This is a genomic window from Mesorhizobium sp. B1-1-7 (assembly GCF_006442705.1).
In the GTDB taxonomy this organism is placed as follows: domain Bacteria; phylum Pseudomonadota; class Alphaproteobacteria; order Rhizobiales; family Rhizobiaceae; genus Mesorhizobium; species Mesorhizobium opportunistum.
The window spans coordinates 228707-286377 of sequence record NZ_VFWQ01000002.1 but is presented as its reverse complement, the minus strand read 5'-3'; the positions used below and the strand labels follow the sequence as shown (position 1 = coordinate 286377).

The 57671-nt window shown below is 64.2% G+C and carries 49 protein-coding genes (2 of these 49 running past the window's edge); 23 read left to right on the top strand and 26 right to left on the bottom strand.

What is annotated here, in order from left to right:
- The 4 genes from murJ to FJ978_RS03895 all read right to left on the bottom strand — a co-directional run.
- Positions 1 to 216: the start of a murein biosynthesis integral membrane protein MurJ gene (gene murJ / locus FJ978_RS03910; RefSeq protein ID WP_013891435.1), read on the bottom strand. The gene continues 1383 nt to the left of window position 1, outside the view; the window shows 216 of its 1599 coding nt (coding positions 1–216); the start codon lies at positions 214 to 216; the stop codon falls past the left edge of the window.
- Between the two features lie 148 nt (positions 217 to 364).
- Positions 365 to 3166 carry a [protein-PII] uridylyltransferase gene (locus FJ978_RS03905; RefSeq protein WP_140570412.1) on the bottom strand — a complete coding sequence of 934 codons (2802 nt, stop codon included), beginning with the start codon at positions 3164 to 3166 and terminating at the stop codon, positions 365 to 367.
- A gap of 89 nt (positions 3167 to 3255) precedes the next feature.
- Positions 3256 to 4053, bottom strand: a complete 798-nt coding sequence (locus FJ978_RS03900; protein WP_140570410.1) for a glycosyltransferase family 25 protein — start codon at positions 4051 to 4053, stop codon at positions 3256 to 3258.
- A gap of 210 nt (positions 4054 to 4263) precedes the next feature.
- Positions 4264 to 5109, bottom strand: coding sequence for a glycosyltransferase family 25 protein (locus tag FJ978_RS03895; RefSeq protein WP_140570408.1), 846 nt, complete (start codon positions 5107 to 5109; stop codon positions 4264 to 4266).
- A 190-nt stretch (positions 5110 to 5299) separates the two neighbouring features.
- Between FJ978_RS03895 and FJ978_RS03890 the strand changes: the two genes are divergently transcribed.
- From FJ978_RS03890 to FJ978_RS03880, 3 genes are all read left to right on the top strand, one after another.
- Positions 5300 to 7804: a heavy metal translocating P-type ATPase gene (locus tag FJ978_RS03890; protein ID WP_140570406.1), complete on the top strand. Its 2505-nt coding sequence runs from the start codon at positions 5300 to 5302 to the stop codon at positions 7802 to 7804.
- A gap of 43 nt (positions 7805 to 7847) precedes the next feature.
- Positions 7848 to 8240 (top strand): DUF305 domain-containing protein, encoded by a 393-nt coding sequence (locus FJ978_RS03885; RefSeq protein ID WP_140570404.1) that lies wholly within the window; start codon positions 7848 to 7850, stop codon positions 8238 to 8240.
- An 85-nt stretch (positions 8241 to 8325) separates the two neighbouring features.
- Positions 8326 to 9171, top strand: coding sequence for an aldo/keto reductase (locus FJ978_RS03880; RefSeq protein ID WP_140570402.1), 846 nt, complete (start codon positions 8326 to 8328; stop codon positions 9169 to 9171).
- Between the two features lie 202 nt (positions 9172 to 9373).
- Here the strand turns inward: FJ978_RS03880 and mutS are convergent, their stop codons facing one another.
- Entirely contained in the window at positions 9374 to 12097 is a 2724-nt protein-coding gene (mutS, locus tag FJ978_RS03875) for a DNA mismatch repair protein MutS (RefSeq protein ID WP_140570400.1), read from the bottom strand.
- Positions 12098 to 12308: 211 nt separating this feature from the next.
- Between mutS and FJ978_RS03870 the strand changes: the two genes are divergently transcribed.
- Positions 12309 to 14588: an NADP-dependent malic enzyme gene (locus tag FJ978_RS03870; RefSeq protein ID WP_140570398.1), complete on the top strand. Its 2280-nt coding sequence runs from the start codon at positions 12309 to 12311 to the stop codon at positions 14586 to 14588.
- Between the two features lie 62 nt (positions 14589 to 14650).
- Here the strand turns inward: FJ978_RS03870 and FJ978_RS03865 are convergent, their stop codons facing one another.
- Positions 14651 to 15337 carry an antitoxin Xre/MbcA/ParS toxin-binding domain-containing protein gene (locus tag FJ978_RS03865; protein WP_140570396.1) on the bottom strand — a complete coding sequence of 229 codons (687 nt, stop codon included), beginning with the start codon at positions 15335 to 15337 and terminating at the stop codon, positions 14651 to 14653.
- 390 nt (positions 15338 to 15727) lie between these two features.
- Positions 15728 to 16720 (bottom strand): adenosine kinase, encoded by a 993-nt coding sequence (locus tag FJ978_RS03855; RefSeq protein WP_140570392.1) that lies wholly within the window; start codon positions 16718 to 16720, stop codon positions 15728 to 15730.
- Between the two features lie 224 nt (positions 16721 to 16944).
- Here FJ978_RS03855 and FJ978_RS03850 point away from each other — a divergent pair, with 224 nt between their 5' ends.
- Together FJ978_RS03850 and FJ978_RS03845 are read left to right on the top strand one after the other, a co-directional pair.
- Entirely contained in the window at positions 16945 to 17847 is a 903-nt protein-coding gene (locus FJ978_RS03850) for an EamA family transporter (RefSeq protein WP_140570390.1), read from the top strand.
- A gap of 90 nt (positions 17848 to 17937) precedes the next feature.
- Positions 17938 to 18648: a sulfate transporter family protein gene (locus FJ978_RS03845; RefSeq protein WP_140570388.1), complete on the top strand. Its 711-nt coding sequence runs from the start codon at positions 17938 to 17940 to the stop codon at positions 18646 to 18648.
- Positions 18649 to 18847: 199 nt separating this feature from the next.
- Here the strand turns inward: FJ978_RS03845 and FJ978_RS03840 are convergent, their stop codons facing one another.
- The 5 genes from FJ978_RS03840 to FJ978_RS03820 form a co-directional block, all read right to left on the bottom strand.
- Positions 18848 to 19648: an oxaloacetate decarboxylase gene (locus tag FJ978_RS03840; protein WP_140570386.1), complete on the bottom strand. Its 801-nt coding sequence runs from the start codon at positions 19646 to 19648 to the stop codon at positions 18848 to 18850.
- An 80-nt stretch (positions 19649 to 19728) separates the two neighbouring features.
- Positions 19729 to 20577, bottom strand: a complete 849-nt coding sequence (locus tag FJ978_RS03835) for a hypothetical protein (RefSeq protein ID WP_140570383.1) — start codon at positions 20575 to 20577, stop codon at positions 19729 to 19731.
- 78 nt (positions 20578 to 20655) lie between these two features.
- Positions 20656 to 21315 carry an HAD family phosphatase gene (locus tag FJ978_RS03830; RefSeq protein WP_023775784.1) on the bottom strand — a complete coding sequence of 220 codons (660 nt, stop codon included), beginning with the start codon at positions 21313 to 21315 and terminating at the stop codon, positions 20656 to 20658.
- Positions 21315 to 21800, bottom strand: a complete 486-nt coding sequence (gene dut, locus FJ978_RS03825; protein WP_023775783.1) for a dUTP diphosphatase — start codon at positions 21798 to 21800, stop codon at positions 21315 to 21317. The genes FJ978_RS03830 and dut overlap by 1 nt, the downstream gene beginning before the upstream one ends.
- A gap of 96 nt (positions 21801 to 21896) precedes the next feature.
- Positions 21897 to 22367 carry an Lrp/AsnC family transcriptional regulator gene (locus FJ978_RS03820; RefSeq protein ID WP_013891418.1) on the bottom strand — a complete coding sequence of 157 codons (471 nt, stop codon included), beginning with the start codon at positions 22365 to 22367 and terminating at the stop codon, positions 21897 to 21899.
- A gap of 114 nt (positions 22368 to 22481) precedes the next feature.
- On the opposite strand from FJ978_RS03820, the gene FJ978_RS03815 reads away from it, so the two are divergent.
- Together FJ978_RS03815 and FJ978_RS03810 are read left to right on the top strand one after the other, a co-directional pair.
- Positions 22482 to 22730: a DUF6356 family protein gene (locus FJ978_RS03815; protein WP_013891417.1), complete on the top strand. Its 249-nt coding sequence runs from the start codon at positions 22482 to 22484 to the stop codon at positions 22728 to 22730.
- Positions 22731 to 22742: 12 nt separating this feature from the next.
- Positions 22743 to 23543: a class II glutamine amidotransferase gene (locus FJ978_RS03810; protein WP_140570380.1), complete on the top strand. Its 801-nt coding sequence runs from the start codon at positions 22743 to 22745 to the stop codon at positions 23541 to 23543.
- A gap of 30 nt (positions 23544 to 23573) precedes the next feature.
- Here FJ978_RS03810 and FJ978_RS03805 read toward each other — a convergent pair whose 3' ends face one another.
- Positions 23574 to 24518 carry a hypothetical protein gene (locus FJ978_RS03805; RefSeq protein WP_181176659.1) on the bottom strand — a complete coding sequence of 315 codons (945 nt, stop codon included), beginning with the start codon at positions 24516 to 24518 and terminating at the stop codon, positions 23574 to 23576.
- Positions 24519 to 24842: 324 nt separating this feature from the next.
- Between FJ978_RS03805 and FJ978_RS03800 the strand changes: the two genes are divergently transcribed.
- The 3 genes from FJ978_RS03800 (at position 24843) to FJ978_RS03790 (ending at position 27166) form a co-directional block, all read left to right on the top strand.
- Positions 24843 to 25085, top strand: a complete 243-nt coding sequence (locus FJ978_RS03800; protein WP_140570376.1) for a hypothetical protein — start codon at positions 24843 to 24845, stop codon at positions 25083 to 25085.
- Positions 25086 to 25207: 122 nt separating this feature from the next.
- The gene (locus FJ978_RS03795; RefSeq protein ID WP_140570374.1) at positions 25208 to 25432 is read left to right on the top strand and encodes a hypothetical protein; all 225 of its coding nucleotides are present in this window, start codon (positions 25208 to 25210) and stop codon (positions 25430 to 25432) included.
- Between the two features lie 360 nt (positions 25433 to 25792).
- Positions 25793 to 27166 (top strand): amidase, encoded by a 1374-nt coding sequence (locus FJ978_RS03790; protein ID WP_140570372.1) that lies wholly within the window; start codon positions 25793 to 25795, stop codon positions 27164 to 27166.
- Here FJ978_RS03790 and FJ978_RS03785 read toward each other — a convergent pair.
- Positions 27160 to 28236, bottom strand: coding sequence for an FAD-binding oxidoreductase (locus FJ978_RS03785; RefSeq protein ID WP_140570370.1), 1077 nt, complete (start codon positions 28234 to 28236; stop codon positions 27160 to 27162). The genes FJ978_RS03790 and FJ978_RS03785 overlap by 7 nt on opposite strands.
- Before the next feature lie 140 nt (positions 28237 to 28376).
- Between FJ978_RS03785 and FJ978_RS03780 the strand changes: the two genes are divergently transcribed.
- Positions 28377 to 29969 carry a peptide chain release factor 3 gene (locus FJ978_RS03780; RefSeq protein WP_140570368.1) on the top strand — a complete coding sequence of 531 codons (1593 nt, stop codon included), beginning with the start codon at positions 28377 to 28379 and terminating at the stop codon, positions 29967 to 29969.
- A 182-nt stretch (positions 29970 to 30151) separates the two neighbouring features.
- On the opposite strand, the gene FJ978_RS03775 is transcribed toward FJ978_RS03780, so the two are convergent.
- Positions 30152 to 30619 carry a VOC family protein gene (locus FJ978_RS03775; RefSeq protein WP_140570366.1) on the bottom strand — a complete coding sequence of 156 codons (468 nt, stop codon included), beginning with the start codon at positions 30617 to 30619 and terminating at the stop codon, positions 30152 to 30154.
- Positions 30620 to 30884: 265 nt separating this feature from the next.
- Here FJ978_RS03775 and ilvD point away from each other — a divergent pair, with 265 nt between their 5' ends.
- Positions 30885 to 32729, top strand: a complete 1845-nt coding sequence (ilvD, locus tag FJ978_RS03770) for a dihydroxy-acid dehydratase (protein WP_140570364.1) — start codon at positions 30885 to 30887, stop codon at positions 32727 to 32729.
- A 166-nt stretch (positions 32730 to 32895) separates the two neighbouring features.
- Here ilvD and FJ978_RS03765 read toward each other — a convergent pair whose 3' ends face one another.
- Complete coding sequence (locus FJ978_RS03765; RefSeq protein ID WP_140570362.1) at positions 32896 to 34650, bottom strand: ABC transporter ATP-binding protein; 1755 nt, start codon at positions 34648 to 34650, stop codon at positions 32896 to 32898.
- Between the two features lie 150 nt (positions 34651 to 34800).
- On the opposite strand from FJ978_RS03765, the gene FJ978_RS03760 reads away from it, so the two are divergent.
- Together FJ978_RS03760 and FJ978_RS03755 are read left to right on the top strand one after the other, a co-directional pair.
- Complete coding sequence (locus FJ978_RS03760) at positions 34801 to 36081, top strand: amidohydrolase family protein (protein WP_140570360.1); 1281 nt, start codon at positions 34801 to 34803, stop codon at positions 36079 to 36081.
- Between the two features lie 107 nt (positions 36082 to 36188).
- The gene (locus FJ978_RS03755; RefSeq protein WP_140570358.1) at positions 36189 to 37112 is read left to right on the top strand and encodes a DMT family transporter; all 924 of its coding nucleotides are present in this window, start codon (positions 36189 to 36191) and stop codon (positions 37110 to 37112) included.
- Here FJ978_RS03755 and FJ978_RS03750 read toward each other — a convergent pair.
- A complete protein-coding gene (locus tag FJ978_RS03750; protein WP_140570356.1) occupies positions 37109 to 38011 on the bottom strand; it encodes a phosphotransferase family protein in 903 nt (300 codons plus the stop codon). The two genes, FJ978_RS03755 and FJ978_RS03750, sit on opposite strands and share 4 nt — an antisense overlap.
- A 98-nt stretch (positions 38012 to 38109) precedes the next feature.
- Here FJ978_RS03750 and FJ978_RS03745 point away from each other — a divergent pair, with 98 nt between their 5' ends.
- Positions 38110 to 38742: a class I SAM-dependent methyltransferase gene (locus tag FJ978_RS03745; protein WP_140570354.1), complete on the top strand. Its 633-nt coding sequence runs from the start codon at positions 38110 to 38112 to the stop codon at positions 38740 to 38742.
- A 118-nt stretch (positions 38743 to 38860) separates the two neighbouring features.
- On the opposite strand, the gene FJ978_RS03740 is transcribed toward FJ978_RS03745, so the two are convergent.
- Both FJ978_RS03740 and FJ978_RS03735 read right to left on the bottom strand, forming a co-directional pair.
- Positions 38861 to 41314: an FAD-dependent oxidoreductase gene (locus FJ978_RS03740; RefSeq protein ID WP_140570352.1), complete on the bottom strand. Its 2454-nt coding sequence runs from the start codon at positions 41312 to 41314 to the stop codon at positions 38861 to 38863.
- Positions 41311 to 42198 carry a phosphotransferase family protein gene (locus FJ978_RS03735; protein WP_013891401.1) on the bottom strand — a complete coding sequence of 296 codons (888 nt, stop codon included), beginning with the start codon at positions 42196 to 42198 and terminating at the stop codon, positions 41311 to 41313. The genes FJ978_RS03740 and FJ978_RS03735 overlap by 4 nt, the downstream gene beginning before the upstream one ends.
- A gap of 420 nt (positions 42199 to 42618) precedes the next feature.
- On the opposite strand from FJ978_RS03735, the gene FJ978_RS03730 reads away from it, so the two are divergent.
- From FJ978_RS03730 to FJ978_RS03695, 7 genes are all read left to right on the top strand, one after another.
- Positions 42619 to 43395 carry a DeoR/GlpR family DNA-binding transcription regulator gene (locus tag FJ978_RS03730; RefSeq protein WP_140570349.1) on the top strand — a complete coding sequence of 259 codons (777 nt, stop codon included), beginning with the start codon at positions 42619 to 42621 and terminating at the stop codon, positions 43393 to 43395.
- Positions 43396 to 43477: 82 nt separating this feature from the next.
- The gene (locus FJ978_RS03725) at positions 43478 to 44389 is read left to right on the top strand and encodes a LysR family transcriptional regulator (RefSeq protein WP_023766348.1); all 912 of its coding nucleotides are present in this window, start codon (positions 43478 to 43480) and stop codon (positions 44387 to 44389) included.
- Positions 44390 to 44527: 138 nt separating this feature from the next.
- The gene (locus FJ978_RS03720) at positions 44528 to 45682 is read left to right on the top strand and encodes an ABC transporter substrate-binding protein (RefSeq protein WP_013891398.1); all 1155 of its coding nucleotides are present in this window, start codon (positions 44528 to 44530) and stop codon (positions 45680 to 45682) included.
- Positions 45683 to 45861: 179 nt separating this feature from the next.
- A complete protein-coding gene (locus FJ978_RS03715; protein ID WP_140570346.1) occupies positions 45862 to 46860 on the top strand; it encodes an ABC transporter ATP-binding protein in 999 nt (332 codons plus the stop codon).
- A 223-nt stretch (positions 46861 to 47083) separates the two neighbouring features.
- Positions 47084 to 48049: an ABC transporter permease gene (locus tag FJ978_RS03705; protein WP_140570344.1), complete on the top strand. Its 966-nt coding sequence runs from the start codon at positions 47084 to 47086 to the stop codon at positions 48047 to 48049.
- Positions 48039 to 48854: an ABC transporter permease gene (locus tag FJ978_RS03700; RefSeq protein ID WP_140570341.1), complete on the top strand. Its 816-nt coding sequence runs from the start codon at positions 48039 to 48041 to the stop codon at positions 48852 to 48854. Before FJ978_RS03705 ends, FJ978_RS03700 begins: the two co-directional genes overlap by 11 nt.
- A gap of 101 nt (positions 48855 to 48955) precedes the next feature.
- Complete coding sequence (locus tag FJ978_RS03695; RefSeq protein ID WP_013891393.1) at positions 48956 to 50383, top strand: gamma-aminobutyraldehyde dehydrogenase; 1428 nt, start codon at positions 48956 to 48958, stop codon at positions 50381 to 50383.
- A 183-nt stretch (positions 50384 to 50566) separates the two neighbouring features.
- On the opposite strand, the gene FJ978_RS03690 is transcribed toward FJ978_RS03695, so the two are convergent.
- From FJ978_RS03690 to fdhF, 7 genes are all read right to left on the bottom strand, one after another.
- A complete protein-coding gene (locus FJ978_RS03690; RefSeq protein WP_013891392.1) occupies positions 50567 to 50881 on the bottom strand; it encodes a hypothetical protein in 315 nt (104 codons plus the stop codon).
- A gap of 31 nt (positions 50882 to 50912) precedes the next feature.
- Entirely contained in the window at positions 50913 to 51275 is a 363-nt protein-coding gene (locus tag FJ978_RS03685) for a nuclear transport factor 2 family protein (RefSeq protein WP_023766355.1), read from the bottom strand.
- Between the two features lie 83 nt (positions 51276 to 51358).
- On the bottom strand, positions 51359 to 51838 hold the full coding sequence (locus FJ978_RS03680) for a carboxymuconolactone decarboxylase family protein (protein ID WP_140570337.1): 480 nt from the start codon (positions 51836 to 51838) through the stop codon (positions 51359 to 51361).
- A gap of 108 nt (positions 51839 to 51946) precedes the next feature.
- Complete coding sequence (locus FJ978_RS03675; protein WP_013891389.1) at positions 51947 to 53500, bottom strand: alpha/beta fold hydrolase; 1554 nt, start codon at positions 53498 to 53500, stop codon at positions 51947 to 51949.
- Between the two features lie 113 nt (positions 53501 to 53613).
- Positions 53614 to 53925, bottom strand: coding sequence for a formate dehydrogenase subunit delta (locus FJ978_RS03670; RefSeq protein WP_013891388.1), 312 nt, complete (start codon positions 53923 to 53925; stop codon positions 53614 to 53616).
- A complete protein-coding gene (gene fdhD, locus FJ978_RS03665) occupies positions 53915 to 54745 on the bottom strand; it encodes a formate dehydrogenase accessory sulfurtransferase FdhD (protein ID WP_140570334.1) in 831 nt (276 codons plus the stop codon). The genes FJ978_RS03670 and fdhD overlap by 11 nt, the downstream gene beginning before the upstream one ends.
- 179 nt (positions 54746 to 54924) lie before the next feature.
- On the bottom strand, positions 54925 to 57671 hold the 3' portion of the coding sequence (gene fdhF / locus FJ978_RS03655) for a formate dehydrogenase subunit alpha (protein ID WP_140570330.1). Its footprint extends 166 nt past the window's final position; only the last 2747 of its 2913 coding nucleotides appear in the window; the start codon falls outside the window, past its right edge; its stop codon occupies positions 54925 to 54927.

The following is a 57671-nucleotide window of genomic DNA, read 5'->3' as shown; positions in this document are numbered from 1 at the left end:
GATCTCCTTGGCAAACAGCGGCACGAAGGCGGCGTTGAAGGCGCCCTCGGCGAACAGCCGGCGAAAGGTGTTGGGAAACTGGAAGGCGGCATTGAACGCGTCGGCCACCGGCCCGGTGCCCAGCGCCGCCGCCATCAGCATCTCGCGGCCAAACCCCAGTGCGCGGCTCATCAGCGTGCCGGAAGCGACTGTTGCGAATTTCTTGACGAGGCTCATGCGTTCGGAGACTGCCTGTGAGCAATTCCAGGAAAAGTGTTAAACGGTTTTCCGTCCGGAATTGTGTTGAAACAAAAAGTTGGAGCTATTCGCCGTTTCCGTGAAACGGCGAATAGCTCTGGAGATTGGGACAAAGTGATGATGGCTCTCACTCGGCGGCCGCCTTGGCCCTGCCGCCGCGCTCCGGCGCGGCGCCTTCGAGCGTCGCTATCAGCCGGTTGCGGATCGTGGCAATGCGGGCCGGACTGTCGATTTTCTGGCCGGTAAGGTCGGTGACGTAGAAGGTGTCGATGACCTTTTCGCCAAAGGTGGTGATGTGGGCCGACGCAATGTCGAGCGACAGGTCGGACAGGGTTCTGGTGATCTCCGACAGCAAGCCAGGGCGGTCGAGCCCCTCGACCTCGATGACCGAAAAGCGGTTCGACAGAGCATTGCGGATTTCGGCGCGGGGCGGGATCTTGAACACCTTGGAGCCGCGCCGTGGCTTGGTGCGCTTCTCGATCATCTCCGGCAACCAACTCTTGCCGGACAGCACGTCCTCGATCAGCCGGCCGACACGCTCGGCGCGCCGCCGCTCGTCCTCGTCACGGTCGAACTCCCTCGAGATCAGGATCGTGTCGAGGGCGCGGCCGTCCGACGTGGTGAAGATCTGCGCGTCGACGATGTTGCCGCCGGCGCCGGCGCATGCCCCGGCAATGACGGAGAGAAGACGCGGATGGTCCTGCGCCAGAACGGTGATTTCGGTCACCGCTTCGAACTGGTGCGTCTTGACCATGGTGGCAAGCTTTTTGCCCGCCGCATCCGCATCGCGGATGAATTCGGCATGGCGAAGCTGGTCCGGCAGGTCGACGGTCAGGAGATAATTCTCGTAGTGCTGGCCGACATAGCGTTTGCGGGCCTTGTCGGGCCAGTCGGCGAGCGCCTCGGCCAGGCGCTCGCGCGCCGCCGCCGTCCGCTGCGCACGTGACACTTCCGAGAAGCCGCCGGTCAAAAGCAGTTCGGTTTCATAGTAGAGCGTGCGCAGCAACTGGCCCTTCCAGCCGTTCCAGACACCTGGTCCCACGCCCCGGATGTCGCAAACGGTCAGGATCAAAAGCATCTTCAGCCGCTCGACCGACTGCACGATCGCGGCGAAATCCTCGATCGTCTTGCGGTCGTTGAGATCGCGGGTCTGCGCCGTCATCGACATCACGAGATGGTTCTCGACCAGCCAGGCAACGGTTTCGGTATCGGCCGGCGACAGCCCCATATGCGGGCAGATGCGGCGTGCTATCCGGGCGCCGGCCTCCGAATGATCCTCTGGCCTGCCCTTGGCGATGTCGTGCAGCAGCACCGCGACGTAGAGCGCTTCGCGGCTCTTCTTCAGGCCAGGCATCAGCGAATGCGACAGCGGATGCACCTTCTCGCCGTCGCCGCGCTCGATCTCGGCCAGCACGCCGATACAGCGGATCAGGTGCTCGTCCACCGTGTAGTGGTGGTACATCGAGAACTGCATCATGGCGACGATCTTGCCGAAATCCGGGATCAGCCGGCCCAGCAGCCCGGCCTCGTTCATGCGGCGCAGGTTGAGCTCGGCATTGCGATCCGACGTCAAGATGTCGAGGAACAGCCGGTTGGCCTCTTCGTCGCGCCTGAGCGACTTGTTGACCAGGCCGAGCGAGCGGGTGAGCAGCTTCAGCGCATCGGGATGGAATTCCAGCCCGTGCTTGTCGGCGAACCAGAACAGTCTGAGCAGATTGACCGGGTCGCGTTCGAACACCTGGTCGTCGGCGATGTTGATGCGGTGGTTGTCGACAATGAAGTCCGACGTGCCGGCAAGCTTGCGCTTGCGGCGCTGGAAGGTGAGGAAGATGCGGTTGAAGCCAGGCACATGCTTGGCCTGCTCCTCCTCCAGTGCCGCGCAGAAGATGCGCGTGAGGTCGCCGACATCCTTGGCGACGAGGAAGTAGTGCTTCATGAAGCGCTCGACCGCCGACAGGCCGGGATGGGTGGTATAACCCAGCCGTTCGGCGATCTCGCGCTGGATGTCGAAATGCAGCCGCTCCTCGGCCTTGCCGGTGAGGAAATGCATGTGGCAGCGCACCGCCCACAGGAAGTCCTCGGCCTTCTGGAATTCGCGATACTCGGCATCGGTGAAGACGCCCTTCTCGACCAGTTCTTCTCCAGTGCGCACCCGGTAGAAATACTTGCCGATCCAAAACAGCGTCTGCAGGTCGCGCAGGCCGCCCTTGCCGTCCTTGACATTGGGCTCGACAAGATAGCGGCTTTCGCCGGCCTTGGCGTGGCGCTCGTCGCGTTCGGCGAGCTTGGCCTGGACATATTCCGGACCGGTGGTGCGCACCACCTCATGGTCGAAGCGCAGCATCAATTCGTCATAGAGCTTGCGCTCGCCCCACAGGAAGCGCGCCTCCAGGATCGAGGTGCGGATCGTGATGTCGGTGCGCGACAGCCGCAGGCACTCGTCGATGTTGCGGGTGGCATGGCCGACCTTCAGCCCGAGGTCCCACAGCATGTAGAGCATGTATTCGACTGTCTGTTCGCCCCACGGCGTCTGCTTGTAGGGCAACAGAAACAGAAGGTCGATGTCGGATCCCGGCGCCAGCGTGCCGCGCCCATAGCCGCCAACCGCAACCACGGCCATGCGCTCGGCCGACGACGGGTTCTTCACCCGGTAGACATGGGTCGCGGCGAAATCGTAAAGCGCCCGGATCAGCTGATCCATCACATGCGACAGCCGCTCGGCGCAGGCATTGCCGCCGCCATCCTCTCTCAGCATGGCCTCGGTTTTTCTGCGGCCCTCGGCGAGCCGGCCCTTGAGAAGTTGGAGAGCGGCCGTGCGGATGATAGCGCTGGAACCATCGCCGGCGCTCGCCGCGGTCAGAGCGGTCATCTCGCGGCGCAAGGCTTCGCCGTCGATCAGTTCATGGAGCTTCAGGGAGATTTTCGCCATAGGTACCGGTTGGCCTTGCCTTTTGGGCGGCGTCTATAGCGCGTTTTCGCGGCGCTGGGTATGGGGCCGGCCGACAGTCCGAAATTGGCCTAGTCGGTTGCCTCAATGGGGCCGAAGGGCACGACAATCTGCCGCCGCAGCCTGCAGAAGTCGGCGATCCACCTCACGGTTCGCCCGGCTTCCCTGCTGATTCTCACGGCTGTCGGCTTGCTCTGCCTTGCCATAAGCCCGCTCGCGGTCCGTGCGGCATCTCGTTCCTGGTCAAGCAGGCTCGGCAGCCTGTCGCCGACGAACTGGTCTTGCGCGCAGAGGGCGGGAACAAGCTGGTAGATATTCCTGCCGGCCGACATAGCGGGGTTAAAGATGAGATCGTCGACAGCTATATTGACCTGCGCCGTTGCCTCCAGAAACTCGCGCGCCATTTGCCGCGAGAGGAGATAACCCCCAGCCCCTGGATGGCCCTTGCGGAGCCGGACCGTGGAAAAACCGTGTCCGGCAGGGGCCCTTCTCCTCTGGATCACGGTTCTGGAGAAGAACGTCTCGAGCTTCACGACGTCCGCGTCCGCCGGAACCCAGCTCGTATCGCCCAGCAACGCACCGGCTCTGCCGGAAAACACCATGTCGTCCTCGAAGACGGCGCCGTACGGGGCGTCGTCCTGGGCGATGATCGTCCAGCAGGCACGATGGCTATGCAGGCAGGCGATCTCGCTGCCGGCGAGGGGCCGGATGGCATGTATCGCGTGCTGCGGCTGCTGCACCAGATTGGGATGTTCCTGGGCATCGATCCCCGCGACCCGCTCGAACCCAATGCCGATGCGGGCGAACTCCGATGTCATGTGGACAAGTCGGTCGGGAGATCGATCGAGATTGATGACCAGGCGCTTCATTTGACGAAATCGTTGTCTTCCGGGAGTGGCGGCGTTCTCTAGCACACCGGAGCCGGTGTCTGTTGACTTTTTAAGAGTATTTTGCGCCGTGATGAAATGATAGTGCCGAAATGGTCAATTTCTACTTTGCCGGCCACAGCAAGTTCGAAGCAGTGCCTGAACCAAAACTACCGGGCTTTCGGATACGGATCGGTCTTGCCCTTTGGGCGTCTAAAGCGCGTTCTCGTTGCCGCCGGCGGCCAGGCAAGACATCGGCTCTTCAGCCGCAGGGGGATCGAGCGCAATGACCGTATAATGCCGCAGCTTGCAGTGATCGACGACCCACTCGACGACCCGCCTGATTTCTACCCTTATCTTCTCGGCGAGGGGCTTTCTGCGCTTGATGGTCAGCCCGCTTGCGACCCATTCGGCTTCGCGCTCTTCGTAAAGCAGGCTTGGCAATCTGTCGCCCACGAACTGGTCCTGCGCACAGAGTGCAGGAACAAGCTGGTAGATCGTCTTGCTTGCCGACGTCGGGAACGCGGGGTTGAAGAGGAGATCGTCGGCAGCTGCGCTGGCCTGCGCGGTAGCTTCCAGGAGGTCGCGCGCCATCTGCCTGGAGACGATGTAGCCGCCGGTCCCCATATGGCTCCTGCGAAGCCTGAATAGGGAGAAGCCGTTGCCGACGGCGATCCTTTTCCTCTGGATCATGGTCTTGCTGAAGAATGTTTCGAGTTTGACGGCATCGGCGTCGGCCGGAATCCAGCCACTATCGGCCAGAATGGCACCGGCTTTCGCGGAGAACACGACGTCGTCCTCGAAGACGGCGCCATAAGGGGCATCGTCTTGCGCGATGATCGACCAGCAGGCGCGATGGCTGTGCATGCAGGCGACCTCGCTGGAGGACAGGTGCCGGACGGCGTAGATCGCAAATTGTGGCTGCAGCGCCAACTCAGGATGGTCACGGGCATCGGTCGCGACGATTCGCGCGAAGGCGATGCCGATGCGGGCAAACTCCGCCGTGATGTGGGCGAGCCGGTCGGGAGACCGATCAAGATTGATGACCAGACATTTCATTGATCTACCGGGATTTGAATTGTTGTCGGAGGGCCGAGCGTTAGCACACGCAGCGCTACGGAATGTCGACTTTTTCTGGGCGAACCGCCGGGTCGAGCCGCGAAATACGAATAATCATAATGGCCCTTGACCTTCCAGTTACTGGAAGCACTACCTCCTGCCCGAAGCAGTTTGCTAAGGGCATTTTGGAATGACGCATTCAGATCACGATCATCACACGCATGGCGGCTGCTGCGCGCCGAAAAACGGGGCTGTGGACGTGGGCGCGGTCCTGCGCGATCCGGTCTGCGGCATGACCGTGGATCCGGCCGCCGGCAAGCCGACAGCAGAACATGGCGGCCGGCTCTATCATTTCTGCAGCGAAGGCTGCCGCACGAAGTTCCAGGCCGAGCCAGAACAATATCTGACGGCCTCCGACCCCGTCTGCGGCATGAGCGTCGAGCGCGCCACGGCCAGGCACTTTGTCCGCCATGAAGGCCAGGGCTTCTATTTCTGCTCCGCCGGCTGCAAGGCGAAGTTCGAGGCGGCCCCGCAAGCCTATCTCCGCGACAGGCCGGTGCCGGCGCCGATGCCCAAGGGTACGCAGTACACCTGCCCCATGCATCCCGAGATCGTCCGCGACAAGCCCGGCTCCTGCCCGATCTGTGGCATGGCGCTGGAGCCGATGGGCGTGCCGACTGGCGATGAAGGGCCTAATCCGGAACTGGTCGACTTCACCAGGCGGTTCTGGGTCAGCGCGGCCCTGTCGATCCCGCTTCTGATCGTCGCCATGGCGCCGATGGTGGGCCTGTCGTTCGAGGGACTGGTCGGGGATCGCACAAAGGTCTGGATCGAGCTGGCCCTGGCAAGCCCGGTGGTGCTTTGGGCCGCCTTTCCCTTCTTTCATCGCGGCTGGGAATCGATCCTCAACCGCAGCCCCAACATGTGGACGCTGATTTCGCTCGGTGTCGGTGCCGCCTATCTCTACAGCGTCGTCGCCACGCTGTTCCCGGACATTTTCCCGCATCAGTTCCGCGGCCATGGCGGTGCGGTGCCGGTCTATTTTGAGGCCGCAGCCGTCATCGTCGCGCTGGTCTTCCTCGGCCAGGTGCTTGAATTGCGCGCCCGAGAAAAGACCGGCTCGGCGATCCGCGCCCTGCTCGATCTGGCGCCCAAGACAGCGCGGCGGATCGCTGAAGACGGCTCCGAGAGCGACGTCCCGCTGGACGGCGTCAAGGCCGGGGACCGCTTGCGCGTCCGTCCGGGCGAAGCCGTTCCGGTCGACGGCACCGTGCTCGAAGGTCGCTCTTCCATCGACGAATCGATGATCACGGGCGAGCCGTTGCCGGTCGAAAAGACCGAAGGCGACGCGCTGACCGGCGGCACGCTCAACAGGCAAGGCTCGCTGATCATGCGCGCCGAACGGATCGGTTCCGAGACCACGCTCGCGCGCATCGTCGAACTCGTCGCCAAGGCACAGCGCTCGCGTGCGCCGATCCAGGGGTTGGCCGACCGTGTTTCCTTCTACTTTGTTCCGGCCGTCGTCCTGGTTGCCGTCGCGGCCTTCATCGCCTGGGCGGTCCTTGGTCCCGAGCCCAGCCTGGTCTTTGCCGTCGTCTCGGCGGTCTCGGTGCTGATCATCGCCTGTCCCTGCGCGCTTGGGCTTGCCACGCCGATGTCGATCATGACCGCCACCGGTCGCGGCGCTCTTGCCGGCGTGCTGATCAAGGAGGCCGCCGCACTCGAACGCTTTGCCTCCGTCGACACGCTGATCGTCGACAAGACCGGCACGCTGACCGAAGGCCGGCCGAAGCTGACCGATATCGTGGCCGCCAGCGGCTTTGCAGAGGACGACTTGCTGGGGCTTGCGGCAAGTCTCGAGAAGGGGTCTGAACACCCCTTGGCCGAGGCCGTCGTCGAAGGTGCCGCGGCGCGCGGCGTGACCGTCGCCGACGTCGGCGATTTCGAGGCGACCACCGGCAAGGGCGTTTCAGGCACCGTGTCGGGCAAGAAGGTCGCGCTCGGCAACGCCGCGATGATGCGCGACCTCGGCGTCGATGTTTCCGCCGTTGCGGCCAGCGCCGAGGCATTGCAGGGCGACGGCAAGACGGCGATGTTCGTCGCCGTCGGCGGCAGGCTGGCCGGCATCGTCGCCGTTGCCGATCCGGTCAAGGCGACCACCGCCGAGGCGATCAAGGCCCTGCATGACAGCGGCTTGAGGATCATCATGGCCACCGGCGACAATGAACGCACGGCCAAGGCGATCGCCGGCAGCCTCGGTATCGACGAGGTGCGCGCCGGGCTGTTGCCGGAACAGAAGGCAGCGCTCGTCGACGAGTTGCGCGGCAAGGGCGCCGGCGTCGCCATGGCCGGTGACGGCGTCAACGACGCACCCGCGCTTGCCGCCGCCGATGTCGGCATCGCCATGGGTACCGGCGCCGATGTCGCGGTCGAAAGTGCCGGCATCACCCTGGTCAAGGGCGATCTCAACGGGATCGTGCGGGCCCGCGCGCTGGCCCAGGCCACCATCCGCAACATCCGCCAGAACCTGTTCTTCGCCTTCCTCTACAATGTGCTTGGCGTACCGGTCGCCGCCGGCGTGCTCTATCCGCTCACCGGCACGCTTTTGTCGCCGATGCTGGCGGCGGCGGCGATGAGCCTGTCGTCGGTGTCGGTGATCGCCAACGCATTGCGGCTGAGAACGTTGAAACTCTGATCCGAGCCCCCAAATACCGAATCCTTGCAACAGGAGACCATGAATGACCTTGGCTAAGAAACTCGTGCTTTTGCTGATGGCGGCCGGAATGCTGCTTGCCGTCTTCCTCGAAAGCGTCCCCGCGCAAAGCGAAGAGATGAAACACGACATGACCGGCATGGCAATGGGCGCGGAAAGCCCGTCGACCGAGGGCTACAAGGCGGCGATGGACAAGATGCACGCCGGCATGATGGCCTCGCAGTATACCGGCAATGCCGACGTCGATTTCGTCCGAGGCATGATCCCGCACCATCAGGGCGCCATCGACATGGCCAAGGTCGAGCTTGCCAATGGCAAGGATCCCGAAATCCGCAAGCTGGCCGAGGCGGTCATCGCCGCGCAGGAGGCCGAGATCAAGCAGATGCAGGACTGGCTTGCTGCCCATCCGGTTAAATAGGGGTCCGACAGATCGCCGGGGGCGAGAACGCCTCTGGATTTCTCGCCCGGCCTGTGATGCGATCCGGTCCCGAACGGAGCCTGCCATGCCATCGACCGTCAGAACCACCACGCTGCCCTCCGGCGAAGCCATCGCCGTGCTCGGCCAGGGCACGTGGAAGATGGGCGAGGATATCAGGCGCCGTGGCGATGAGGTCGCTGCTCTCAAGCTTGGCCTCGATCTCGGCGTCACGCTGATCGACACCGCCGAGATGTATGCCAGCGGCGGTGCCGAGGAGGTGGTGGCCGAAGCCATCGCCGGGCGCCGCGCCGAGGTTTTCCTGGTCTCGAAAGTTCTGCCGTCGAACGCTTCGCGCGCGGGCGTGCAACGCGCCTGCGAGAACAGCCTCAAGCGCCTGCGCACCGACCGCATCGACCTCTATCTCTTGCATTGGCCCGGCAGCGTGCCCTTGGCGGAGACGGTCGAAGCCTTCGAGGCGTTGAAGAAAGCCGGCAAGATCCGCCACTGGGGCGTCAGCAATTTCGACATCGAGGAGATGGAAGACCTCGCCGGCTTGCCCGATGGCGGCAATGTCCAGACCAACCAGGTGCTTTACAATCTGGTCCGGCGCGGCCTCGAGTTCGATCTGGCGCCCTGGAGCCGCAAGCGCGGCATTCCGCTGATGGCCTATTCGCCGGTCGAACAGGGTGCATTGGCGCGCAATGCCAGGCTCGACGCGGTCGCCGCCCGCCATGGCGCCACCGCGGCACAGATCGCCCTGGCCTGGGTGATGCAGCAAGAGGGCGTCATCGCCATTCCCAAGGCCAGCAGCCAGGAGCACGTCCGCCAGAACTTTGCCGCGCTCGACATCAAGCTTATCGGTGAAGATCTCGCCGATCTCGACCGTGCCTTCCCGCCGCCGACGCGAAAGCGCGGGCTGGAGATGATCTAGACAGCGCAGGTCGCGTTCCTTCACACCCCCCTCTGGCCTGCCGGCCATCTCCCCCGCAAGGGGGGAGATTGGACGTAACCTTGGCTTTCGCCAATCACCAACAGTGTAGGGTGAGCGGAGCGCGGGAGCTGCCGATCTCCCCCCTTGCGGGGGAGATGCCCGGTAGGGCAGAGGGGGGTGCTGTCCCGCCAGCCCTTACCGGCTACATCAGCCCCTTCAGCCGATATAGCGCCTCCAGCGCTTCCCTCGGCGTCATCTCGTCGGGATTGATCTCGCCGAGCGCGGCACCCAGCGCGTCGCTCTTCACCGGCTTCGGTGCTTCGCGCTTCACCGCCACGGAAAACAGCGGCAAATCGTCGACCAGCCGGTTGGTCTTGCCGGAAACCTCGCCTTCCTCCAGCTGGTGCAGCACTTGTTTGGCCCGGTCGACCACCGCTTCCGGCAGACCGGCGAGCCGCGCCACCTGGACGCCGTAGGAGCGATCGGCCGCACCCTTTCCGACCTCGTGCAGGAAGACGACGTCGTTTTCCCATTCCTTGACGCGCATGGTGACGTTGTGGAGTCGCGCCAGCTTGCCGGCGAGCGAGGTCATTTCGTGGAAATGGGTGGCGAAAATTGCCCGGCAGCGGTTCTTCTCGTGCAAATATTCCACCGCCGCCCAGGCGATCGACAGGCCGTCGAAAGTGGCGGTGCCGCGGCCGATCTCGTCCAGGATCACCAGCGCCCGTTCGCCGGCCTGGTTGAGGATCGCCGCCGTCTCGACCATCTCGACCATGAAGGTCGAGCGGCCGCGTGCCAGGTCGTCGGAAGCGCCGACGCGCGAGAACAGTCGGTCGACGACGCCGATATGGGCCGATGCCGCCGGCACGAACGAGCCGGTCTGGGCGAGGATGGCGATCAGCGCGTTTTGCCGCAGGAACGTCGATTTACCGCCCATGTTGGGGCCGGTGAGCAGCCAGATCGCGCCGTTCTTGGCGCTGCCTTCCGGCGAGAGGTCGCAATCATTGGCGACGAAGGGGCCGTCACCCGAACGGCGCAGAGCCTGCTCGACCACGGGATGCCTGCCGCCGGAGATATCGAAGGCGAGGCTGGAATCCACCACGGGCCGGCACCAGGCCTCGCTCTCAGACAAAAGCGCCAATGCCGCCGAGACGTCGAGCACGGCGAGCGCATCGGCGCCGGCGCGGATTTTTTCCGCCTCGCCGACCGCTTCCGCCGTCAGCAGATCGAAGGTCGCCAATTCGATGCCCAGCGCCCGGTCGGCGGCATTGGCGATCTTGGTCTCGAGTTCGGCGAGTTCGGTCGTGGTGAAGCGCATGGCGTTGGCCATGGTCTGGCGGTGGATGAAGCGCGCCTTGGCGCCATCGCTGCCGGTCATCACCGCATGATGGTTGGCGGTCACCTCGATGTAATAGCCGAGCACATTGTTGTGGCGGATCTTCAGCGAGCGGATGCCGGTCTCTTCGATCAGCGAGCGCTCCAGCCCGGCGATCACTTTTCGCGACTCGTCGCGCAACGCCCGCATCTCGTCGAGTTCGCCGTGATAGCCGCCGCGCAGGAAGCCGCCGTCGCGCTTGAGCAGCGGCAGTTCCTCGCCAAGCGCCTGCGTCAGATGCCGGGCCAGCGCCTGGGGCAGCGCATGAATGGCGGCGAGCGCCGCCGCCAATTCTTGGGGCAGGGCGGTCGCGGCAAAGATATCGGCGATGGCGCCGGCCGCCTCGAAGCCGGCGCGCAACGCGCCGAGGTCCCGCGGCCCGCCGCGGTTGAGCGCCAGCCTGGACAGCGCACGCGGCATGTCGGCGACGCTCTTCAGATTTGTCCGCACCGCCTGGCACAGCCGGGATTCGGAGCGGAAGAACGAAACCGAATCCAGACGCGCGCCGATCGCTGCCGGGTCGGTCAGCGGCGCCATCAGCCGGTCGGCGAGCAGCCTGGCCCCGCCACCGGTCACCGTGCGGTCGATCGCCTTGAACAGCGAGCCTTCGCGACTGCCCGACAATGTGCGGAGCAGCTCCAGATTCCCACGCGTCGCCGGATCGATGAACAGCGTCGAGCCCTGTTCCTCGCGCTCGGGCCGCGACAATGGCGGGCGCTCGGCCTTCTGCGTCTTCTCGACATAGGCAATGGCGCCCGAGATCGCCGACAGTTCGGCGCGTGAAAACGTGCCGAAGCTGTCCGGCGTCGCCACGTCGAAGAAGCGCGCGATGCGCCCGGTGGCGGAGGCCGAATCGAACAGCGATGGCGGCTGCGGGTTGGCGACCCGGCCAAGCACGTCGAACACCGGCTTCAGCTCGGCATCGTAGAACACCGGCTCGGCGACGATCAGCTCGCGCGGATCGACGCGGAAAATGTCGGCCAGCAGCCGGTCGGCGGTGGTCTCTGCGACGCGGAAGGCGCCGGTTGAGATGTCGATCCAGGCCAACGCGAAGGAATGGTCGGTTCCGCCCTTCACCCGCCCCAGCGCCATCAGGAAGCTCGATTCCGACGGCGCCAGCAATTTGTCCTCGGTGATGGTGCCCGGCGTCACCAGCCGCACCACGTCGCGGCGCACCACCGATTTGGCGCCGCGCTTCTTGGCCTCGGCCGGATCCTCGATCTGCTCGCAGACGGCAACGCGAAAACCCTGGCCGATCAGCTTCTGCAGGTAATCGTCGGCGGCGTGCACGGGCACGCCGCACATCGGGATGTCATGGCCCTGGTGCTTGCCGCGCTTGGTCAAGATGATGCCCAGTGCCCGGCTGGCCTTTTCGGCATCGTCGAAGAACAGCTCGTAGAAATCGCCCATGCGGTAGAACAGCAGCGAATCCGGGTTCGCCGCCTTGATCTCGATGAACTGCTCCATCATCGGCGTGACGGCGGCCGCACCAGGCTGCGGCGGCGTCATCGCCTCGGGGGCGTCTGGCTCGTTCGGGCTGTGCATATTCATGCGCGGCACGCTAGCAGATGTGATTGCCCGGTTTAATGCCGGAGCCTCGAAAAGCAGGGGACGACTGGCTGGTCGCTTGCCGGCATTTGCGCGCCGGCCTGCGATTCCCACGCGCTGGCGGTTTACACGCGGCGGCGCGTGGTCTTAATTCGGACCGAAACAAAGCACCCGCTTCAAGGAGGTGCTGCACCGGCGAGGAAATCAGGACATCATGGCCAGGAAAACCGAGAACAGCGGTCCGTCCGTCAGCGCGCAGGAAGCGCTCGAATTCCACGCGATGGGCCGGCCCGGCAAGCTGGAGATCGTCGCCACCAAGCCAATGACGACGCAGCGCGATCTCAGCCTCGCCTATTCGCCGGGTGTCGCCGTGCCGGTGCGCGCCATCGCCGAGGATCCGAGCCGCGCCTTCGACTACACGACGCGCGGCAACATGGTCGCCGTCATCTCCAACGGCACCGCCATTCTCGGTCTGGGAAATCTCGGCGCGCTGGCCTCCAAGCCGGTCATGGAAGGCAAGGCGGTGCTGTTCAAGCGCTTCGCCGATGTCGATTCGATCGATCTCGAGGTCGACACCGAGGATGCCGAGGAATTCATCAACTGCGTGCGTTACCTCGGCCCCTCCTTCGGCGGCATCAATCTCGAAGACATCAAGGCGCCGGAATGCTTCATCATCGAGCAGCGCCTGCGCGAGCTGATGGATATCCCGGTCTTCCACGACGACCAGCACGGCACCGCCATCATTTCGTCCGCCGGCCTGATCAACGCACTGGAGGTCACCGGTCGCGACATGAAGACCACCAGGCTGGTCTGTAACGGTGCTGGTGCCGCCGGCATCGCCTGCATCGAGCTGATGAAGGCGATGGGTTTTGCCCCGGAAAACATCATCCTGTGCGACACCAAGGGCGTCGTCTACCAGGGTCGCGCCGAAGGCATGAACCAGTGGAAGTCGGCGCATGCGGTCAAGACCGACAGGCGCAGCCTTGCCGAAGCGCTCGACGGCGCCGACGTCTTCCTCGGCCTCTCCGCCAAGGGTGCGCTGACCACCGCCATGGTGCAGTCGATGGCCAAGAACCCGATCATCTTCGCCATGGCCAATCCCGATCCCGAGATCACGCCGGAAGAAGTGGCCGAGATCCGCACCGACGCGATCATGGCCACGGGGCGGTCCGATTACCCCAACCAGGTCAACAACGTGCTCGGCTTCCCCTATATCTTCCGCGGTGCGCTGGATGTGCGGGCGACCACCATCAACGACGACATGAAAATCGCCGCCGCGCGCGCGCTCGCCGAACTGGCGCGCCAGGACGTGCCTGACGACGTCGCCGCCGCCTACCAGGGCAACAGGCCGAGATTCGGACCCAATTACATCATCCCGGTGCCGTTCGACCCGCGCCTGATCTCGGCCATTCCGCTCGCGGTGGCCAAGGCGGCGATGGATTCGGGCGTTGCCCGCAAGCCGATCCTCGACCTCGACCGCTACGCGCAGGAACTGTCCGCCAGGCGCGATCCGATCGCCTCCACCTTGCAGCGCATCTACGACCGCGTGCGCCGCCAGCCCAAGCGCATCGTCTTCGCCGAGGGCGAGGAGGAGCAGGTGATGCGCGCCGCCGTCTCCTATGTGAACCAGAAACTCGGCACCGCCATCCTGCTTGGCCGCGACGACGTCATCAAGGAGAACGCCAAGCACGCCGGCATCGACCTCAACAAGCAAGGCATCGAGATCATCAATGCCCGGCTGTCGCGCCGCAACGGCATCTACACCGACTACCTCTACGAACGCATGCAGCGCAAAGGCTTCCTGTTTCGCGATTGCCAGCGCCTGATCAACAACGACCGCAACCACTTCGCCGCCTGCATGGTGGCGCTGGGCGATGCCGACGGCATCGTCACCGGCGTCACCCGCAACTATTCCACCGCGCTCGACGACATCCGCCGCGTCATCGACGCCAAGCCTGGTCACCGCGTCATCGGCGTCTCGATCGTGCTCGCGCGGGGTAAAACGGTCCTCGTCGCCGACACCGCCGTGCACGACATGCCCAACGCCGAGCAGATCGCCGACATCGCCGAGGAAGCCGCCGGCTTTGCCCGCCGCATGGGCTACGAGCCGAGGCTCGCCATGCTCGCCTATTCCACCTTCGGCCACCCGCAGGGCGAGCGCTCCGAGCGCGTCCAGGAGGCTGTGCGCATCCTCGACAAGCGCCGCGTCGACTTCGAGTATGACGGCGAAATGGCCGCCGACGTCGCGCTCAACGCACGCGCCATGGCACAATACCCGTTCATCAGGCTGACTGGTCCGGCCAATGTGCTGATCATGCCGGCGTTCCACTCGGCCTCGATCTCGACCAAGATGCTGCAGGAACTTGGCGGCTCGACGGTCATCGGCCCGCTGCTGGTCGGCCTCAACAAGCCGGTCCAGATCGTGTCGCTCAATGCCAAGGATAGCGACATCGTCAATATGGCGGCGATCGCGGCCTATACGGCGGGGACTTGAGCGGCGATCCGGGCAGCAGGCAAGAGCCGATTGTGAGCCTGTGAACGCTTTTCCAGCGAAGCTCAGCCCGGCGCGAAAACCCGCGCGGCCTCGACCACATCCTCGACCTGATCCGCTCGCAGCAGATCGATCGGTATGCGGCCGTCGAGTTGCGCCGCCGGGCGTGTCAGCCACAGCCAGGCGAGCCTCGGATTGCCGATCAGCTTGAGCACGTCGCTTATGCCTGCCGCCGGCCTGCCGTCGACGAACTGCGCCAGCGGGAAAACGTGTTTGCGGCCGCCCTTGCGCAAGGCGATGACATCGCCGCGTCGTTGCCAGCGGTGCAGGGTCGAACGAGCGATGCGCAGGTTTTCTTCCAGATAGGTCGAGCCGGCGACGCGGCCGGCCCAGTCCTCGATCAGCATCGATTCGAGGTCGTCGGATTGCGGGGGAGGTGGTTCGCCGGCCGACAACGGCACCGACAGGCCGGCGGTGCCGGCTTCGCTGCGGCGCGCGGCTTCCGCCGCGAGCGCGCGCACGAATTTCTGGGCAAGGCCGGGAAGGTCGGCATGGATGGTATCGATGGCGCGCTGGTGTCTCGGCGACAGCGAGGTGACGGCGGACGCTATGCTGCCGGCAATCTTGCCGACGGAGACCACGGTGGATTGGTTTATGGCCTCGTCATAGTGGGCAAGCGCGCGTTCGACGTCCTCCGCGACCATCTCCGCGAAGTCGTCCTGCCCGAGACCGGTTGTCTGAAATCTGTTCATGCATCTGTCTTCCGGGCCGCGCTCCTCCCTTAGCTGCGGCCGGTTGCTGAATTTCTAGTGCTGAAAACGAAGATCGCGGCGGCAACGATCCGCGCCACCCGACAGCTTGCTGCCTTGCATTTTTGAACATCCCATCTGATTGCGGGCGCCCCGAAATGTCAGTCGCGGGAGGCTCGCGATGTCGTGTAGGAGCGATATGTGACAGTGACGCGACGGTGAGCAGCGGGGCGCTTTTTCCTTCTCCCCTTGTGGGAGAAGGTGGATCGGCGCGCAGCGCCGAGACGGATGAGGGGTGCGTGACGGATCGCCGTCCTGTCAAGCTGGAGCACCCCTCATCCGTCGCCTTCGGCGACACCTTCTCCCACAGGGGGAGAAGGAAAAAAGTGCGCCCTACAACAATCCTGCCTGCTCGGCCTCGCGGCGCAAATTCTGCCTTGGCCTTGGCCCGATCTGCTGGATCACCAATCCGGCCGCCAGTGAGCCAAGGTCACCGCAGGTCTTGAGGTCGCGACCTTGCGTGTAGCCATGCAGGAAGCCGGCGGCGTAGAGGTCGCCGGCGCCGGTCGTGTCGACCAGCTCCTTGATGGCGGTGGCCTTGATGACCACGGTCTCGTCGCCGCGCACGATGACGGAGCCTTTCTCGGACCGCGTCACGGCGGCGATCCGGCAATCCTTGCGGATCTGCGCCAGCGCCTCGTCGAACGACGATGTCTGGTAGAGCGACTTGATCTCGTGGCTGTTGGCAAAGACGATATCGACGGTGCCCGAGCGCATCAACTCGAGGAATTCGTCGCGGTAGCGGTCGACGCAGAACGAATCCGACAGCGTCATCGACACTTCGCGGCCTGCCGCGTGCGCCAGCCTGGCTGTCTGCCGGATCGCTTCCTTGGCGCGCGGCGGATCCCACAGATAGCCCTCGAAATAGGTGACCTTGGCGCCAGACGCCTTGTCGGCCTCGACGTCCTCCGGCCCGAGCTCGACGCAGGCGCCGAGATAGGTGTTCATCGAGCGCTCGCCATCGGGGGTGACGAAGATCATCGAGCGCGCAGTCGGCGGCTCGCCCTTGAGCGGTTTGGTGTCGAAGGCGACGCCTTGGGCATGGATGTCGTGCGCGTAGATTTCGCCCAGCGCATCGTTGGAAACCTTGCCGAAGAACGCGGCTCGGCCGCCGAAGGAGGCGACGCCGGCCGCCGTGTTGCCGGCGCTGCCGCCGGAGGCTTCGATCGCCGGGCCCATGCGGCTGTAGAGCAGTTCGGCGCGGTGGGTATCGATGAGGTTCATCGCGCCCTTGATGATGCCGTTGGTTTCGAGGAATTCCTCCTCGCACTGGGCGATGATGTCGACAATGGCATTGCCGATGCAAAGCACGTCATAATCCGGCATCAATATCTCCGCCAAAAACCAGAGCCAGCTTCTTGCCACGCAGGCCGGGCGCGGGTCTAGCGATTCGAAACGGCTTTGCCTAGAGCGCGGCACTCAACTTTGGCGGATCATCCCAGCGCATCCACGTGAGGCGCTACGACAATTCGACCGTGGCCGAAGCATTTTGTCGCGACCTTGCCTACAACTCTGGCCTGTTCGATCACAGCCCGAAGGCGAGCCAGCGGATGCCGACACGAAACGATACAACGACCGACCTGGCGCTGCTCGGCGTGCTGGCCGTATTGTGGGGCGCCTCCTACACCTTCATCAAGATCGGCGTCGAGACGATCCCGCCGATCACCTTCATTGCCGCGCGCACTCTGATTGCCGGCGCTATTCTTCTGGCCATCATCCATTGGCGCGGGCTCGCCATGCCCAGCGATGCGGCGAGCTGGCGCCGCTTCGCCTTCCAGGCATGCCTCAACAGCGTCGTCCCGTTCACGCTGATCGCCGCCGCCGAGCGCTCGGTGGATGCCGGCCTCGCCACCATCCTGAACGCGACGTCGCCGATCTTCACCTTCCTGCTCACCGCGCTGATCACCCGCCATGAACCGGTCACGCTGCGCAAATTGATCGGTGTCGGCGCCGGCATTGCCGGCATCTGCCTCATCATCGGCACCGAAGCGCTGGGCGGTCTCGGTCATGAACTGTGGGCGCAGCTCGCCATCGTCGTGGCGACGATCTGCTATGCCGGCGCCGCGATCTTCGGCCGTGGCTTCAAAGGCCTCGATCCGATGCTGCCGGCCGCCGGTTCCATGCTCTGCGGTGCGGTGATGCTGGTGCCGCTCAGCCTGGTGGTGGACCAGCCCTGGACGCTCACGCCATCTCTGGCGTCGATCCTGGCGCTGCTCGGCCTGTCGGTGTTCTCGACGGCGCTCGCCTTCGTCATCTATTTCCGCCTCATCCACACGCTGGGCTCGGTCGGCACGACGTCGCAGGCCTATCTGCGCGTGCCGATCGGCGTTGGCATCGGCGCTGTCTTCCTCGGCGAAACCCTCGGGCCGACTGTATGGCTCGGCATGGCTTGTGTCGTTGCCGGCGTCGCGGCCATGACCATCCCGGTTCGCAAGCCGGCGCTTGCAAGATAGCTGCGCGCGCTTGTGCTCATGGCTTGCGCTGCCTATCTCGGGAGCGTCCGTCCATTCGGCGGTGTCCGCTCTTCGAGGGGTTGAAGCACGGTGATTTTCGACGCTGCCCGTACCGCGGCCCTTGAGCTGCTCTCGCCGCCGTTTCGGGCCGTGTTCCTCAAGACGCTGGGCTTGACCCTGCTGGCGCTGGTCGCCCTGTGGTTCGGCCTGACCAGCCTGGTCGAATGGCTGGCCCTGCCATGGCTGCAGACGCTGTTGCCGGGCATACCATCCTGGGCCGGCTGGCTGGGCGGCATCATTGCGGGAATAGCGCTCGCTTTCGGCATGGCATTGCTCGTCGCGCCGGTCACGGCCGCGATCGCCGGCCTGTTCCTCGACGATGTCGCCGAAGTGGTCGAGCGCACCGACTATCCCGCCGATCCGCCCGGTCGCGCCATGCCGGCGCTGCGCTCGCTGGTGCTGGCGATAAAGTTCTTCGGCGTCGTCATCCTTGGCAACATCGTCGCCCTGTTGCTTCTGCTGGTGCCGGGCATCAACATCGCCGCCTTCTTCATCGTCAACGGCTATCTGCTCGGGCGGGAATTCTTCGAATTCGCCGCCATGCGGTTCCGTCCGGAGGAGGAGGCCAGGGCCTTGCGCAGGCATCACGCGGGAACGGTGTTCCTCGCCGGGCTGGTCATCGCAGCCTTCCTCGCCGTGCCGCTGCTCAACCTGGTGACGCCGCTTTTCGCCGCCGCCATGATGGTGCACCTGCACAAGGCGATTTCGGCGCGCGAAGCGGCACGCCGCTCGCGGGACTAGAGCATTTCACCGTTTCACGGAAACGGCGAACCGCTCTATCTCTTTGTTTTTACGCAATTCCGGACGGAAAACCGTGTCACACTTTTCCTGGAATTGCTCTAACTCGGCTCAGCGGCGCAGGAATCCACCAGTAGGAATCCTAAGCGGCGCGCCGCCGCTTTGCATGTCGACGACGGCCAGCATCATGCGCCCGGCCTGTTCATGAGGACTCGCGGAACAGCGCCTGCAACTTGCCGAACGGCATGGCGGCGCGGGTGAAGCCGAACGTGCCGTCCTGCTGGATTTCGCGCGCCGCCGTCTCCAGCATGCCGTAGGCGAAGTTGGTCAGCCACGACCCGAGTGAGATACGCTTGACCCCTGCCATGGCGAGATCGGCGATGGTGAAGCCCGGTTTAGCCAGTACGTTCACCGGCTTGCTCACCGCCGAACAGATCGTGCGCACCATCTCGACATCATCGATGCCCGGCGCATAGAGCACGTCGGCGCCGGCCTTCTCGAAGGCCTGCAGCCGCTTGATGGTGTCGTCGAGGTCGGACTTGCCCCACAAGAAGTTCTCGGCCCGCGCCGTGAAGACGAAATCGCGCTTCAGCGCCCGCGCCGCCTCCACCGCCGCCGCGACGCGCTCGACCGCGTGGGCAAAATCATAGATCGGCTTGTCCGGGTCGCCGGTGTGGTCCTCGATCGAGCAGCCGGCAAGGCCCGCCGCTTCCGCCGCGAAGATCGTCTCGGCCGCCTGCTCGGCGCTGTCGCCCTTGCCTTTTTCGAGATCGGCCGAGACCGGCAGGCTGGTCGCCGCCGTCACCTCGCGGCAATGATGGATCATCTGGTCGAAGGTCACGGCGCCATCCGGCAGGCCGCGCGAAAAGGCAAAGCCGGCGCTGGTCGTCGCCAGCGCCTTGAAGCCGAACGAGCCAAGCAGCTTCGTCGTGCCGACATCCCAGGGATTGGGCATGACGAAGGTCGAGGCATGCAGGTCACGAAAGATCTTACCCTTGTCCATGGCAATTCCCCCATCATGTGCAGTGCGATGGCACGGATTTTAGCTTGCCCGCCTTGCCCGGGCAAACGAATGCGCGGGGTTCAGAAGCGTTTCTCGTTCTCTGCTGCCAATCTTTCGAACGCGTCGGAATCCTTGACGTAATGCGTCTTGTCCCAATGGTAGGTGACGGAAATCTCGTGCGACGCAGCCTTGGGCGCGGCCTCGTCACAGCTTTCACGGCTCGGCACGGTGGTGTCGGTGACTGTCGCCTTGATAGCGGCATAAGGCTGTCCGTCAGCGATGGTCTGGAACCCGATGTCCTGCCTGCGGCTGTAGGCGCATAGCTTCTCATCGAGCGTATAGATCATGTCGACCAGTTCGAACCTGTCCTTGGCAACCATGATCAGCGGCGTCGCCACATAGTTCTGGTTCGAATTGAAATGCGCGCTCATGGTTATGAGTGCGTCGTCTCCGTCGCCGATCGAAAGCTTGTTCGGCTCGCGGAAATAGGTGCTGCGGTCGACCGCGACATTGGCCGCGTCGAGCAATTTCGGTTTGGCCGTGATGTCGTACAGCGCCAGCACCGCGTAGCCCTCGGCGCTGTCGGGAGAATCGCCAAGGTCGAACAGCATCGCCAGCCGGTCCTTGCCGCCGGCCTTGATGGCCAGCACCGCGGCATTGAAAAAGCTGGAGGTCTCGGGTGGCGAACCGCCATCGTCCGGTCCCTCGATGTGGCGCATGTCGATGGGCGACCCGCCCTTGTAGAAGCCGTCCTTGTCCGCGGCGAGATCAGGGATGACCATCCTGGCAAGATCGAGATAGGTCACATCGGTGCTGCCGGGCAGCGCGCTGCCGAGATCCGGAAAGCCGACCGCTTGCGCGCCGGCTGCGGTCCACAAGAACGGCAGCAGCACCAAGGCGAGGATGAAGCGAAAGAGATTCGTTGGCATGGACGCCTCGGGCTGTCGGGCGCACGGACCGTAGCACAGCGCCCTACGGCGTCCAGCCCGTCCATCAAGCCCGGCGGATCAGTGGATCGGCACCAGTCCCGCCAGTTCGCGCATGTCGTCGAACAGAATGCCGCCGGCGTGGATCAGGCCATCGCGGTCGGAATAGGGGTCGCCATGATAGGAAAACACCCGCATGCCGGCGGCGATGCCGGCCTGCGTGCCGGCGACGCTGTCCTCGATGACGATGCAGTCGGCGGGCGGAAAGCCCATCGTCTTGGCCGCATGCAGGAACAGGTCCGGGAACGGTTTGCCGCGCGAGACCATGGTGGCGCTGAACATCGCATGTTCGAACAGCGGCAACAGCCCGGTCTGGCCAAGCGTGATGTGCATCTTCGAGATCCGGGCCGACGTGGCGACGCAATAGGCGATGCCGGCCGCGCGAACCGCCTCGATGAACTCGCGGACATAGGGGATCGCCTCAACGCCATGGGCGAACAGGTCCGGCAGGCCGGCGTTCCAGCGATCGACGAAGTCGGCGCCGAGCCGGACTTCGGTCTGCGCCTCGATCTCCTTCTGCACCGACACCATGCTGCGGCCGGAGAAGTTCTTGCGGCAATATTCGAACGTCGTTGGATAGCCCGCCGCGCTCAGCCATTCGGCGAGGCGTCGGTTGGCGAGATTCTCCGTGTCGACCAGGATCCCGTCGCAGTCGAAGATGACCAGCTTTGGAATTTGCATCAGGCGGTGCCGGTCGATCCGAACCCGCCCGAACCACGCGCCGTGCCGCCGGCCAGTGAGCGCTCTTCGACGCCCACCTGCGTCACCGCGGCGAAAACCAGCTGGGCAATGCGCATGCCGCGCGTCACGGCGAAATCCTCGTCGCCGAGATTGATCAGCAGCACCTTCACCTCGCCGCGATAGTCGCTGTCGACCGTGCCCGGTGAATTGAGGACGGTAAGACCATGTTTGAAAGCCAGGCCGGAGCGCGGCCGCACCTGGCCTTCCATGCCTTCGGGGATTTCGAGGATCAGCCCGGTCGGCACGAGAGCGCGCTTTCCCGGCAGGATCAGCAGCGGCCGGTCGTCAGGCACCGCCGCGCGCAGGTCCATGCCGGCGGCGCCGGCGCTTTCGTAAGCGGGAAGCGGTAGTCCTTCAGCATGCGGCAGCCTGACGACGCCGACAGTCGGACCGATGACGGAGGGGTTTTGGAGGGCTGCGCGCATAAAATCGATCCTATCGGCGCGAATGCCGATTCGGTCAATTCGCCCGCAAGCCTATCAACGGCTTTCTTTCAGGCATCAGTATGGCCTGAGTACACCTTAGCGCACTTCCATAGGAACCACCGTCGTCTCCTTGATCTCCTCCATCACGAAGGAGGCAGAGACATCCGACAGCGCCACCTTGGCGATCAGCCGCTGGTAGAGCCGGTCGTAGGCTTTCACGTCGGCGACGCGGGCGCGCAGGACATAGTCGAGATCGCCGGACATGCGGTAGACGCCGGTGATCTCGGAAAGACCGGTCACCGCCGCGCGGAACTTCTGCAGCCAGTCTGGATCGTGATTGGACGTGCGGACCAGAATGAACACCGAAAGGCCAAGTCCGAGCTTCTCGGCATCGACCAGCGCCACCCGGCCGGTGATGACGCCATCCTCCTCCAGCCGCTTGACGCGCCGCCAGCAGGCATTGCGCGACAGGGCCACACGTTCCGACAGCTGGTCGACCGACAGCGTGCCGTCGCGTTGCAATTCGGTCAGCAATTTCCGGTCGATTTCATCGATATTCAGCGCCATGTGGGATATGTGTCCCACAAAATGGCAAAATACAAGGACATTTTGAGACCAATGAACCTGCAAAGCGTGTCAGGATACTCATATCGGAACCTGAAGCGCTGAAGGGGAGCCAGCATGTCGGTCGCAAGGATTTTCACGTCTCATCCGGCCAAGGTCGGCGAGACCTATTTCAGCCACATGGCCTTTGCCGGCTGGTTCTCCTCGCGCCTGCTGATGGCGGCCAGTGCCGCGCTCGTTCACGCTTTCTTGCCATTTCTGTTTGAGACTACCGCCAGCCGAATCGTCCGCGAGCTTTACGAGCGGACGCATAACAGAGGCACACACGCGACCAATGAGCCCACGGGCCTTCTGGATCGCGCCTAAAGGACGATAGCGATGTGCCGGTGGGCGGCCTATCTCGGTGAAGCGGTCTTTCTCGAAGACATTCTTACCGCGCCCTGCCACTCGCTGATTGCCCAGAGCCACTGCGCCCAGGAAGCGAAGTCGCCGACCAATGGCGATGGTTTCGGCCTCGCCTGGTATGGCGACCGGCCCGAGCCTGGCCTCTACCGCGACATCCTGCCGGCCTGGTCCGATCCCAATCTGAAGAGCTTATGCCGGCAGATCAAATCCGGCTTGTTCCTTGCCCATGTGCGGGCCTCGACCGGCGGTGCCACCAGCCGCATGAACTGCCATCCGTTCATCTCGGGCCGTTGGTCGTTCATGCACAACGGCCAGATCGGCGGCTTCGAAAAGATTCGCCGCGCGCTTGAGAACACGCTCTGCGATGCCGTCTTCGACCAGCGCGAAGGCACCACCGATTCCGAACTGTTTTTCCTGCTGATGATCGACGAGGGATTGGCCGGTGACCCGCAAGGCGCAGTGTCGCGCGCCACCAGCCGCGTGCTCGACGCTTCGCGCCGCGCCGGCCTCGAACCGGCGCTGAAGCTTACCGCCGCCTTCTCGGACGGGCAGGCGCTGCATGCGGTGCGCTATGCCACCGACGCTCACGCGCCGACGCTCTACACCTCCGCCCTGCGAAAAGGCGGCGGCCGCTGCATCGTCTCCGAACCGTTCGATCGCGAGGGCGGCGATTGGCAGGCGGTCCCGCCGTCGAGCTTCGTCACCATGACCCGGGATGGCATCGCCATTCGACCGTTTGCGCCCGCATCCGCCAGGCTGGCCCTGGCCCTCTAGGTCGGCGCCGCGACACCCGGCGTTGGCACTTCAGGGGCTTTGCCGCGCGTGCTTCAGCCAGTGGCGATCGAAGACATCGAGGATGGCGCGGAACTCGGCAGGCGGGATCTGGTGGACGCCGCCATCGCTACCTCCAACGAGGAACCGCGTGAGCTGCCGGTCGACCTGCTCGGGATGCTCGATGGACATGCCGACCGATGCCAGATCTGCCGAAATCGACTCATCGGGCAGCAGGTATCCGCCCCACGGGGTGGCGCCCCGCGCCTGATCGCGCAGACGCACCATGAGGATCCTTGTCAGCGACGGCTGCGCCTCCGGACCGATAATAGCCGTTCCACACATATAGCCGCCAAGAACACTCCCCGGCTGCGACCGCGGGAACAGGCTGACGAAGAACTGCGCATCCCCGCCGACTTCCCTCAGATGCATGTAAAGGGCACGCTTGGCCGGCGTGACCGGGCCGCCAAGCACCAACTGGCCTGTCGGCAAGATTTCGCGATAGCTGGCGGTCAGGCCATGTGAGCCAGGCCCCGGCTCCATCGACAGGATACCCCTGATGAATTGGCCGCGATAGTAAGGCGACCAGGCACGCGAATAGCATGCATAGGTACCGGCGAGCGCCAAGGCGAGGCTGCGCTCTTCATGGTTGGACGAGGTCTCGAACTGAGACCCGGCGCGGCGTTCGAGATCTGCGCTGTCGATGTTGTGGCGGGTCGCGATAGCGGCCGTGAAGTTTGGCAGGTCGCAGTCGGCGATCCATGCGCCTGACTGTTCCAAGCCCAGCAGCTTCGCCCAGTCGTCATACACACTATGCTCGCGCGGCTGGGCGCGGCCCTGCAGCCATTTGTCGGCACGGCCGAGATCGAATGAGGTCTTCGGATTGACGGACCGGAAAGCCGCCGCCAGATCCTTGCGGGTTACCGTTCCCAACAACGCCGAAGTCAGCCGTAATTTCTGAGCAATGTGCTGTGCCACCCGGCTGCCTTTGCGGATTGGTTTCAGCCATAACACGCCGTGGCAAAACCTCACACCTTACTTTTCAATCTGCTAATATAAGAGGAATTCCAGAGAATTCCACGGCATTCCGCGCGTGCCGCCTTCCCGGCTTGTGGGCCGGCGCTAAGCTCGCGAAGGGCAAGGGGCATACTGTCAGCGAACGTTCTGAACGTGCGCCGGAGAGGTCATTCCCCTTTCCTTCGAAGAGCTGTGACACGCTCCCATCGAGCAACGGCGAAACCAGGCTGAGAGGCCCGGTAGCAACCGAACCGTAATGCCACCTCGAATTGAAGGAATGACCGGATGACCGCAAACGCCTCTTCCAGACTGACATTCATCGTATTAACCGCAGGCTGCATCGCACTGGTGCTGCTGTTTCGATACGCGCCGGCTGGCGACTTTCACTCGAGATATCTCAAGGGCGCAACGGCGGTGGTGGCCGCCAAGCCGACCCGCATCGACGTCGATAACGAGGCGCACGCCATTCGCTTCTATATCGACGGCAAGCAGGTCGCCCTGCTCGACGAGTCCGGATTCAGGCAGTGAGGCGGCCAAGCCGCGCACAGCGGCGAGGTGGAGTTGATGACTCCATAAAGAGGAACTTGGGCGCGACGCATGAGTCTATCCAGGAAATGCGCGCGCTTTGTAGCCAGAGAGGAAAACCTGTCATGAAACTCGTTCTGTCCGCACTGCTCGTGCTGCTTGTCTTGTCGCAAGCGGCGGAGGCCAAGAAGAAAGTTGCGGTGACGCAAGACAATGCCGCCACGGCGCAGGCGACCCGGCCGCCCCTGGACGACACGTCGACAGGCGGAATCAGGTCGGCCGCGGGGGCAACCGCGACGGCCACCGAAGGGCAGCAATACCCGCCGGCGCTGTATTTCAATTTCCAGTAAGCCAATTGCTTGTCGACGCGGGTGCTTGTCGACGCAGGGGATCGATGATCCGCAACGGGATATCGCTTCGAGCTATTTAGGGAGAGCCCGAGGATCGCGGCTCCCCCCGAGTGCTGCCGGCCGAATGCCCAATCGTGATTGGCTGGCGAGGTGGAACCATAACGAAGGTCACGGCCCCGTCGATGACCGGCAGGAACATTTCGCAGCCGAAATGAAGCGAGATCGTCGACTAAATCCGATTGGCCTTGACCGGCGCAATTCCAATCAAGCACAGCCGATCCTCGAATGCTCAACTCCGCTTGAAGCCGTGCCTCGATCCGCCATCTTAAAGGCGAGTGCGGCTAAGCCGGAGCATTCCTCATGGACATTGCCTTCTCCTCAACCGTCGATCTCGCCATGGCAATCGCCGCGCGCAAAATCTCCGCCGTCGAGGCACTCGACGCCCATCTGACGCAGATCGACAGTCATAACGAGGCGGTCAACGCGGTCGTCTCGCTCGACAGGGAAGGCGCGCGCGAACGCGCCAAAAAGGCGGACGCAGCGCTGGTGCGCGGCGAAGCGCTCGGTCCGCTGCATGGCGTTCCCTTCACCCTGAAGGACATGCACGAGACAGCAGGCATGAAAACAACGGTCGGCTTTCCGCCCTTCGCCGACTATGTGGCGAAAGAAGACGGGCCGGTCGCGGCCAGGCTGAAGGCGGCCGGCGGCGTGCTGATGGCCAAGACCAACGTCGCCAGTATGCTGTCCGATTGGCAGTCGAACAATCCGCTGTTCGGCCGCACAAGCAATCCTTGGAACCTTGAGCGCACCTCTGGCGGCTCCAGCGGCGGCGCGGCAGCGGCGATCGCGGCTGGCATGACGCCGTTCGATGTCGGTACCGACATGCAGGATTCGATCCGTCTCCCAGCCGCCTTTTGCGGCGTCTACGGCTTGAAACCAACGGAGCATCGCGTCTCGTTGGCCGGTGCCTTTCCCAATCCGGGCGATGCCGCGCGCAGCGTCCGGTTGATGTCCTGCGTCGGGCCGCTGGCGCGCAGCGTGGACGATTTGTCCTTGATCTATCGCATCATTGCCGGATCGGACGGGCGCGACACCGATCTGGCGCCGGTGCCGGTCGAGGACATGCCGAAGCTCGAACTCAAGACATTGCGTATCGCTTTTGCACCGACCTTTCCGGGCTTCCCGGTGACCGACGCTATCGGTGCTGCTGTTGAAAATATAGCAAGGCAGTTGCAGTCGGCCGGCGCGACCGTCGAGAAAGCGAACCTTCCAAAACTGGATTTGCATGACGATCTCGCGCAAGGCGGCGCGTTGATCGGCATGATGATGGAGGCCGCGCAGCCCGAGCCGCCGGACGAGCCGGCACCCGTCTCGCGCTGGTTCGAGGCGCTCGCCCGCCGTGACAGATCGATTCTCGCCTGGGATCAGTTCCTTGAAAAACATGATGCGCTGCTCTGCCCGGTCGCCATGACCACGGCCTTTTCACATTGCGAGCCTGGCACGCCGATCAAAGTCGACGGCAAGGACCAAAGCTATTGGATGCTGCCGGCCTATGGTGCTGTTTTCAACTACAGCGGCCACCCGGCGCTTTCGATGCCCTGCGGACAGAACAGCGACGGCCTGCCGATCGGCCTGCAACTGGTCGGCAGGCGCTGGTCGGAAGCTCGTCTGCTCGGCATCGCCAGGGCAATGACGCCGTTGACCGGTGGCTTCAGCCGCCCGCCAGGCTATTGAGCGAAGCGAGCCAATCCGTAAGGCGCCAGCAGCGGGTCGCGCTCGCCGTCGAGGATTTCCCGAGCGGCAAACAGGCCGACGGCCGGCGCCAGCGTGATGCCGGAATGCATGACGCTGACATAGACACCGTCCATGCCCTCGGCGCGGCCGATGATCGGAAAACCGTCGATCGGCGTCGGCCGGTAGCCGACCGTGTGGAAATCGAGCGTCAGCCCGTCTCCGCCGCGCAGGCTGGCTTTCAGGATCGCGAACAGTTCGCTGGCGGTGACCTGCGCATCCATGCCGGGGTCGGCGCCGCTGAAATCGGAACCGGCGATGATACGGCCCTCGGCCGTCTGGCGCATATGCAGCCGCTCGGCCAGCACCAGTCCGTTCAGCAGCTTCTCGTGGGGCCGCGAGTGGACGATCAGGCCGGGTGGCGTCTCGAGCGGCAGATTTATGCCGGCGGTGGCGGCAATATCCGCCGAGCCGACGCCGGCCGCGATCACCACCTCGTCGGTGGCAAGCAGCCCATGCGATGTGTCGACGCCCGAAATCCTGCCGCCTGTCTGGACCAGCGCCGTCACCGTGCTGGAGATGATCCGCGCGCCGCGTCGTTCGGCATCGGCCAACAGCGCCTTCGTTGCCGCGACCGGCTCGGCAACGCCCTCTTCGGCGACATGCAAAGCGACGTCCGGAAGTTCGATGAGATTGGGCTCTATACGTGCCGCGCCGGCGCGGTCGACGCGCTCGATGCCATAGCCCCAGGCCGAATGCTGCGCGGTATAGGTTTCCATGTCGGTCGCCGACAAATCCCAGCACAGGCCGCCGCACCAGCTGAGCGGCAGGCCGGGCAGGTCCCGCGCCAGCCGCGACCATTCGGCCATGGCGCGGGTGCGCAGCCGGAAATAGGGCTCCGGATTGCCCCATGTGGCATTGATCCAGGCAAAGGAGTTCGGCGTGGCGACCCCACCTGCGGCACTGTCGGCGGCGATGACTGTCACCCGCGCCCCGGCCCGGGTCAGGTGCCAGGCAATGGAAGCACCGATGATACCGGCGCCGATGACGATCACTTGCTTGGCTGCGCCCATGCGGAACCTCCGTCGAACAGGTCTTCTGATGCCATCGCATCGAACCTATCTCAAGTACCGGCAGGCCAATCCGGCCAAATCTGTTCGACAGGCCCGAAATGCGCTGCTAGAAGCCCGCGCCACAGACAGGATTCCAAAAATTGGCTGAAGACATCGAACAGGCGGTATCGCGCCGCCGCACCTTCGCGATCATCGCGCATCCGGACGCCGGCAAGACGACGCTCACCGAAAAGCTGCTGCTGTTCGGCGGCGCCATCCAGCTTGCCGGCGAGGTCAAGGCCAAGAAGGACCGCATCCAGACCCGGTCCGACTGGATGAAGATCGAGCGCGAGCGCGGCATTTCGGTCGTCACCTCGGTGATGACCTTCGAGTATGAGGACAATGTCTTCAACCTGCTCGACACGCCCGGCCACGAGGATTTCGCCGACGACACCTATCGCACGCTGTCGGCGGTCGACTCGGCCGTCATGGTCATCGACGCCGCCAAGGGCATCGAGCCGCGCACGCTGAAGCTGTTCGAGGTCTGCCGGCTGCGTGATATCCCGATCATCACCTTCGTCAACAAGATGGACCGCGAAAGCCGCGACCCGTTCGAAATCCTCGACGAGATCGAGCAGAAGCTGGCGCTGGATACCGCGCCCATCACCTGGCCGATCGGCCGCGGCAAGACATTTTCCGGCACCTACCATTTGGCGCTAAACGCGGTGCGCAAGGGCGACGACGAGAAGGAACGCACGCCCGTTAATGGTCCCGATTCCAACCGCGTCGCCGGCCTGCTGCCGGAGAACGAGCGCGAGGCTTTCATCGAGGAACTGGAACTGGCGCGAGAAGCGTGCCGACCCCTTGATATAGAAGCCTTTCGCGAGGGCCATCTGACGCCGGTCTATTTCGGCTCGGCGCTGCGCAATTATGGCGTTCGCGACCTGATCGAGGCGCTCGGCGCCTTCGGCCCGCCGCCGCGCGCGCAGGAGGCGGACACCCGCACGATCGAGGCGACCGAGGAGAAGATGACCTCCTTCGTCTTCAAGATCCAGGCCAACATGGACCCCAACCACCGTGACCGCATCGCTTTCGTGCGCGTCTGCTCGGGCAAGCTCGAGCGCGGCATGAAGGCCAAGCTGGTGCGCACCGGCAAACCGATGTCCCTGTCGGCGCCGCAGTTCTTCTTTGCCCGCACCCGCGTCACCGCCGACGAAGCGTTCGCCGGCGATGTCGTCGGCATTCCCAATCACGGCACGCTGCGTATCGGCGACACGTTGACGGAGGGCGAGGAAATCCTGTTTCGCGGCGTGCCGAATTTCGCGCCCGAAATCCTGCGTCGTGTGCGTCTCGGCGATGCGATGAAGGCCAAGAAACTCAAGGAAGCGTTGCACCAGATGGCCGAGGAGGGCGTCGTCCAGCTGTTTTCACCCGAGGACGGCTCGCCGGCCATCGTCGGCGTCGTCGGCGCGCTGCAGCTCGACGTGCTGAAGGAACGGCTGAACTTCGAATACACGCTGCCGGTCGAATTCGAAATGTCGCGCTTCTCAGTGTGTCGCTGGATCTCGGCCGACGACAAGGCCGAGACGCTCCGCTTCATCGAAGCGCATCGCGGCGACATCGCCCGCGACCTCGACAACGACCCGGTGTTTTTGGCCCAGCACGTCTTCTCGCTGAACTACGAAGCCGAACGCTGGAAAGCGATCCGCTTCGCCACCATCAAGGACTACCAGGTCCGCGACAAGGCGGCTTGAGCCGGGGCCTTTTCCTTCTCCCCCTGTGGGAGAAGGTGGCCTCGCGAAGCGAGGTCGGATGAGGGGTGTTCCAGGGAGCGCCGACGCCTCACTCCGCTGGAACACCCCTCATCCGGCTCGGCGCTATCGCGCCGATCCACCTTCTCCCGCAAGGGGGAGAAGGGAAGGATCAGCGCCTCAACTCACCCCCTTGCAGCCGCTTCGATCTTCGCGATATCGATCTTGCCCATCTTCATCATCGCCGACATCACCCGGCCTGCCTTGGCCCGGTCCGGATCCAGAAGCAGCTTCGGCAGCTGCTCCGGCACGACCTGCCAGGAGACGCCGAACTTGTCTTTCAGCCAGCTGCAGGGGCCAGGCTCGCCGCCCTCGGTGAGCTTCTCCCAGAAATAATCCACCTCTTCCTGCGTCTTGCAGTCGATCGACTGTGACATCGCCTCGTTGAACTTGAATTGCGGCCCGCCATTGAGCGCCTGAAACGGCACGCCGTCGAGTTCGAACGTGGTCACCAGCACCTTGCCTTCATCGGCGTGGCCTTCGGGCCAACGCATCACGCTCAGCACCTTCGAATTCTTGAAAATGGAGACATAGAAATTCATCGCCTCCTCGGCCTGGCCGTCGAACCACAGGCAGGTGGTGATCTTTTGCATGTCGTGCTCCTCGGTTTGCTCTTTTGCTGTTACAGGGAAACGGCTGACTCCGAGAATGGTGCCATTCCTGCCGTCTGCCCAAGGACGGCCACGCGCCGAGCGATCCGACAGCGGCCTGAAATTTTTTGCGATATCCGGTTTTTCGCGGAATCTGGCGCATAGCAAAATTGTGGCCAGACCGGACTTGCGCGTCTATAACGCCTGCGATCCGAATTCAGCGCCGCCGCGCCCTTCTTCGGCTGCGGCCAGCCACCAAGGAAAAAACATGCCTGCCTATCGCTCCCGCACCACCACCCATGGCCGCAACATGGCCGGCGCCCGGGGCCTCTGGCGCGCCACTGGCATGAAGGACAGTGATTTCGGCAAGCCGATCATCGCCGTGGTCAATTCCTTCACCCAGTTCGTGCCGGGCCATGTCCATTTGAAGGATCTTGGCCAATTGGTCGCGCGCGAGATCGAGAAGGCCGGCGGCGTCGCCAAGGAGTTCAACACCATCGCCGTCGATGATGGCATCGCCATGGGCCATGACGGCATGCTCTATTCGCTGCCGTCGCGCGAGCTGATCGCCGATTCCGTCGAATACATGGTCAACGCCCACTGCGCCGACGCCATGGTCTGCATCTCCAATTGCGACAAGATCACCCCCGGCATGCTGATGGCCTCGTTGCGCCTCAACATCCCGACGGTCTTCGTCTCCGGCGGGCCGATGGAGGCGGGCAAGGTGGTGCTGGCCGGCAAGACGCAGGCGCTCGACCTAGTCGACGCCATGGTCGCGGCCGCCGACGACAAGATCTCCGACGAGGACGTCAAGGTCATCGAGCGCTCGGCCTGCCCGACCTGCGGCTCCTGCTCGGGCATGTTCACCGCCAATTCGATGAACTGCCTGACCGAGGCGCTTGGCCTATCGCTGCCCGGCAACGGTTCGACGCTGGCGACGCATGCCGACCGCAAGCGGCTGTTCGTCGAGGCCGGCCATCTCATCGTCGATCTGGCCCAGCGCTACTATGAACAGGACGACGAGACCGCACTGCCGCGCAGCATCGCCTCCAAGGGCGCCTTCGAGAACGCCATGACGCTCGACATCGCCATGGGCGGCTCGACCAACACGGTGCTGCATATATTGGCTGCCGCGCATGAGGGCGAGGTCGACTTTACGATGGAGGACATCGACCGGCTGTCGCGGCGGGTTCCGGTGCTCTGCAAGGTGGCGCCGGCCAAGTCCGACGTCCACATGGAAGACGTTCACCGCGCCGGCGGCATCATGGCGATCCTCGGCCAGCTCGACAATGCCGGGTTGATCAACCGCGACCTGCCGACGGTGCACACATCAAGCCTCGGCGAAGCGCTCGACCATTGGGATATCTCCCGCACGACGAGCCAGAATGTTCGCGATTTCTTCCTGGCAGCGCCCGGCGGCGTGCCGACGCAGGTCGCCTTCAGCCAGGATCGCCGCTGGGACGACCTTGATCTCGATCGCGAGAAAGGCGTCATCCGCTCGGCCGAGACGCCATTCTCGAAGGACGGCGGCCTTGCCGTGCTGAAGGGCAATCTGGCACTCGACGGCTGTATCGTGAAGACCGCCGGCGTCGATGAATCGATCCTGAAATTCACCGGGCCCGCCCGCGTGTTCGAAAGCCAGGATGCCTCGGTCAAGGCGATCCTGTCCAACGAGATCAAGGCCGGCGATGTCGTCGTCATCCGCTATGAAGGCCCGCGCGGTGGCCCCGGCATGCAGGAAATGCTCTACCCGACCAGCTATCTGAAGTCGAAAGGCCTCGGCAAGGCCTGCGCGCTGGTCACCGACGGCCGCTTCTCCGGCGGCACATCGGGCCTGTCGATCGGCCATGCTTCGCCGGAAGCGGCGGAGGGCGGCACGATCGGGCTGGTGCAGGAGGGCGACACGATCGAGATCGATATCCCCAACCGCACCATCCGCCTGGCGGTCAGCGATGAAGAGCTCGATGCCCGGCGTGCTGCAATGGAGGCAAAAGGCGCCCTGGCCTGGAAGCCCGAGGAAAAGCGCAAGCGCAAGGTGACGACCGCTTTGCGCGCCTACGCCGCCTTCGCCACCAGCGCCGACAAAGGCGCGGTGAGGCACGTGCCGGAGTAGCGTGGTTCTTCCTTCTCCCCTTGTGGGAGAAGGTGGATCGGCGCGCAGCGCCGAGACGGTTGAGGGGTGGGTGACGAAGTGCCAGCGGCGCCAAGCTGAAGCACCCCTCATCCGACCTCGCTACGCGAGGCCACCTTCTCCCGCAAGGCGAGAAGGAAGAAGCGCCTCACGGCATCAGCTGATATTCATAAAGCTTCTGATACAGCCCGCCCTGCTTGAGCAAGGTCCGGTGTGGGCCGCTCTCTACCACCTTGCCGCCTTCCAGCACCACGATCGTATCGGCCTGGTGAACCGTCGACAGGCGGTGCGCGATGACGATCGTCGTGCGGCCTTCGGTCAGTTGCTGCAGCGCGTCGCGGAACAGGGCTTCTGACTCGGCGTCGAGCGCGCTGGTTGCCTCGTCCAGAAGCAGGATTTCGGCGTTGCGCAGCATGGCGCGCGCGATCGAGATGCGCTGGCGCTGGCCGCCGGACAAAAGGCCGCCATTCTCGCCGACATCGGTCTCATAGCCTTTCGCCTGCGCCATAATGAAGTCATGCGCGTTGGCCGCCCTGGCGGCGGCGACCACCTCTTCGTCGGTCGCGTCCTGCCGCCCGAGCCGGATGTTGTGCATGATCGTGCCGGCAAACAGGAACGTATCCTGGCTGACATAGGCGATCTTTTCCCGCAGCGAGGCGAGCGTCGCGTGGGAGATGTCCTGGCCGTCGAGCAGCACCTTGCCGCCCTGCGGGTCGTACATGCGCATGATCAGGTTCAGGATCGTCGACTTGCCGCTGCCGGAAGGCCCGACCAGGGCCGTCATCTTGCCGGGCGCCAGGGTGAGGTCGAACCGATCCAGCACCGGCGGGCCATTCTGATAGGCGAAGCTGACGGCATCGAAGCGGATCTCGCCCGGTCCGGCCAGAAGCGGTCTCGCATCCGGCTTTTCGGCCAACGTCAGCGGCTCGTCGGCGAGTTGGAACATCATGCGCACGCCGACAATGCCGCTTTCCAGCGATATGCGCACGCGGGCCAGCCGCTTTGCCGGTTCATAGGCCAGCAGCAGTGCCGCGATGAAGGCCATGATGTTGCCGGGCATCTGGCCGCCCTGCAGAACCAGCATGCCGCTCACCATGACTGCACCGGCGATCGCCAGCCCGGCCAGCGTCTCCATCACCGGGCTGGTCACCGCTTCCAGCGCGGCGATGTTGTTGGCCCTGTCCTCGACGTCCGAAACCGCCTTGTACATGCGCTTGCGCATCAGGCCTTCGAGGTTGAAGGACTTGACCACGCGCACGCCGATCGCAGTTTCCTGCATCACCTGTACGATCTGGCCCACCGAGCGGAACTCCATGGCAGCGAACTTGCGCACACTCTTCAGGATGCGGTTGACGCCATAGATGGCTACTGGCCCGACGACGAAGCAGATCAGCGACAGCGCCGGCTGCTGCCATACCATTACCCCAATCAGGGCAGCCAAGGTCACCAGATCGCGCACATAGGAGGTGACGATGAGGTCGAGCACGTTGCGCGCCGCCTGGGCATTGTTGGTCATGCGGGTGATCAGGTCGGACGAAGAGGTCGAATGGTAGAATTCGATGCCTTGCGCCAGGATGCGGTCGTAGATCTTGCGCTGCCGCTCGGCGATGATGGCGTTGCCGACCCGGCTCATGAAATAGGCCTGCACGAAATTGGCGAGGCCCTTGACGACGAAGATTCCGGCGACCGCCAAGGCAATCATGTTGACGCGGTCGACCCGTTTGTCGATCACGAATTCATTGGTGATTTCGCGCAGGATCCAGGCGCTGGCAGCCGTCATGCCGGCCACCACCAGCATCGACAGGATGGCGGCGCCGTAGCCGACCCTGTGCTGCCGGAAGGATTCCCTGAGCAGCCTCGCGACGAGGCGCTGGTTTTCCGTCGAACGAAAGAAACGAAACAACGGCTGATCCTTGATGCCGGGAGGACGAAGGCGGCTTATAGAGGGAGTTGCCGCCGGAGGGAACTGTCCGCAACGGTCGGCAAGAAACGGCTGCGGCATGGTGCCTTTTGCGACACGATGTCAAAGTGATTCTTCAGGGGACGACGAACGATGGATTTCGACCTTATCGTGCGCGGCGGAACGCTGCCTGACGGCACCATCGCCGATATCGGCATCATCGGTGAGACAATCGCGGCAATCGAGCCCGAACTGAATGTCACCGCCGGTGTGGCAATCGCTGCATATGGCAATCTGGTGTCGCCGCCCTTCGTCGACCCGCATTTCCACATGGACGCCACGCTCTCCTATGGCATTCCGCGCATCAACGCGTCGGGCACGCTGCTCGAAGGCATTTCGCTCTGGGGCGAACTGAAGCCGCTGCTGACACATGAGGCGGTGCGCGACCGGGCGCTAGCCTATTGCGACTGGGCGGTGTCGATGGGCCTGCTCGCCATCCGCACCCATGTCGATGTCTGCGACGACCGGCTGCTGGCGGTCGAGGCGCTGCTCGACGTCAAGAAGACGATCGCCCCTTACATAGATCTGCAATTGGTGGCTTTTCCGCAGGACGGCTTCTATCGCTCGCCGACGGCACGCCAAAACACCATTCGTGCGCTGGACATGGGCGTCGACGTGGTCGGCGGCATTCCGCATTTCGAACGCACCATGGCCGATGGCACGCGCTCGGTGACCGAACTCTGCGAGATCGCGGCAAAACGCGGCCTGATGGTCGACTTGCATTGCGACGAGACCGACGACCCGCTGTCGCGCCACATCGAGCAGCTGGCCTATGAGACGCAGCGCCTGGGCCTGCAGGGCAAGGTGGCCGGCTCGCACCTCACCTCGATGCATTCGATGGACAATTACTATGTCTCGAAGCTCCTGCCGCTGATTGCCGAGGCCGGTGTGTCGGCCATTCCCAACCCGCTGATCAACATCATGCTGCAGGGCCGCCACGACACCTTCCCGAAGCGCCGCGGCCTGACCCGGGTCAAGGAGATGCAGGCGCTGGGCATTCGCGTCGGCTGGGGCCAGGATTGCGTGCTCGACCCCTGGTATTCGCTCGGCACCGCCGACATGCTCGACGTCGCCTTCATGGGGCTGCATGTGGCCCAGATGTCGAGCCCGGCCGACATGGCGCGCTGCTTCGACATGGTCACCAGCGTCAATGCTGCGATCATGGGGCTCGATCATCTCGGCCTGGCGGTCGGCAAGCGCGCCAGCCTTGTCATTCTCGACGCGGGCAACCCGATCGAGGCGCTGCGCCTGCGCGCCGAGCGCGTTTGCGTCATCGCCAGGGGCAAGGTGGTGGCGGAAAGGACAAGGCAGGACACCAGGCTGTCCATCCCCGGCCGGCCGGCAACGGTCAACCGCAGGCATCAGGCCGGGTAGGCCCAGTCGATTCCCGGTTCTGGTCTCGCCCTTTCCCGGATTCTCCTCGTCAAAGTGGCCGCTTCCGTCTAGGACGCAGTTACGAAAAGGGAGGAATCGGGATCGGCATGACGCAACCCGTGGCGCAAAATTCCACGATCAGGAACGTGCTTCTGGCCGGCATTCTGCTGATGCTGGCCGGCGATTTCCTGTTTGCGCTGAACGATGCGATGGGCAAGTGGCTGGTCGCCAGCTTCTCCGTTGGCCAGGTGGTGCTGATCCGGTCGATCGGCGCCTTCTTCGTGCTTGGTCCGATGATCGCCAACCAGGGCGCCGGCAGACTGTTCCAGATGGAGCGGCCGGGGCTGCAGATCCTGCGCGTGGTGGCGACGACGCTGGACACCGCCTTGTTCTACGCCGCCGTCGTCTATCTGCCGCTTGCCGATGTCATGAGCTTCTACATGGCCGGGCCGATCTACGTGGCGGCGCTGTCGCACTTCCTGCTGGGCGAAAAGGTCGGCTGGCGCCGCTGGGCGGCGATCCTGCTCGGCTTCTTCGGCGTGCTGATCATGCTGAAGCCGTCTTCGGCGGCGTTTTCGCTGTCGTCGGGCTTCGCGCTCGTCGGCAGCATCGCCTTTGCCTTTGCCATCATCCTCAACCGCCGGCTGCGCGGCACCAGCGACACCAATCTGGTGACGTGGCAGACCATCGGCACGCTGGTGGTCGGCGGCGTCATGACCATCGGCGCCTGGCAGACACCGTCGGCGCTCGATTTCGGCGCCATGCTGCTGCTCGGCATCGTCTCCTGCGGCGCGCATCTGATGATCACCAGGGCGCTCAAGCTGGCGCCGGCCTCGACGCTGGCGCCGCTGCACTACACGCTGCTGTTATGGGCGGTGGTCTTCGGGCTGGCGTTCTTCGGCGACGTTCCCGGCCCGCGCATCCTGATCGGCTCCGGCATCGTGGTGCTCGCCGGCCTGTTCATCTTCCACCGCCAGAAAGTGGTCGAGACCGCGGTGCCGCCGGAAAACGTGCCGAAGGGCGTGAACTAGCCCCTACGCACTGCCGCCAGGTGCCGTGAAAACTCCGGCGTCTCCATCAATGCCTTGCAGCGGGCAAACCGCCCGTCGGCATAGGCGCGGAAATCGTCGACCGGGTTGTCGTTGGCGAGCTGGATCAGGCCCCAAAGCGTCCACAAGAGGTCGCACATCGCCTTGTAGATGACGACGCGGCCGCGCTCCGCCGGCGTCTCCTCGCCGCCGAAATAGGCGCGCATCATCTCCTCGTCCTGCGCGGCATCGAATCTGCCTTCCACGCTGAGGTCGCCGAGGTCCCAGAGCGGGTCGTTCATCCCGGAATATTCCCAGTCGACGATCCACATCCGCTCTCCGGTATCGAGAAAGTTCTCGCACAGCGGATCGCAGTGGCAGGCGACGACGGGGAGCGGATGCGCGGCAAGCGCCGATCGCACGGTCTCGGCCTCGCGCACCACATCGTGATAGCCGGCGGGCAGCGCGACATTCTTGGTCGACAGCACCTTGAGATAGTCGTCGATCATCGCAAACAGTTCGAAGCGGAACGGGAACACGGCGCCCGAAGCATGCAGCTTGCGGAAAGCCTCGCCGGCACGCGCCGGACTGCCCGGCCGGGCCTTGAATTTCTCCGGCGACATCGTCTCGGCGCCGGCGATGAAGCGCGTCACCATCACACCGGTGCCGGGGTCGACATGCAGCACCTCGGGGCTGACGCCTGCCTTGGCTGCCTCGCGCGCCGCCACCGCCTCATTGGCGCGGTTGATATACTCTTCCGTGCCCTTGCCGGGAATGCGCAGGCAGAACGCACCGGCCTTGAAGACCAGGTTGGTGAGGCCGCCGAGCCGATCCAGCGGCCCGGTATAGCCGGCCAGCATCGGAATTGCGGCAAGTTTCGCCCGCGCCTCGTCCGTCACCATGCCTTCGCCCCACGCGGTTATTTCTCGCCGCAACGGTTCCACAAATTTCGCCGTTTGGCTATCATCCGATCGAAGGCAACTCGATCGGGCGAGAAAGCATGACGGACGCTAAACACCTGGGCGCGCTCAGCGCAGCCTATGCCGCGACACGGCCCGAGGAAGTGGCGGCACTGTATGACCGCTGGTCGCAAACCTATGATGCCGACATGTCGGCCGCCGGTTACCGCCATCCGACGATCTGCCTTGCCTTGCTGGCCCGCCATCTGCCGCGCGGCTCAGTCCCGCTGCTCGACGCCGGCGCGGGCACCGGGCTCATCGGCGAATGGTTGAACATTGCAGGCTATCCTGAGGTCGAGGCGCTCGACATCTCGCAAGGCATGCTGGATCAGGCCGCCCGCAAAGGCGTCTATTCGGCGCTGCATTGCCTGGCGCTTGGTGGCAAGCTGCCCTTTGCCGATGATGCCTATGCCGGCATCGTCTCTGCCGGCGTCTTCACCTCGGGCCATGTCGGCGTCGAAGGGCTGGACGAACTGATCCGCATCTGCCGGCCGGGCGGCATCATCGTGCTGACGGTCAAGAACACGCTCTGGGATCAAGGCTTTGCCGCGCGCATCGCCGAACTCGAGGCGCAAGGCCTCGTCACCCGCGTCGAGGAAACGCGGCCTTACGTCTCCATGCCGGGCGAGGCCGACACCGTGCCCAGCCGCGGTCTTGCCCTGCGCGTCAACTAGAGCAATTCCAGCAAAGTGTGAGCGGTTTCCCGGGAAAAGCGCGTAGCGCTTTCCCTTGGGATTTGCGTCAAAACAAAGAGATAGAGCGGCTCGCCGCTTCCGTGAAACGGTGAGACATCTAGGCCTTCACTCGCCCCGCTGCCGGATCGTACATCGGCTCGAGATGGATTTTGGCTGGCGCCCGCTCCATGGCCACGACCAGTTCATAGTCGCCCGAGGCGAGAAAATCGTCGCTCACCCCATCGGCGTTGCGCACATAGCCGTAGCCGATGTTCTTGCCGAGCGTGTAGCCATAGCCGCCGCTGGTCAGATAGCCGACCGGCTCGCCATTGCGCAGGATGGTCTCGCGTCCGAGCAGCACGATGTCGGGATCATCGACCGTGAAGCCGGCAAAGCGTTTCTTCAATGCCGTGCCGTTGGCCTTCTCCAGCGCGCGCCGGCCGACAAAATCGGTGTTCTTGCGCAGCTTGACCGCCCAACCGAGCCCGGCTTCCTGCGGCGTGTCGTTGGGCGTGATGTCGGCGCCCCAGGCGCGATAGCCCTTTTCCAGCCGCAGCGATTCCAGTGCGCGATAGCCGACAGGGCGGATGCCATGCCTCTTGCCGGCCGCCATCAGCGCGTCGAAGACTTCGCCGGTGGCGGCGATCGGTACGTGCAGCTCCCAGCCGAGTTCGCCGACATAGGTGACGCGCAACGCCCGGACCGTGTGGCCGGCAATGGCAATTTCACGGACATGGCCGAACGGGAATGCTGCGTTCGACACGTCCGCATCGGTCACATCAGCCAGTACATCGCGCGCCCGGGGCCCCATCAGCGACAGCGTGCCGAAATCCTCGGTGACATCGGCAAGCGTGGCATCGAGGCCCTCGCCGATATGGTCGCTGATCCACGAGGCATCGTGGGTGCGGAACCCGGTGCCGGTGACGATGTAGAATGTCTCCTCGGCCAGCCGCGCCACGGTCAGGTCGGCCTCGATGCCGCCGCGCGTGTTGAGAAGCTGAGTGTAGGTCAGCCGGCCGGCCGGCTTGCTGACGTCATTGGCGCAGATCCAGTCCAGGGCCTTCGCCGCGTCAGGTCCGCTCAACTCGTATTTGGCGAACGACGACTGGTCGAATATACCGACCTTTTCACGCACATGCCGGTGTTCGTCGCCAACCGCCGCAAACCAGTTCTGCCGGCCCATGGAATAGATGTCCCGCGGTTCGACCCCCTCTGGCGCGAACCAGTTCGGCCGTTCCCAGCCGAGCTTCGAGCCGAACACGGCCTGCTGCCGCTTCAGCCGCTCATAAAGCGGCGAGACGATGCGCGGCCGGCCGCTGACATATTCCTCATGCGGGAAGCCGATCGTGTAGTGCTTGCCATAGGCTTCCAGCGTGCGGTCGCACACCCATTGCCGGTCGCGATGCAAGTTGGAAAAGCGCCTGATGTCGACCACCCACAGGTCGAGCGGTGCCTCGCCATCGACCACCCATTGCGCCAGCACCCAGCCGGCGCCGCCGCCGGACGCGATGCCGAAGGCGTTGAAGCCGGCGCCGACGAACATGTTGGCGCATTCCGGTGCCGTGCCGAGGATGAAATTGCCGTCCGGCGTAAAGCTCTCCGGCCCGTTGATCATCTGCTTGACGCCGACGGTTTCGAGCGCCGGCACGCGCGCGATCGCCTGTGTCATGTGCTGCTCGAAATGATCGTAATCGTCGTCGAACAGCCGGAATTCCCAATCGTCGGGCACGTCGCCGCCCGGCAGATCGGTCTTCCAGGCCTGCGGATTGGGCTCGTAGCCGCCCATCACCAGGCCGCCGACCTCCTCCTTGAAATAGGTGCGGCGGTCGGGGTCGCGGATGGTCGGCGCGTCGGTCGCCAGGCCAGCGATCTTCTCGGTGATGATGTACTGGTGCTTCACCGGCTGCAGCGGCACGTTAATGCCGGCCATGGCGCCGACCTGCCGCGCCCACTGCCCGGCACAGTTCACCACCTTGTCGCAGGCAATGTCGCCCTTGTTGGTCTTCACCGCGGTGATGCGGCCGTCCTTCATCTCGAAACCGGTGACGCGCACATCCTCGTAAAGCTTGGCGCCATGCATGCGCGCACCCTTGGCCAGCGACTGCGTGATGTCCGAGGGGCTGGCCTGGCCATCGGTCGGCAGCCAGGAGGCGCCGACGAGATCGCCGGTTTCCATCAGCGGCCACATCGCCTTGACCTCCGCCGGCGACAAAAGCTGCATGTCCATGCCGAAGCTCTTCGCCGTCGTCGCCAGCCTTTTGTACTCGGTCCAGCGGTCGGCATTGGTGGCAAGCCGCAGGCAGCCGGTCATCTTCCAGCCGGTCGCAAGGCCAGTTTCGGCCTCCAGCCCCTTGTAGAGCTCGACCGAGTATTTGAGCACGCGGGTGATCGAGGCCGACGAGCGCAATTGCCCGACCAGGCCGGCGGCATGCCAGGTCGAGCCCGAGGTCAGCTTGCCTTGCTCGAGCAGCACCACGTCGGCCTTGTGGTCGCGCGCCAGATGATAGGCCGTCGAACAGCCGATGATGCCGCCGCCGATGACGACGATCGCGGCATGGCCAGGCAATGTCATGATTTCAGGATCCCGTATTTTGTCCGGTAGTTTTCCAGCGCCGCGTCGAGCCGCACCAGGTTTTCCTCGGTATAGGCGACGTAGTCGATGCCCGGCGCGTCGAGATAGAGTTCCGACACCATGCTCCACATTGCCTCGCGCAGCAGCGAGGCGCATTGCATGGCCGCGTGCGAGCGGCGGATCGCCTCGTCCGGCTCCTTCATGAAATAGGCGGTCAGGAAAGCGAAGGATTCCTCATCGCTCATGCCGGCATTCGAGGCAACGCCTGAAAGGTCGAACATGGCCGTGTTGAAACCGGCATATTCGAAATCGATCAGCCACAGCCTGTTGCCGTCGTCGAGAATGTTGGCCGGCAACAGATCGTTGTGGCCAAAGACGATCGGCAGCAGTTTCTGAGCGCGCTCCAGTTCGTCCGCCAGTGTCAGCAGGTGCGGCAGTTCGCTGCGCTTGCGGCTGCCGCCTTCCTCCAGCGTACGTGCATAATCGCGGATGACGTGGAACACCCAGAACATGAAGCCGGCGCCGGAGATATGGTTGGGCATCTCCCGGTGGAAGCCGCGCATCAGGGCCGCGACCCGGCCAAGATTGGCGCGCACATCGTCGGCCAGATAGGTCCTGGCGCCAAGATACGCCGTCACCATGATCCCCGGTTCGGCATAGTGCACCGCCGGCGCGAAACCGGCGGCGTGCGCGGCTCGCGCGGTCATCACCTCGCGCTCGCGGAAGACATGGTGGAAGGGATAGTCCTGGCCGAAGCGCACGACATGCCGTCCCGCGGCGTCGCTGACCACATAGTTGGCATTGCTCAGGCCGCCGGGCAGCGGGGCGATCTCGATGGCCCCGGTCCAGCAGGGCAGGGCACGGATGCGGTCTTCTGCAATCACGGAGTTATCCCTGGTTTATGGCCTGGTTTGCTGGGTTTCGACGAGGCGCTACGGGCAGCGCGACGACAGCGGGGAGAAACGCGGATAATCTCGTCGGTGCGGGACGCCAGGATCGGTATCCCGCACCGCACCGACGAGCCCCGTGGCCAGGTTTTTGAGCCCGGCATCCGCCCCCGCGGATCTGAAAATTCCTTGCGCCAGCCACATGCCAAGCTGTCTGGCCAGTGAGTTGCGGCTCTGCCATCGCCCTCCCGTCGCAGCTCCGAACCCTCTGAGATTGGATTTCACGCCAAGGTTGCCCGGCTGTCAACAAAAAGATGTGACCTTTTTTGGGTATTTTGCCCGAAATGAAGAGATAGTTCCTTTAAAACCGCTTGAATTACCTTAGAATCGGTCAAAGTTCCGAACCCGGGAAACCAGATGGTCCATTCGAAACGCCACGGCGAAATCCTGCGGCTGCTGCAGGAGGAGGGCACCGTCACCATCGCCAGCCTGGCCGACCGGCTGGGTGTTTCGCTCGAAACCGTACGCCGCGACGTCAAGCCGCTCACCGGCGACGGCTCGGTCCTGAAGATGCATGGTGCCATCGGCCTGCCTTCGATGGTCGGCGAAGCGCCATTCGAACGGCGCATGCGCGAGAATGCCGATGCCAAGCGCGTCATTGCCCGCATGGTCGCCGCCACCATCCGCGACGGCGAATCGATCATGCTCGACACCGGCACCACGACCTCGTTCCTGGCGCGGGAACTGCTCGGCCACCGGCGGCTGACGGTCGTCACCAATTCGTCCGACATCGCCCGCACGCTGGCCACCATCAACGGCAACAAGGTCTATATGGCCGGCGGCGAGTTGCGCAGCGATTCCGGTGCCGCCTTCGGTGCCTCGGCCATCGAGTTCGTCAGCCGTTTCTCGGTCAGCCACGCCGTCATATCCACCGGCGCCGTCGATGCGGTGACGGGCGTCATGGATTATGATCTCGAAGAGGCGGAATTCGCACGCATGGTACTGTCGCGCGGCCAGCGCTCGCTTGTGATCACCGACCACACGAAATTCGGCCGCCAGGGCCTAGTCCAGGTCTGCAGTTTCGCCGGCTTTTCCGAACTCGCCACCGACCGCTCGCCGCCACGCGATATTGCCGCTGCCCTCGCACAGGCCGGCGCACGGCTCAGCATTGCCGGCGACGTTGCCGGATTCTGATCCAGTCTGTTGACGACTGGGCCTGTTGACGATTGGCCGACCGGCACTTCCCACAGCCGCTTGCGCCGTGTTTAGTCCGGCCATGGCTTTCACCATCCGCCAGTTGCAGTTCTTCATTGCCGTCGCCGAGCAAGGCACGGTGTCGGGTGCGGCTCAAAATCTTTCCATCTCGCAATCGTCCGTCACCGAAGCGATCAAGGAGCTCGAAAGCGATCTCGGGGTCGAACTGTTCGAACGCCATCCGCGCGGCCTCAACATCACCCACAAGGGCCACCAGTTCCTGCGCCACGCGACGAAGATTCTCGCCGACGTTTCCGATGCCCGCCGCTCCTTCTCCGGCGAGCAGGCGGCGACCGGCGGGCGGCTGCAACTCGGCGTCACCTCACTGGTCGCCGGCTATGTGCTGTCGGATCTGCTTTCGCGCTACCGCCGCGCCTATCCGGGCGTCGAGGTCTCGGCCATCGAGGACAATGGCGACTACCTCGAACATCTCCTGATCGGCGGCAAGCTCGACATAGCCGTCATGGTCACGTCCAATCTGCGCGACCGTACCGCCCTGCAATCGGAAATCCTCGAGGTCTCGGCCTATCGCCTGTGGCTGCCGCTCGGTCATCCGCTCGCCGGCGCCGACATCATCGGCATCGGCGACATCGCCTCCGAGCCGCTGATCATGCTCACCGTCGATGAGATCGAGGAGAACACCGGCAAGCTGCTGACGGCGATCGGCGCCAGGCCGCATGTCGCCTTCCGCACCCGGTCCGTGGAAGCCGTGCGCAGCCTTGTCGCCACCGGCGCCGGCGTGGCGCTGCTGCCAGACCTTGTCTACCGGCCATGGTCGCTGGAAGGCGACCGCATCGAATCGCGTGATATCTCCGGCTCCTTGCCGGTGGTGCAGGTCGGCATGGTCTGGCGGCGCGGCTCCGGCCTGCCGCAGGCGGCGCGCGACTTCATCGGGCTTGCCCAGTCGCAAAGGATGGTCCGCCAGCGCCTCTGATCCAGCAGCGCAAGCTATCGGAAAAACCGATACCGCCCTTCTGATAAATGAATTTGCGAAACCGGAGTTTTCCAAGCACTTTCCGTCCAGGGAACAAAGCCGCCACAGCAGCGCGGCCCCTCAAATGGGAGATCGACGATGAATTCATTCCTGAAGTCATGCACGGCGCTGACGGTCGCGCTCGCCTTCTCCGGCCAGGCCATCGCCCAGGTCAAGGAACTCGGCAAGGGCGAAGGCGAGGTCAATATCGTTGCCTGGCCGGGCTATATCGAGCGCGGCGAGACCGACAAGGGCTATGACTGGGTCACCGCCTTCGAGAAGGAGAGCGGCTGCAAGGTCAACGTCAAGACCGCAAACACCTCGGACGAGATGGTCTCGCTGATGAACGAGGGCGGTTTCGACCTCGTCACGGCTTCGGGCGATGCCTCGCTGCGCCTCGTCGCCGGCAAGCGCGTGCAGCCGATCAACACCGATCTCATCCCGAGCTGGAAGTCGGTCGACGACCGGCTGAAGGACGCGCCCTGGTTCACCGTCGACAAGGTCCACTACGGCGTTCCCTATCAGTGGGGACCGAACATCCTGATGTACAACACCGAGGTCTTCAAGGAAGCGCCGAAGAGCTGGAACGTCGTCTTCGAGGAGATGAAGCTGCCCGACGGCAAGTCCAACAAGGGCCGCGTCCAGGCCTATGACGGGCCGATCCACATCGCCGACGCCGCCAACTATCTGATGTTCCACAAGCCGGAACTCGGCATCAAGGACCCCTACGAGCTCAACGAAGACCAGTACAAGGCAGCCCTCGACCTGCTGCGCGTGCAGCGCACGCTGGTCGGCCGCTACTGGCACGATGCCGCCATCCAGGTCGACGATTTCCAGAACGAAGGCGTCGTGGCCTCCGGTTCATGGCCGTACCAGGTCAACACGCTGGTCGCCGCCAAGAAGCCGGTTGCCTCGACCGTGCCGGAGGAAGGCGTCACCGGCTGGGCCGACACCACCATGATGGAAGCCGACGCGGCACATCCGAACTGTGCCTATATGTGGCTCGAACATTCGCTGTCGCCCAAGGTGCAAGGCGACGTCTCGGCCTGGTTCGGATCGCTCCCCGTGGTGCCCGCCGCCTGCAAGGGCAACGAATTGCTTGGCGAGGAAGGCTGCAAGACCAACGGCTACGACAATTTCGACAAGATCAAGTTCTGGAAGACGCCGGTCTCGAAATGCGCCACCCAGAACAACCAGTGCGTGCCTTACTACCGCTGGGTCTCGGACTATATCGGCGTCATCGGCGGACGGTGATTTCTCTTACCCTCACCCTTGTGGGGAGGGTCGACGCGCAGTGTCGGGGTGGGGGACTGTCCGATAGGTCCGCGCCATCACCCCCACCCCCGGCTTCGCCGCGACCTCCCCCATCGAGGGGGAGGTGAAGCGGCGCGTGAATTCGTCCTTGTTTGACCCGGCAAAGCAGACTGGCAGCCATGACATCAGCCGTTTCCTTCCAGAAGGTTTCCCGCCATTTCGGCAGCGTTCGCGCCGTCGACGCGGTCGATCTCGACATCGTGCCGGGCGAGTTCTTCGCCATGCTCGGGCCATCGGGTTCGGGCAAGACCACGTGCCTGCGCCTGATCGCCGGCTTCGAGCAGCCGACTGCGGGTTCGATCTCGATCTTCGGGGAGCGCGCCGAGGGCGTTCCGCCCTACCGTCGCAACGTCAACACCGTGTTTCAGGATTATGCGCTGTTCCCGCATCTCAACGTGCTCGACAATGTCGCCTACGGGCTGATGGTCAAGGGCGTCGGCAAGGCCGGGCGGCACAAGGCGGCTGAGGAAGCGCTGACACTGGTGCGCCTGCCTGGCTATGGCGCCCGCCGCCCCGGCCAGCTTTCCGGCGGCCAGCGCCAGCGCGTCGCGCTTGCCCGTGCGCTGGTCAACCAGCCCAAGGTGCTGCTGCTCGACGAGCCGCTCGGTGCGCTGGACCTGAAACTGCGCGAGAACATGCAGGAAGAGCTGAAGTCGCTGCAGAAGGCGCTCGGTATCACCTTCGTCTTCGTCACCCACGACCAGGGCGAGGCGCTGTCGATGGCCGATCGCGTCGCCGTCTTCAATGACGGCAAGATCATGCAGATCGGCACGCCGGAGGACATCTATCAGCGGCCGAAGACGCGCTTCGTCGCCGATTTCGTCGGCTCGTCCAACGTGCTGCCGCCGGATTTCGTCCAGCGCTATTCCGGCCAGCACCGCTGGGGCAGCCTGCGCCCCGAAACCATTCGAGTCGGCCGCGCCGCGAGCGGCGAAGGCGTCGCCGCCCGCCTCGTCTCGACCAATTATCTCGGCGCCACCACCAGGCTGGCGTTCGATGCCGACGGCTTGAAGCTGCATGCCATCGTGCCGGCCGGCGCGGCCCTCCCGGCGGAAGGCGACGCCGTGGTGCTGACCTTCAACCGCGAGAGCCTGCATCTTATGGACGAGCAGGCATGAGGAAGGTTTGCGTCGTGCGCCCCCCTCTGTCCTGCCGGACATCTCCCCCTCAAGGGGGGAGATTGGCAATTTCTCGGCCGCGCCAATTCTGCAACGTTGGAAATTGGCGAAACCTGAAGGGGCAGCCGATCTCCCCCCTTGAGGGGGAGATGTCCGGCAGGACAGAGGGGGGCGACGTAGAGCGCGGCTTCTCGCATAATCCCCTTCAACACAGAGTGGCGTCATGACCATCGCCGCGCTCAACGCCAATCCCGCGCCCGCCATCCTGCCGGGCAGCGGCGGCCTGCGCGGCGCGCTGTCGGACCTGTTCTGGCGCCGGCCGCAGCTCCTGCTGCTCCTCATGCTGCTGCCGCCGGTTTTGTGGCTCGGCATCGTCTATATCGGCTCGCTGTTCGCCCTTTTGGCGCAAAGCTTTTTCTCCATCGACGAGTTCTCCGGCCTCATCAATCGCGAGTTCACGCTGAAGACCTATGGCGACCTGCTTCAGGCGGCCAATCTCGACATCATCCTGCGCACGGTGACGATGGCGGCGCTGGTCACGCTGGCCTCGGCCATTGTCGCCTTTCCGATCGCCTACTACGCCGCACGCTATGCGCGCGGCCGCTGGAAGGCGCTGTTCTATCTCGGCGTCATGCTGCCGCTGTGGTCGAGCTACCTGGTCAAGATCTATGCGTGGAAGCTGATCCTCGCCAAGGAAGGCATTCTCACCTGGCTGCTCGCCAAGCTGCATTTGCTGTGGCTGCTCGATGCCTGGCTGTCGCTGCCGGTGGTCGGCGGCAACTCGCTGTCGGTATCGTTCACCGGCACGTTCATCGTCTTCGTCTATGTCTGGCTGCCCTTCATGATCCTGCCGGTTCAGGCCGCGCTCGAACGCGTGCCCGCCAATCTGGTCGAGGCCTCGTCCGATCTCGGTGCCTCGCCGGGCCAGACCTTCCGCAATGTGCTGTTCCCGCTGGCGCTGCCCGGCATCGTCGCCGGCTCGATCTTCAGCTTCTCGCTGACATTGGGCGACTACATCATCCCGCAGATCATCGGCACCTCGCGCTTGTTCATCGGCCAGGCCGTCTATTCGCAGCAGGGCACCGCCGGCAACATCCCGCTCGCCGCCGCCTTCACCGTGGTGCCGATCGTCATCATGGGCTTCTACCTGTGGGGCGCCAAGCGCATGGGGGCTTTCGATGCGCTCTGACCGTGGTCAATCGGCTCCGCTCGGCCTGAAGATCGCCGCCGCCTGCGGCTTGCTGTTCCTGCATCTGCCGATCCTGCTGATCTTCGTCTACGCCTTCACCACCGAAGAGAAGAGCTTCGTCTGGCCTCCGCCCGGGCTGACGACGCAGTGGTTCGCCGTCACCTGGAACCGGCCGGATGTCTGGGAAGCGCTGTCGCTTTCGGTGCGCGTCGCCGCCATCTCGACCGCGATTGCTTTGATCCTCGGCACACTCTGTGCCGCCGCGGTGTCGCGGACGAAATTCTTCGGCCGCGAGACCATCTCGCTGCTGGTCATCTTGCCGATCGCCTTGCCCGGTATCATCACCGGCATCGCGCTGCGGTCGGCTTTCGCGCTCGCCGACATCCCGTTCTCGTTCTGGACGATCGTGCTCGGCCACGCCACCTTTTGCGTGGTCGTCGTCTACAACAACGCGGTTGCCCGCTTCCGCCGCACCTCCGGCTCGATGATCGAGGCGTCGATGGATCTCGGCGCCGACGGCTTCCAGACCTTCCGGCATGTCGTGCTGCCCAACATCGCCACCGCGCTGCTTGCCGGCGGCATGCTGGCCTTCGCGCTGTCGTTCGACGAAGTCATCGTCACCACCTTCACCGCCGGCCAGCAGCAGACCGTGCCGATCTGGATGCTGGAGGAGCTGATCCGTCCGCGCCAGCGCCCGGTCACCAATGTCGTGGCCATGGTCGTCGTGTTGGTGACGCTGCTGCCTATCCTGTTTGCCTATTACCTGACCCGCGACGGAGACCAGATCGCCGGAAGCGGGAAATGAAATAGCGAATAGGGAGTAGCGAATAGCGAATAGGGAAATCGATACCTGACCCTATTCGCTATTCGCTACTCGCTACTCGCTCCTGATCAAGGAGGAACCCAATGGACACTCAGATGCTGATCGGCTCGAAATTCGAGAAGGGCACGGACGCCGAGGAGCCGATCCTCAATCCGAAGACCGGGGCGGCCATACTCAACCTGCCCGAGGCCAGCCAGGCGCAGATCGAGGCGGCGGTAGCGGCCGCCGAACAGGCGTTCGTCTTGTGGTCGCGCACCACGCCGGCGCAGCGCTCGGGTTATCTGCTCAAGATCGCCGACCGCATCGAGGCGGAAGCGAAGGAGTTCGCGGCGCTCGAGGCGCTGAACTGCGGCAAACCGATCAATTCCGTGCTCAATGACGAGATCCCGGCGATCGTCGACTGCTACCGCTTCTTTGCCGGCGCTGTCCGCTCGATGCCGGGTGTCGTCGCCGGTGAATATCTGCCTGGTCACACCTCGATGGTGCGGCGCGACCCGATCGGCATCGTCGCCTCGATCGCGCCCTGGAACTATCCGCTGATGATGATGGCCTGGAAGGTCGCGCCGGCGATTGCCGGCGGCAACACCGTCGTCTTCAAGCCGTCGGAGCAGACGCCGCTGACGGCGCTGAAGCTGGCGAAAATCCTGGCCGAGATCCTGCCCGAAGGCGTCGTCAACGTCGTGCTCGGCCGTGGCGACAGTGTCGGCAACACGCTGATCAACCACCCCAAGGTCAATATGATCTCGATCACCGGCGACGTCGCCACCGGCAAGAAGGTGCTGCAGGCGGCCGCCAAATCGGTCAAGCGCACGCATCTTGAGCTCGGCGGCAAGGCGCCGGTCATCGTCTTCGACGACGCCGACCTTGGCTCCGTCGTCGCGGGCCTGCGCGCCTTCGGCTATTACAATGCCGGCCAGGACTGCACCGCCGCCTGCCGCATCTATGCCGGCAAGAAGATCTACGACAAGCTCGTCGCCGATCTCTCGTCGGCTGTGTCGACCATCAAGTACAATCTATCAGACGATACCGAGAACGAGATCGGGCCGCTGATCTCGCGCCGCCAGCGCGACCGCGTGTCGAGCTTCGTCGAGCGCGCCTCGGAACTGAAGCACATCGAGATCACCACCGGCGGCAAGCCGGGCGAGGGCACCGGCTTCTACTATCAGCCGACCGTCGTTGCCGGCGCGCTGCAGGAGGACGAGATCGTACGCCGCGAAGTCTTCGGTCCGGTCGTCTCGGTCACCCGTTTCACGGAAGTCGACGAGGCGGTGGGCTGGGCCAATGACAGCGACTACGGCCTGGCGTCGTCGGTGTGGACCAAGGACGTCTCGCGCGCCATGGCGACGGCCGCACGCCTGCAATATGGCTGCACCTGGATCAACACCCACTTCATGCTGACCAACGAGATGCCGCATGGCGGGCTGAAGCAGTCAGGCTACGGCAAGGACATGTCGCTTTATGCGCTGGAGGATTATACCGCGGTGCGCCATGTGATGGTGGCGCATGGGTAGTAGCGCTTCTACCTCTCCCCCTGTGGGAGAGGTCGGATTGCCCCGATTTGCGCTTCGCAAATCGGTTGGCAATCCGGGTGAGGGGTAGCTTGGCGCCAAGCTGGAACACCCCTCATCCGTCTCGACGCTGACGCGTCGATCCACCTTCTCCCGCAAGGGGAGAAGGAAGGTCGAGCGTAATCGCTACTCCACGATGCGATAGATGTTCCACAGGCTGGTGCCCGACACGACAAAGGGCTCCATTTCCTTGCCCCATTTGGCATGCGCGTCGATTTTGCCGATCTTGGCGAAGAACGCCTCCAACTGGGCCAGGCTCTCGACCTGATGATGCGACTCGACCGTCGCTTCTCTCGCACCGATCGATCCCGTCATGATCTGGAATTGCAGGTCGGCGATGCCGACCTGCGAGCCGATCTCGCGTTCCCATTTCTTGAGCAGTTCGAGCACGGTCTGCTTGTGTCCGAACTTGGCGTCGATCTGCCATCTCGCGCTGAACATTTTTGTTCTCCCTCGGTGGTTTGCGGTTGATCTACTCGTCCCAGGCTTGCACGACGGTCTGCCGCGCGATCTGCCCGTTCTTCAGCTCCAGCATCGCGGCGGCGAACACCTTGGTGCCGTCCGGATAGGAGCAGGCCTGGGTGAAGGCCAGGCTGTCGCCGTTGGCGATGGTGGTGTCGACCTTGTGGGTCATGGCCCGGCTGCAGATGTCGTCCCAGAACGTCGTGATCGCCGCCCGCCCGCGGATTTCACGTGGCTTGCTCGGCGGGTTGTTGCGATCGATCACCCGCACCAGCGCGTCATCGGCATAGAAGCTCGACAGCATCTTGCCGTCACGGCCTTCGATCGCCTTCTTGATCGCCGCGCCATCCACTGTGTGAGTCTTGGTCAGCATTTTATCCTCCATGTGCCCGTCTACCCGATCGGGCGGCTGATGATTGGAAGCACGCCCGTCGGTCATCGACGGGCCGTGTTTTTTCACTGCGACTTCGCCTTCACGGCTGCGAACACGTCGTCGGTCTGCTTCTTGAAGGTCGCCAGATCGACCTGGCTGCCGTTGAGGATTGTCGACCAGTGGCGCACGATCGCCGCCATCGCGATCGTCTCCTTGATCTCCTCGTCGCTCGCACCGTTGAGCTTGGCAGCCTCTGTGTGGAAATAGATGCAGTACTGGCAGGGGATCTGCGCGGCGACCGCAAGGCCCATCAGTTCCTTGGTCTTGCCGTCCAGCGCGGTGTTGGGGTTGAGCTGCACCCCCTTGATCTCGGCCCAGGCGCCGGCAATGGCGACGTCGGGCAGCGTCTTGAACATGTCCGGCACCGAACCGAGCGTTGCCTCGATGTCCTTGTAGGCGGCCGCCGCCGATGCATCCTCGGCTCTCGCGGGAGAGATCGTGAACAGCGCGCCAATGCCTGCCGCTATCACGAGTGATCTGACATTCAGCTTTGACTTGAGCATTTCATCCTCCGTTCGCAGTGCCTTCCTGGCGATACCCGCCTGGCCTGCATGGGGATATTGATACCCCTTACATCGGCCCCGCCGCTTCGCCCGAAAGCGCCATGGCGCTCATGGCCCGTCCGGGCCAGCGTGCCTGACCGAAAATGCCGCCGCCGCCGCTCGCGAGGGAAGGTCGAGCTTGAGCAATATGTTGGCGACGTGGCGCTTAACCGTGTGCTCGCTCAGCCTGAGTTCGGCGGCGATCGCGGCATTGCTTTTGCCGTCGGCGATCAGATTCACGACCTCGCTCTCGCGCACTGTCAGCGAGGCCGGCTCGGCCGCCTTGACCTTGGGACGGCAGGCCGGTTCCAGATGCTGTTCGGACATCGCGAGCACAAGCGCCAGCGGCTCGTCCAGCTCGTCGATGCTGACACGCCCCGCTTCCACGAAGTGAAGTCCCGAACCGACCGCCAGGTCGGCGACCAGCCGCGACGCCAGTATGTCGCCGCGCCCGGCGTGAGCGGCGAGCTGAATGGTCACGCGACCCGTCAATCCTATGGGAGGGCCGCGCGTCTCGATCTCGCCGACATGCGCGCCCTGTGCGCTTGCCACGCCAATCTGCTGCGCCGCGTCGCGCAACGCCGCCGCGCAGCGCAGTGCACGCCCAGGTCCATCGAAGCGTGAAATCATCATCTCGCCGTGTATATCCACGCAGCGCCCGCCATGGCGTCCGACAAGCGTCCGCCATGTTTCGTGGAAATGCTGGCTGCGTTCGCTCCACATCCGGTCACCAAGCCGCGCCGTATCGTAGATCCGTGTCACCAGAAGCGCCGCTAGAACGCGCTCCGCTTCCGCCACCGCGCGCTCGCCGGTCAGGAACTCCTCGATCAGGTCGGCCACCCTGTCGACATCGCCGGTCCAGATCGGATGGTCGCGCCCCGGGATTTCGACCAGCCGCGCATTGGGGATCTTCCTGGCCAGGAAGCGGCTGGCGTCGGGATCGACCCGGACGTCGTTGCGGCGATGGATCAGCAGCGTCGGCGCGCCGATCGCCGCGAGCACGCCGCGTATATCGATCTCGGCATTCATCCGCGCCAGTGCCGCCGCCGCGGTCGGGCTTGCCGACAGGCGTTCGAAGCGCGCCCACCAGGTTGAAAAACGGGCATCGTCAACCCGGCCCGGCGCGAAATGGGGCAAGGTGGCGCCGGTGCCCCAGGCCGTCTCGGCCATCTCGATGAAGGCGTCGAGGCGCTCCGGCGGCATCACCCATTTGTGGAAATGCGCATAGCCGCCATAGAGCGCCAATGCCCGTGTCCGCTCCGGATAGGTGGCGGCGAACAGCATGGCCATCGGTGCGCCCTCGGAAGCGCCGAGCAGCGCGGCACGCCCACTGCCGGCCGCATCCATCACCGCGCGCACATCGTCCATGCGGGTTTCCAGGCTGGGCAAGTTATGGACATCGACACGGTCGGAAAGGCCCGTGCCGCGCTTGTCGAACAGGATCAGCCGCGAGAACGCCGAAAGCCGCTTGAGCAAGCGGCTGTAGCCCTCGTCATCCCAGTGCAGGTCGAGGTTGGAAATGAAGCCTGGCACGAAGACGAGATCGAACGATCCCTGGCCGACCACCTGATAGGCGATCCGCACCTCGCCACTGAGGGCATATCGGGTCTCGATCGGCCTCACGAGTTTTCCGCCCGGCCTGACGATTTCTGATCGTCAACCATAGCAGAGCCGCGCCGCTTGCGGCAGCATAAACTTTAGCAGGCAGGAATATAAGCCTGCGTGGCCCCTGCGGCCTATTTTTGTGAGGCGGCGATGTCGGCCGGGGAGGCCTTCAATCCCAGCTTGAGATCGGCCTCGGCAGGCGAGATCGGCCGCTTGATCCTGGCGGAAGCGACCACGACGAGTTCGTCGAAGCCTTCGCCGCCACTGTCCAGCATCTCGAAGAACTGCCGGCGCATCCTGGGTTCCCAGAACTTGTTGATGTGCTCGGCGACGCCCGCGACACCCTCTTCGCGCGGCCTGGAGTGGAAAAAGGCCGCGATCTGGTTGGCCATGCGAACCAGCTTCTCGCTGGTGCTCGTGATGTGGTCTTCGTCATGCGACATGCTGGGCAACTCCCAAGACGACCCGGTCAGGGTGGGTGAAAACATCGAAATCATCGCCGCGCACCAGCGCCACCAGCGTCATGCCGGCCTCTTGCGCCGTGCGGATGGCAAGTGCGGTCGGCGCCGAGACGGCGATGATGAATGCGGAACCGATCGCCGCCGTCTTCTGCACCATCTCGACCGAGACACGGCTGGTCACCACGACGGCGCCCGTCGAACCGTCGATGCCGGCCTTGGCCAGGGCGCCGGCCAGCTTGTCCAGCGCATTGTGGCGGCCGACATCCTCGCGCGCCAGGATGACGCCTTTACCCGGAACGTAGAAACCGGCGGCATGCACGGCGCCGGTTTCGGCATGCAGCGGCTGCACCTTCGACAGGAGCTTCACGGAGCGGACGATATCGTTCGCATCGAGTGTAAGTTTTGACGCACCAACCGCATCGACGGAGCGCATGGCTTCCTCGATGGATTCGATGCCGCAAAGCCCGCAGCCGACCGGCCCGGCAAGCCGGCGCCGCCGCGCCTCGAAGCGCGTGTTGGCCTGATCCTTCAGCCGGATCTGGATATCGATGCCGGCGCCATGATCCTCGACTTCGATCGCCTCGATTTCCTCAGGCGCGGCGATGATGCCTTCGGTCAACGAGAAGCCGAGCGCGAAATCCTCGAAATCGGCCGGGCTCGCCATCATCACCGCATGGGTGGTGCCGGCGAACGAGAATGCCACCGGGGTCTCCTCCGGCACCATCCGGTTGGCCGCGACAGTGCCACTGGCGCGGTGCGCCAGGCGGGAGATTTGCGTAATGGCTGGACGTTTGCGGGTCACGCGCCCCCCTCTGGCCTGCCGGCCATCTCCCCCTCAAGGGGGGAGATTGGCAGCTTGGCCGATATCACCCACTTTTCGACGTTGGCGATTGGCGAAAGGCGGTACGCCATCCAATCTCCCCCCTTGAGGGGGAGATGGCCGGCAGGCCAGAGGGGGGCGCCTCGACGAGACACCAAACCCTACTCCGCCGCTTCCAGCGGTGCGATACGGCGGCTGTTGCGCGCTTGCTCGTCGTAATCGCGCTGCCAGTCCGACGGGCCGTTCGACGCGCCGACCTGAACCGCCGTCACCTTGTACTCCGGACAGTTCGTCGCCCAGTCGGAGAAGTCGGTGGTGATGACATTGGCCTGCGTGTCCGGATGGTGAAAGGTTGTGTAGACCACGCCCGGCGACACCCGATCGGTGATCAGCGCCCGCAGCGTCGTCTCGCCAGAACGGCTGGTCAGCCGCACCCAGTCGCCATCGCGCAGGCCACGGTTCTCGGCATCGTGCGGGTGGATCTCCAACCGGTCTTCCGAGTGCCACATGACGTTGTCGGTGCGCCGCGTCTGCGCGCCGACATTGTACTGGCTGAGGATGCGGCCGGTGGTGAGCAGCAGCGGGAAGCGCGGCCCGGTCCGCTCGTCGGTCGCCACATATTCGGTGCGGATGAACTTGCCCTTGCCGCGCACGAAGCCGTCGACATGCATGATCGGCGTGCCGAGCGGTGCCTTCTCGTTGCAGGGCCATTGCACCGATCCGACACGGTCGAGCAGCCCGAACGAAACACCGGCGAAGCTCGGCGTCGTCTGGGCAATCTCGTCCATGATCTCAGAGGGATGCTGGTAGTTCCAGTCGAGCCCGATCGCGCGAGCAAGCTCCTGCGTCGCCTCCCAGTCGGCGTAGCGTGCCTTCGGCTCCAGAACCTTGCGCACCATGTTGATGCGGCGCTCGGCATTGGTGAAGGTGCCGTCCTTCTCGAGGAAGGTCGAGCCCGGCAGGAAGACATGCGCGTAGTTCGCCGTCTCGTTGAGGAAAAGGTCGTGCACGACCACGCATTCCATGGCCGCCAGGCCGGCCGCGACATGCTTGGTGTCGGGGTCGGACTGCAGGATGTCCTCGCCCTGGATGTAGATGCCCTTGAAGGAGCCGTCGACGGCGGCATCCAGCATGTTGGGGATGCGCAGGCCCGGCTCGTCGTCGAGCTTCACGCCCCACAGGCTCTCGTAGATGTCGCGCACGGCGTCGCCCGAAATATGGCGATAGCCCGGCAGTTCGTGCGGGAAAGAGCCCATGTCGCACGAGCCTTGCACGTTGTTCTGGCCGCGCAGCGGGTTAACGCCGACGCCCGGCCGACCGATATTGCCGGTCGCCATGGCGAGGTTGGCGATGGCCATCACCGTGGTCGAACCCTGGCTGTGCTCCGTCACGCCCAGTCCGTAATAGATCGCGCCGTTGCCGCCGGTGGCGTAGAGACGCGCGGCACCCCGGATCAGCTCGGGATCGACGCCGGACAATTTGCCGACGGTCTCGGGGCTGTTTTCCGGTAGGGCGACGAAGGACGCCCAGTCCTGGAATTCCGTCCAGTCGCAGCGCTCGCGGATGAAGGCCTCGTTGAACAGGCCTTCGGTGACGATGACATGCGCCAGCGCCGTCAGCACCGCCACATTGGTGCCGGGCTTCAGCGGCAGGTGATAGTCCGCCTCGATATGCGCCGACTTGACCATCTCGGTGCGGCGCGGATCGAGCACGATCAGCCTGGCGCCCTGGCGCAGCCGCTTCTTCAGCCGCGAGGCGAACACCGGGTGCGCCGAAGCCGGATTGGCGCCGATGATGACGGCGACGTCGGTGTAATCGACCGAATCGAAATCCTGCGTGCCGGCCGAGGTGCCATAGGTCTGGCCGAGCCCGTAGCCCGTCGGCGAATGGCAGACGCGCGCGCAGGTGTCGACATTGTTGTTGCGGAAGCCCTGGCGCACCAGCTTCTGCACGAGATAGGTCTCTTCATTGGTGCAGCGCGACGAGGTGATGCCGCCAATGGATGTGCGTCCGTATTGATACTGGATACGGCGGAATTCCTTGGCCGTATGGGCGATCGCCTCTTCCCAGCTCACCTCGCGCCAGGGATCGCTGACCTTCTCGCGGATCATCGGCGACAGGATGCGGTCCTTGTGGGTGGCGTAGCCATAGGCGAAACGGCCCTTCACGCAGGAATGGCCGTGGTTTGCCTTGCCCTCCTTGTAGGGCATCATGCGAATGACTTCGTCGTCCTTGACTTCCGCCTTGAACGAGCAGCCGACGCCGCAATAGGCGCAGGTGGTGACGGCCGAGCGCTCCGGCAGGCCCTTGGCAAGCACGGTCTTCTCGCGCAGCGCATCGGTCGGGCAGGCCTGCACGCAGGCGCCGCAGGATACGCATTCGGAGGCGATGAAATCCTCGTGCATGCCGGCGACCATGCGCGATTCGAAACCGCGGCCCTCGATCGTCAGCGCGAATGTGCCTTGCACCTCCTCACAGGCGCGGACGCAGCGCGAGCAGACGATGCACTGCGCCGGATCGTAGGTGAAGTAGGGGTTGGATTCATCGCGGGCGATGTAGTCGACCGCCAGCGAACCATGGCCGGGCGCGACGCCGTCTTCCTGCTTGACGTGGTTGCGGCCCTCGACGCCGTAGCGGTTCTCGGCCAGGCCGACCGACTTCGCCACCGCGTCGAACTCGCTGGCGCCGGTTCCGGCCTTCTCGTTCCAGCCGGTCGGATGGTCGGAGACGTAGAGTTCCATGACGCCGCGCCGAATTGCGTCGAGCCGCTCGGACTGCGTCTTGACCACCATGCCTTCGCCGACCGGCGTCGTGCAGGATGCCGGCGTGCCGCCGCGTCCTTCGATCTCGACCAGGCAGACGCGGCAGGAGCCGAACGAGTCCAGCATGTCGGTGGCGCAGAGTTTTG

Bases quoted from the DNA above. Each gene is read 5' to 3' on its own strand.
- FJ978_RS03905 (WP_140570412.1), bottom strand. From the start codon at position 3,166: ATGGCGAAAATCTCCCTGAAGCTCCATGAACTGATCGACGGCGAAGCC.
- FJ978_RS03900 (WP_140570410.1), bottom strand. From the start codon at position 4,053: ATGAAGCGCCTGGTCATCAATCTCGATCGATCTCCCGACCGACTTGTC.
- FJ978_RS03895 (WP_140570408.1), bottom strand. From the start codon at position 5,109: ATGAAATGTCTGGTCATCAATCTTGATCGGTCTCCCGACCGGCTCGCC.
- FJ978_RS03890 (WP_140570406.1), top strand. From the start codon at position 5,300: ATGACGCATTCAGATCACGATCATCACACGCATGGCGGCTGCTGCGCG.
- FJ978_RS03885 (WP_140570404.1), top strand. From the start codon at position 7,848: ATGACCTTGGCTAAGAAACTCGTGCTTTTGCTGATGGCGGCCGGAATG.
- FJ978_RS03880 (WP_140570402.1), top strand. From the start codon at position 8,326: ATGCCATCGACCGTCAGAACCACCACGCTGCCCTCCGGCGAAGCCATC.
- mutS (WP_140570400.1), bottom strand. From the start codon at position 12,097: ATGAATATGCACAGCCCGAACGAGCCAGACGCCCCCGAGGCGATGACG.
- FJ978_RS03870 (WP_140570398.1), top strand. From the start codon at position 12,309: ATGGCCAGGAAAACCGAGAACAGCGGTCCGTCCGTCAGCGCGCAGGAA.
- FJ978_RS03865 (WP_140570396.1), bottom strand. From the start codon at position 15,337: ATGAACAGATTTCAGACAACCGGTCTCGGGCAGGACGACTTCGCGGAG.
- FJ978_RS03855 (WP_140570392.1), bottom strand. From the start codon at position 16,720: ATGCCGGATTATGACGTGCTTTGCATCGGCAATGCCATTGTCGACATC.
- FJ978_RS03850 (WP_140570390.1), top strand. From the start codon at position 16,945: ATGCCGACACGAAACGATACAACGACCGACCTGGCGCTGCTCGGCGTG.
- FJ978_RS03840 (WP_140570386.1), bottom strand. From the start codon at position 19,648: ATGGACAAGGGTAAGATCTTTCGTGACCTGCATGCCTCGACCTTCGTC.
- FJ978_RS03835 (WP_140570383.1), bottom strand. From the start codon at position 20,577: ATGCCAACGAATCTCTTTCGCTTCATCCTCGCCTTGGTGCTGCTGCCG.
- FJ978_RS03830 (WP_023775784.1), bottom strand. From the start codon at position 21,315: ATGCAAATTCCAAAGCTGGTCATCTTCGACTGCGACGGGATCCTGGTC.
- dut (WP_023775783.1), bottom strand. From the start codon at position 21,800: ATGCGCGCAGCCCTCCAAAACCCCTCCGTCATCGGTCCGACTGTCGGC.
- FJ978_RS03820 (WP_013891418.1), bottom strand. From the start codon at position 22,367: ATGGCGCTGAATATCGATGAAATCGACCGGAAATTGCTGACCGAATTG.
- FJ978_RS03815 (WP_013891417.1), top strand. From the start codon at position 22,482: ATGTCGGTCGCAAGGATTTTCACGTCTCATCCGGCCAAGGTCGGCGAG.
- FJ978_RS03810 (WP_140570380.1), top strand. From the start codon at position 22,743: ATGTGCCGGTGGGCGGCCTATCTCGGTGAAGCGGTCTTTCTCGAAGAC.
- FJ978_RS03800 (WP_140570376.1), top strand. From the start codon at position 24,843: ATGACCGCAAACGCCTCTTCCAGACTGACATTCATCGTATTAACCGCA.
- FJ978_RS03795 (WP_140570374.1), top strand. From the start codon at position 25,208: ATGAAACTCGTTCTGTCCGCACTGCTCGTGCTGCTTGTCTTGTCGCAA.
- FJ978_RS03790 (WP_140570372.1), top strand. From the start codon at position 25,793: ATGGACATTGCCTTCTCCTCAACCGTCGATCTCGCCATGGCAATCGCC.
- FJ978_RS03785 (WP_140570370.1), bottom strand. From the start codon at position 28,236: ATGGGCGCAGCCAAGCAAGTGATCGTCATCGGCGCCGGTATCATCGGT.
- FJ978_RS03775 (WP_140570366.1), bottom strand. From the start codon at position 30,619: ATGCAAAAGATCACCACCTGCCTGTGGTTCGACGGCCAGGCCGAGGAG.
- ilvD (WP_140570364.1), top strand. From the start codon at position 30,885: ATGCCTGCCTATCGCTCCCGCACCACCACCCATGGCCGCAACATGGCC.
- FJ978_RS03760 (WP_140570360.1), top strand. From the start codon at position 34,801: ATGGATTTCGACCTTATCGTGCGCGGCGGAACGCTGCCTGACGGCACC.
- FJ978_RS03755 (WP_140570358.1), top strand. From the start codon at position 36,189: ATGACGCAACCCGTGGCGCAAAATTCCACGATCAGGAACGTGCTTCTG.
- FJ978_RS03750 (WP_140570356.1), bottom strand. From the start codon at position 38,011: ATGGTGACGGACGAGGCGCGGGCGAAACTTGCCGCAATTCCGATGCTG.
- FJ978_RS03745 (WP_140570354.1), top strand. From the start codon at position 38,110: ATGACGGACGCTAAACACCTGGGCGCGCTCAGCGCAGCCTATGCCGCG.
- FJ978_RS03740 (WP_140570352.1), bottom strand. From the start codon at position 41,314: ATGACATTGCCTGGCCATGCCGCGATCGTCGTCATCGGCGGCGGCATC.
- FJ978_RS03730 (WP_140570349.1), top strand. From the start codon at position 42,619: ATGGTCCATTCGAAACGCCACGGCGAAATCCTGCGGCTGCTGCAGGAG.
- FJ978_RS03725 (WP_023766348.1), top strand. From the start codon at position 43,478: ATGGCTTTCACCATCCGCCAGTTGCAGTTCTTCATTGCCGTCGCCGAG.
- FJ978_RS03720 (WP_013891398.1), top strand. From the start codon at position 44,528: ATGAATTCATTCCTGAAGTCATGCACGGCGCTGACGGTCGCGCTCGCC.
- FJ978_RS03715 (WP_140570346.1), top strand. From the start codon at position 45,862: ATGACATCAGCCGTTTCCTTCCAGAAGGTTTCCCGCCATTTCGGCAGC.
- FJ978_RS03705 (WP_140570344.1), top strand. From the start codon at position 47,084: ATGACCATCGCCGCGCTCAACGCCAATCCCGCGCCCGCCATCCTGCCG.
- FJ978_RS03700 (WP_140570341.1), top strand. From the start codon at position 48,039: ATGCGCTCTGACCGTGGTCAATCGGCTCCGCTCGGCCTGAAGATCGCC.
- FJ978_RS03695 (WP_013891393.1), top strand. From the start codon at position 48,956: ATGGACACTCAGATGCTGATCGGCTCGAAATTCGAGAAGGGCACGGAC.
- FJ978_RS03690 (WP_013891392.1), bottom strand. From the start codon at position 50,881: ATGTTCAGCGCGAGATGGCAGATCGACGCCAAGTTCGGACACAAGCAG.
- FJ978_RS03685 (WP_023766355.1), bottom strand. From the start codon at position 51,275: ATGCTGACCAAGACTCACACAGTGGATGGCGCGGCGATCAAGAAGGCG.
- FJ978_RS03680 (WP_140570337.1), bottom strand. From the start codon at position 51,838: ATGCTCAAGTCAAAGCTGAATGTCAGATCACTCGTGATAGCGGCAGGC.
- FJ978_RS03670 (WP_013891388.1), bottom strand. From the start codon at position 53,925: ATGTCGCATGACGAAGACCACATCACGAGCACCAGCGAGAAGCTGGTT.